46 protein-coding genes and 1 pseudogene (2 of these 47 running past the window's edge) are annotated in these 57,671 nt (G+C 71.2%); 17 read left to right on the top strand and 30 right to left on the bottom strand.

Annotated features, from left to right (window positions below; genetic code table 11):
• The 3 genes from ACZ43N_RS04225 to ACZ43N_RS04235 all read right to left on the bottom strand — a co-directional run.
• On the bottom strand, window positions 1-435 hold the 5' end (the start) of the coding sequence (locus tag ACZ43N_RS04225; protein WP_468094820.1) for a membrane-associated oxidoreductase. The gene continues 1,029 nt to the left of window position 1, outside the view; the window shows 435 of its 1,464 coding nt (coding positions 1-435); it begins with the start codon at window positions 433-435; the stop codon falls past the left edge of the window.
• A 55-nt stretch (window positions 436-490) separates the two neighbouring features.
• Window positions 491-1,972 carry a hypothetical protein gene (locus ACZ43N_RS04230; RefSeq protein WP_468094821.1) on the bottom strand — a complete coding sequence of 494 codons (1,482 nt, stop codon included), beginning with the start codon at window positions 1,970-1,972 and terminating at the stop codon, window positions 491-493.
• Window positions 1,973-2,038: 66 nt separating this feature from the next.
• Window positions 2,039-4,927, bottom strand: coding sequence for a peroxidase family protein (locus ACZ43N_RS04235; RefSeq protein WP_468094823.1), 2,889 nt, complete (start codon window positions 4,925-4,927; stop codon window positions 2,039-2,041).
• Between the two features lie 256 nt (window positions 4,928-5,183).
• Between ACZ43N_RS04235 and ACZ43N_RS04240 the strand changes: the two genes are divergently transcribed.
• On the top strand, window positions 5,184-6,236 hold the full coding sequence (locus ACZ43N_RS04240) for a HEAT repeat domain-containing protein (RefSeq protein ID WP_468094825.1): 1,053 nt from the start codon (window positions 5,184-5,186) through the stop codon (window positions 6,234-6,236).
• A 154-nt stretch (window positions 6,237-6,390) separates the two neighbouring features.
• On the opposite strand, the gene gnd is transcribed toward ACZ43N_RS04240, so the two are convergent.
• The 6 genes and pseudogenes from gnd to tkt all read right to left on the bottom strand — a co-directional run bounded on the left by gnd (window position 6,391) and on the right by tkt (window position 14,717).
• Window positions 6,391-7,272 carry a phosphogluconate dehydrogenase (NAD(+)-dependent, decarboxylating) gene (gnd, locus tag ACZ43N_RS04245; protein ID WP_468094827.1) on the bottom strand — a complete coding sequence of 294 codons (882 nt, stop codon included), beginning with the start codon at window positions 7,270-7,272 and terminating at the stop codon, window positions 6,391-6,393.
• A 1-nt stretch (window position 7,273) separates the two neighbouring features.
• A complete protein-coding gene (pgi, locus tag ACZ43N_RS04250; RefSeq protein ID WP_468094829.1) occupies window positions 7,274-9,013 on the bottom strand; it encodes a glucose-6-phosphate isomerase in 1,740 nt (579 codons plus the stop codon).
• Window positions 9,006-9,944, bottom strand: a complete 939-nt coding sequence (gene opcA / locus ACZ43N_RS04255) for a glucose-6-phosphate dehydrogenase assembly protein OpcA (RefSeq protein WP_468094830.1) — start codon at window positions 9,942-9,944, stop codon at window positions 9,006-9,008. The genes pgi and opcA overlap by 8 nt, the downstream gene beginning before the upstream one ends.
• Window positions 9,941-11,494 carry a glucose-6-phosphate dehydrogenase gene (zwf, locus tag ACZ43N_RS04260; protein WP_468094831.1) on the bottom strand — a complete coding sequence of 518 codons (1,554 nt, stop codon included), beginning with the start codon at window positions 11,492-11,494 and terminating at the stop codon, window positions 9,941-9,943. Before zwf ends, opcA begins: the two co-directional genes overlap by 4 nt.
• On the bottom strand, window positions 11,491-12,645 hold the full coding sequence (gene tal, locus ACZ43N_RS04265; RefSeq protein WP_468094832.1) for a transaldolase: 1,155 nt from the start codon (window positions 12,643-12,645) through the stop codon (window positions 11,491-11,493). The genes zwf and tal overlap by 4 nt, the downstream gene beginning before the upstream one ends.
• A gap of 19 nt (window positions 12,646-12,664) precedes the next feature.
• Window positions 12,665-14,717 (bottom strand): annotated as a pseudogene (gene tkt / locus ACZ43N_RS04270) (transketolase).
• A gap of 138 nt (window positions 14,718-14,855) precedes the next feature.
• Between tkt and ACZ43N_RS04275 the strand changes: the two are divergent.
• Window positions 14,856-15,761, top strand: coding sequence for a helix-turn-helix domain-containing protein (locus tag ACZ43N_RS04275; RefSeq protein ID WP_468095496.1), 906 nt, complete (start codon window positions 14,856-14,858; stop codon window positions 15,759-15,761).
• A 79-nt stretch (window positions 15,762-15,840) separates the two neighbouring features.
• Here ACZ43N_RS04275 and ACZ43N_RS04280 read toward each other — a convergent pair whose 3' ends face one another.
• Window positions 15,841-17,232: a glycoside hydrolase family 16 protein gene (locus ACZ43N_RS04280; RefSeq protein WP_468094834.1), complete on the bottom strand. Its 1,392-nt coding sequence runs from the start codon at window positions 17,230-17,232 to the stop codon at window positions 15,841-15,843.
• A 255-nt stretch (window positions 17,233-17,487) separates the two neighbouring features.
• On the opposite strand from ACZ43N_RS04280, the gene ACZ43N_RS04285 reads away from it, so the two are divergent.
• From ACZ43N_RS04285 to ACZ43N_RS04295, 3 genes are all read left to right on the top strand, one after another.
• Entirely contained in the window at window positions 17,488-18,276 is a 789-nt protein-coding gene (locus ACZ43N_RS04285) for an ArsR/SmtB family transcription factor (RefSeq protein WP_468094836.1), read from the top strand.
• A gap of 66 nt (window positions 18,277-18,342) precedes the next feature.
• Window positions 18,343-18,840, top strand: a complete 498-nt coding sequence (locus ACZ43N_RS04290; RefSeq protein WP_468094838.1) for a hypothetical protein — start codon at window positions 18,343-18,345, stop codon at window positions 18,838-18,840.
• 42 nt (window positions 18,841-18,882) lie between these two features.
• Window positions 18,883-19,983 (top strand): serine hydrolase domain-containing protein, encoded by a 1,101-nt coding sequence (locus ACZ43N_RS04295; protein WP_468094840.1) that lies wholly within the window; start codon window positions 18,883-18,885, stop codon window positions 19,981-19,983.
• 192 nt (window positions 19,984-20,175) lie between these two features.
• Here the strand turns inward: ACZ43N_RS04295 and ACZ43N_RS04300 are convergent, their stop codons facing one another.
• Both ACZ43N_RS04300 and ACZ43N_RS04305 read right to left on the bottom strand, forming a co-directional pair.
• Entirely contained in the window at window positions 20,176-21,039 is an 864-nt protein-coding gene (locus ACZ43N_RS04300; protein WP_468094842.1) for an IclR family transcriptional regulator, read from the bottom strand.
• A gap of 4 nt (window positions 21,040-21,043) precedes the next feature.
• Window positions 21,044-21,469: a MarR family winged helix-turn-helix transcriptional regulator gene (locus ACZ43N_RS04305; protein WP_468095498.1), complete on the bottom strand. Its 426-nt coding sequence runs from the start codon at window positions 21,467-21,469 to the stop codon at window positions 21,044-21,046.
• 222 nt (window positions 21,470-21,691) lie between these two features.
• On the opposite strand from ACZ43N_RS04305, the gene ACZ43N_RS04310 reads away from it, so the two are divergent.
• The 5 genes from ACZ43N_RS04310 (at window position 21,692) to ACZ43N_RS04330 (ending at window position 27,267) form a co-directional block, all read left to right on the top strand.
• Window positions 21,692-22,609 (top strand): SDR family NAD(P)-dependent oxidoreductase, encoded by a 918-nt coding sequence (locus tag ACZ43N_RS04310; protein WP_468094843.1) that lies wholly within the window; start codon window positions 21,692-21,694, stop codon window positions 22,607-22,609.
• Between the two features lie 20 nt (window positions 22,610-22,629).
• Window positions 22,630-23,508: an amidohydrolase family protein gene (locus ACZ43N_RS04315; RefSeq protein ID WP_468095499.1), complete on the top strand. Its 879-nt coding sequence runs from the start codon at window positions 22,630-22,632 to the stop codon at window positions 23,506-23,508.
• 50 nt (window positions 23,509-23,558) lie between these two features.
• On the top strand, window positions 23,559-25,061 hold the full coding sequence (gene menE, locus ACZ43N_RS04320) for an o-succinylbenzoate--CoA ligase (protein ID WP_468094844.1): 1,503 nt from the start codon (window positions 23,559-23,561) through the stop codon (window positions 25,059-25,061).
• A gap of 32 nt (window positions 25,062-25,093) precedes the next feature.
• Window positions 25,094-25,549, top strand: coding sequence for a MaoC family dehydratase (locus tag ACZ43N_RS04325; protein WP_468094845.1), 456 nt, complete (start codon window positions 25,094-25,096; stop codon window positions 25,547-25,549).
• Window positions 25,550-26,004: 455 nt separating this feature from the next.
• The gene (locus tag ACZ43N_RS04330) at window positions 26,005-27,267 is read left to right on the top strand and encodes a helix-turn-helix domain-containing protein (protein WP_468094846.1); all 1,263 of its coding nucleotides are present in this window, start codon (window positions 26,005-26,007) and stop codon (window positions 27,265-27,267) included.
• Window positions 27,268-27,351: 84 nt separating this feature from the next.
• Here ACZ43N_RS04330 and ACZ43N_RS04335 read toward each other — a convergent pair whose 3' ends face one another.
• From ACZ43N_RS04335 to ACZ43N_RS04370, 8 genes are all read right to left on the bottom strand, one after another.
• Window positions 27,352-29,013, bottom strand: a complete 1,662-nt coding sequence (locus ACZ43N_RS04335; protein ID WP_468094848.1) for a PHP domain-containing protein — start codon at window positions 29,011-29,013, stop codon at window positions 27,352-27,354.
• 26 nt (window positions 29,014-29,039) lie between these two features.
• Window positions 29,040-30,896, bottom strand: a complete 1,857-nt coding sequence (locus ACZ43N_RS04340) for a LamG-like jellyroll fold domain-containing protein (RefSeq protein ID WP_468094849.1) — start codon at window positions 30,894-30,896, stop codon at window positions 29,040-29,042.
• Between the two features lie 77 nt (window positions 30,897-30,973).
• Window positions 30,974-33,955 (bottom strand): glycoside hydrolase family 2 TIM barrel-domain containing protein, encoded by a 2,982-nt coding sequence (locus ACZ43N_RS04345; protein WP_468094850.1) that lies wholly within the window; start codon window positions 33,953-33,955, stop codon window positions 30,974-30,976.
• Between the two features lie 76 nt (window positions 33,956-34,031).
• Window positions 34,032-34,985 (bottom strand): alkaline phosphatase family protein, encoded by a 954-nt coding sequence (locus tag ACZ43N_RS04350; RefSeq protein ID WP_468094851.1) that lies wholly within the window; start codon window positions 34,983-34,985, stop codon window positions 34,032-34,034.
• Window positions 34,986-35,013: 28 nt separating this feature from the next.
• Entirely contained in the window at window positions 35,014-35,883 is an 870-nt protein-coding gene (locus tag ACZ43N_RS04355) for a carbohydrate ABC transporter permease (protein ID WP_468094852.1), read from the bottom strand.
• The gene (locus ACZ43N_RS04360; RefSeq protein WP_468095501.1) at window positions 35,880-36,764 is read right to left on the bottom strand and encodes a carbohydrate ABC transporter permease; all 885 of its coding nucleotides are present in this window, start codon (window positions 36,762-36,764) and stop codon (window positions 35,880-35,882) included. Before ACZ43N_RS04360 ends, ACZ43N_RS04355 begins: the two co-directional genes overlap by 4 nt.
• Window positions 36,765-36,888: 124 nt before the next feature.
• Window positions 36,889-38,169, bottom strand: a complete 1,281-nt coding sequence (locus ACZ43N_RS04365) for an ABC transporter substrate-binding protein (protein ID WP_468094853.1) — start codon at window positions 38,167-38,169, stop codon at window positions 36,889-36,891.
• Window positions 38,170-38,225: 56 nt separating this feature from the next.
• Entirely contained in the window at window positions 38,226-39,245 is a 1,020-nt protein-coding gene (locus ACZ43N_RS04370; RefSeq protein ID WP_468094855.1) for a carbohydrate kinase family protein, read from the bottom strand.
• 127 nt (window positions 39,246-39,372) lie between these two features.
• Between ACZ43N_RS04370 and ACZ43N_RS04375 the strand changes: the two genes are divergently transcribed.
• The 3 genes from ACZ43N_RS04375 (at window position 39,373) to ACZ43N_RS04385 (ending at window position 44,915) form a co-directional block, all read left to right on the top strand.
• Complete coding sequence (locus ACZ43N_RS04375; protein WP_468095503.1) at window positions 39,373-40,122, top strand: DeoR/GlpR family DNA-binding transcription regulator; 750 nt, start codon at window positions 39,373-39,375, stop codon at window positions 40,120-40,122.
• 283 nt (window positions 40,123-40,405) lie between these two features.
• On the top strand, window positions 40,406-41,743 hold the full coding sequence (locus tag ACZ43N_RS04380; RefSeq protein ID WP_468094856.1) for a 6-phospho-beta-glucosidase: 1,338 nt from the start codon (window positions 40,406-40,408) through the stop codon (window positions 41,741-41,743).
• A gap of 124 nt (window positions 41,744-41,867) precedes the next feature.
• A complete protein-coding gene (locus tag ACZ43N_RS04385; protein ID WP_468094857.1) occupies window positions 41,868-44,915 on the top strand; it encodes an alpha-mannosidase in 3,048 nt (1,015 codons plus the stop codon).
• Between the two features lie 269 nt (window positions 44,916-45,184).
• Here the strand turns inward: ACZ43N_RS04385 and ACZ43N_RS04390 are convergent, their stop codons facing one another.
• Window positions 45,185-46,507, bottom strand: a complete 1,323-nt coding sequence (locus ACZ43N_RS04390; protein WP_468094859.1) for an ATP-grasp domain-containing protein — start codon at window positions 46,505-46,507, stop codon at window positions 45,185-45,187.
• A gap of 276 nt (window positions 46,508-46,783) precedes the next feature.
• On the opposite strand from ACZ43N_RS04390, the gene ACZ43N_RS04395 reads away from it, so the two are divergent.
• Genes ACZ43N_RS04395 through ACZ43N_RS04405 form a run of 3 tightly spaced genes read left to right on the top strand, consistent with a single transcriptional unit; the run spans window position 46,784 to window position 49,315 of the window.
• On the top strand, window positions 46,784-47,695 hold the full coding sequence (locus tag ACZ43N_RS04395) for a metallophosphoesterase family protein (RefSeq protein ID WP_468094861.1): 912 nt from the start codon (window positions 46,784-46,786) through the stop codon (window positions 47,693-47,695).
• Entirely contained in the window at window positions 47,640-48,347 is a 708-nt protein-coding gene (locus tag ACZ43N_RS04400) for a 4'-phosphopantetheinyl transferase family protein (protein ID WP_468094862.1), read from the top strand. The genes ACZ43N_RS04395 and ACZ43N_RS04400 overlap by 56 nt, the downstream gene beginning before the upstream one ends.
• Window positions 48,344-49,315, top strand: coding sequence for a polyprenyl synthetase family protein (locus tag ACZ43N_RS04405; RefSeq protein WP_468094863.1), 972 nt, complete (start codon window positions 48,344-48,346; stop codon window positions 49,313-49,315). The genes ACZ43N_RS04400 and ACZ43N_RS04405 overlap by 4 nt, the downstream gene beginning before the upstream one ends.
• 392 nt (window positions 49,316-49,707) lie before the next feature.
• On the opposite strand, the gene ACZ43N_RS04410 is transcribed toward ACZ43N_RS04405, so the two are convergent.
• From ACZ43N_RS04410 to ACZ43N_RS04430, 5 genes are all read right to left on the bottom strand, one after another.
• A complete protein-coding gene (locus ACZ43N_RS04410) occupies window positions 49,708-49,935 on the bottom strand; it encodes a hypothetical protein (protein ID WP_468094865.1) in 228 nt (75 codons plus the stop codon).
• A gap of 113 nt (window positions 49,936-50,048) precedes the next feature.
• On the bottom strand, window positions 50,049-51,473 hold the full coding sequence (locus ACZ43N_RS04415) for an FAD-dependent monooxygenase (protein WP_468094867.1): 1,425 nt from the start codon (window positions 51,471-51,473) through the stop codon (window positions 50,049-50,051).
• Window positions 51,457-52,665 (bottom strand): MAB_1171c family putative transporter, encoded by a 1,209-nt coding sequence (locus ACZ43N_RS04420; protein ID WP_468094869.1) that lies wholly within the window; start codon window positions 52,663-52,665, stop codon window positions 51,457-51,459. The genes ACZ43N_RS04415 and ACZ43N_RS04420 overlap by 17 nt, the downstream gene beginning before the upstream one ends.
• 16 nt (window positions 52,666-52,681) lie before the next feature.
• Window positions 52,682-53,221 (bottom strand): toxin-antitoxin system, toxin component, encoded by a 540-nt coding sequence (locus ACZ43N_RS04425; RefSeq protein ID WP_468094870.1) that lies wholly within the window; start codon window positions 53,219-53,221, stop codon window positions 52,682-52,684.
• A gap of 32 nt (window positions 53,222-53,253) precedes the next feature.
• Window positions 53,254-53,910, bottom strand: a complete 657-nt coding sequence (locus ACZ43N_RS04430; RefSeq protein WP_468094871.1) for a helix-turn-helix domain-containing protein — start codon at window positions 53,908-53,910, stop codon at window positions 53,254-53,256.
• Between the two features lie 274 nt (window positions 53,911-54,184).
• Between ACZ43N_RS04430 and ACZ43N_RS04435 the strand changes: the two genes are divergently transcribed.
• A complete protein-coding gene (locus ACZ43N_RS04435; protein ID WP_468094873.1) occupies window positions 54,185-54,868 on the top strand; it encodes an MmyB family transcriptional regulator in 684 nt (227 codons plus the stop codon).
• A 52-nt stretch (window positions 54,869-54,920) separates the two neighbouring features.
• Here the strand turns inward: ACZ43N_RS04435 and ACZ43N_RS04440 are convergent, their stop codons facing one another.
• The 4 genes in view from ACZ43N_RS04440 to ACZ43N_RS04455 are tightly spaced (at most 50 nt apart) and all read right to left on the bottom strand, a layout consistent with a single transcriptional unit that may run on beyond the window.
• A complete protein-coding gene (locus ACZ43N_RS04440) occupies window positions 54,921-55,742 on the bottom strand; it encodes an ABC transporter ATP-binding protein (protein ID WP_468094874.1) in 822 nt (273 codons plus the stop codon).
• 20 nt (window positions 55,743-55,762) lie between these two features.
• Window positions 55,763-56,542: an ABC transporter permease gene (locus ACZ43N_RS04445; RefSeq protein ID WP_468095505.1), complete on the bottom strand. Its 780-nt coding sequence runs from the start codon at window positions 56,540-56,542 to the stop codon at window positions 55,763-55,765.
• Between the two features lie 50 nt (window positions 56,543-56,592).
• On the bottom strand, window positions 56,593-57,366 hold the full coding sequence (locus tag ACZ43N_RS04450) for an ABC transporter permease (RefSeq protein WP_468094875.1): 774 nt from the start codon (window positions 57,364-57,366) through the stop codon (window positions 56,593-56,595).
• Window positions 57,363-57,671, bottom strand: partial view of an ABC transporter substrate-binding protein gene (locus ACZ43N_RS04455; protein WP_468094877.1) — the 3' end only. Its footprint extends 657 nt past the window's final position; 309 of the gene's 966 nt are visible here — the last part of the coding sequence; the start codon falls outside the window, past its right edge; it ends in the stop codon at window positions 57,363-57,365. The genes ACZ43N_RS04450 and ACZ43N_RS04455 overlap by 4 nt, the downstream gene beginning before the upstream one ends.

Genomic DNA, 57,671 nt, shown 5'->3' on the forward strand with positions numbered 1-57,671 from the left:
CGTGAGCTTGACCGGCCCCCCGAACCGGCAGTTCGTCAGCCGCAGCCCCCCGTCGATCCGGACCCGTGCCGACCGCAGGCCCGGCAGGACGGAGCCGGTGAGGTTGAGATAGACGAGCTGCGCACCGGAGAAGTCCGGGGCCTCCTCGAAGTGGCAGTCGCTGAGCCGTACGACGCTCTCGAGCGTCGCGTACTTCAGGTCCAGGGTGCCGGTGATCCGAGCCCCCGCGACCTTGAGCGCGGCGACCTCGCCCTCCTCCCGGGGCGTCGTGAGGAGCAACGTCCGCAGGACCGCCGCCCGCACGGTCCGCTCGTGACCCCCGTCGGCTCCGTCCTCGGCACCTCTGTCCTCGTCTGCGCCGAAGTCCACCGAGGCACCCCGGGGAAAGGCCTCCCACACGCGCCGCTCGGCCTGGGTGAGCTCGTCGATCATCATCAACGCGACTCTCACCCGACACACGTGTACGTGTCAACTACCCCTTGCCGGCCGCTCAGTGGCCCCAGGCCCGGTCATGGGCGCGGTGCGCGTCCGTGAGGCCGTTCACGAAGAAACGGTCGTAGTACTCGTTCTCCACGTGATGGACCTGGAGCCACACCCCCGGCACATGGATGGCGTCCGTGTGCGCCGGGAAGCGGCCGTGGGTGCGCAGGACGTACTCGCAGACGTCACGGGCGCACTCCACCACCCGGTCGTCGTACTCACTGGCCTCGGTGAGATACCGCTCCCCGTAGTCGTCCCGGTAGATACGGGCGAAGACGTCCCGGTCGGTGTAGACACCGTCCTTGCCGAACTTCGCGTCGATGATCGTCCGTACCGCCTCGGCCATGGACGGGAACGCGGGCGGGCAGGCCGCCGCGATCAACTGCTCGCCGTCGGGGGAGCGCAGCCCCACCGGATGCGAGCGCACCGTCGCGTACTTCGGCAGGGGGATGTGCCAGCGCCAGATGTCGGCGGGGCGCCAGCGGGGGGTGACGAAGTCGAATCCGAGCATCCTGCCGTACGCCCGCGAGAACTTGGGGTCGCCGAGGGCGATCTGCGGGTTGACGGACGCGTGGATCCAGGCGCCCAGGCCCATCGCCTCGGCGGTGAGCATCAGGTTCTGGAGCAGCAGGTCGGCCTCGATCTGGGTGCGCATGGGGCCGAGGGCGCCGAGCGGCAGCTTCAGATCGCCGTTCAGGAAACCGTTCCTGACCCACTTCCGCACTCCGGCGGGGCGGTAGAGGTTGCGGTCGTCGACGAAGGTGGGGCGGGCCCCGTCCGGCTGCGTCAGCAGGTACATCAGGGCGTTGACGTACTGGTGGGAGAGGTCCACCACCGGGAACAGCAGGGCCGTGCCCGGCAGGTTGGACAGGAAGCGGTTGGAGTCGAGGTACGCGGGGAAGTCCCGCTTGCCCGGCGCGACGTCGAGCCGGTGGTCCAGGACCTCGACCTTCGCCTGGCGCGCCCGCGCCACCAGGGTCTCGGCGTCGAACGGCTCGTCGGGCGCGGGCGGCAGCCTGCGCAGGAAGTAGGTTCCCGTGTCGTTGACCAGGAAGAAGTGGGTGCCCTGGGCGTTGTCCGGGCTCCCCGCGGTGCGGCCCGTCATCGTCAGATTGGGCTTGGACATGATGGGCGTGCCGTTGTCCGGGTCCTCGAAGGGCCGGTCGGGCATGGTGAGCCCGGTGGTGCCGGTGATCGCGATCAGCACCGCCTCCTCCAGCTCCGTCAGCGGGCGCACGGCGTGGGAGGAGGTGTAGGTCATGGTCCCGGCGGACACCTTGGCGCCCCGGCTCACCCGGTGCGTACGGCGTCGCCACACGGTGTTCAGCAGCGGGCGCCGGAAGAGGTCGGCGAGTCCGGGGTGGGTGGAGCCGGACATGGCGGTGCTGGACATGGCGGTGCCGGACGTGGCGGTGCCGGATGTGGGGATGCCGGGCGCGCCGAAGGGGTCGCCGGATCCGGGCACCCCGGAAGGGTTGTCGGTGAAGGTCATGCTGTTCCCCCGTTGTGTGGTTCAGGGCCCGGGGCCGTGCCGCAGCCCGGGCCGTGTGTCACGGCGTCATGGTGAACCGCCGTCGCTCGTGGTGCCGTTGTCCGTCGGCCGCACCGTCCGCCACGGCGCGAACGCGCTCGCCCCACGCGGGAGCAGCGGCGCCAGCTCCGGGCAGTGGCGCAGGACGACGGAGTTCATACCGCCCTTCTCGACCCAGTCGATGCCGAGCGGGGTGTAGACCTCCGGCCGGTAGTCGACCGTCAGGAAGCGGTCGCTCTGGAGCCGCCGGCTGGCCATCAGGATGAAGATCCGGAACGCGGTGTCGCTGAACCCGAAGCCCCTGGGAGGGTTCTCCGCGAACAGCCCCACCACCGTGTCGATCTCGTCGACGTCGCGGTACACGTCCTTCAGCCGGGCCAGGGTCTCCGCGTTCTCCGTCAGCTCCTCGAACGAACGGATCCGCGGCTTGTGCAGTCCGGCCCGGAAGTCGTTGTAGCGCGGCACCCCGCGCCGCCGGGTGCGGACGAGGTCGACCACCGACAGGTCGATGATCTCCCCGTCGCGTTCGAACCGCTGGAGCGAGCGCGGGAAGTTGTGCAGGGTGATCGCTCCGGGGTGGGCGATACCGAACGAGTACAGGGAGTTCGCGAGACCCGTCTTGCGGATCCGCGTCTCGGCGGCGCCGCCCTGGATGTCGAGGAAACCCACCGTCTCCAGCCGCCGCCCGAACTGGTGCTCACGCAGCTCGTAGTCGTCCGGGATCAGCGGATGCATGCGGTAGACGGTGACGAAGTCCTCCGTCAGCGAGTACGGCGCCGCATGGTGGTCCGGCAGCGTCTGCGGGATACCGGTCAGCGAGTGCGCCTCGAACAGCCACAGCCCCAGCTGGTTGAGCCAGTTCCTCGGCGGGCCCGACCAGTTGGTGTGCAGGGCGATGTCGATCGCCTCGGTGGCGAGGATCGCCGGGGTCCACTCCACCGTGTGGATCTTCGCGATCAGCGCGGAGACCACCAGCCGTGCCGTGTGGTAGATCCGCTCCTCGCTCATCGCCGGGTACTCGGCGCGCAGCGCCGCGCAGACCGCGTTGTGCTCGCGGGCGAACAGCGTGTGCATCGCGCTGAGGCCCATCCACCAGCTCTCGTTGAACCCGGTGAGCGGGATGCCGTTGCCGTTCATCGGCACATGGCCTTCCTCCAGACGCAGTTCGGCGCGCCCGTCGGCCTCGCGCAGGAAACGCGCGCTCCGCTCGTCCGCCCCGTACACCTCGGAACCGTCCCACCAGTGGGAGGCGCTGTTGGCGAACAGGATCGGCGGCTGCCCCGGCCGCTCGACGCCCTCGTTCTCCGCGAACCGCATCATGTCCTCGACCGGCCCGTTCGGGGTGTTCCGCCATCCGTCGTGTCCGGGCGGCAGCGGCACCTCCACGCTGCGGTCGCCGGGCTTGTGGCGGCGGTGGTTGACCCAGTCGTGCACCTGGAACTGGATCCACGCCGCCGCCAGCACATTGAGCGTGGTCGCGGGCACGAAGCTCTCGCGGTGCAGCAGCTGCCTGCTGACCGTGACCGGGTTCGGGACGTCGAAGAGGTCCGGCCGGTGGTCCGGTGCCAGGTTACGGCCGAAGGCGGCGCCGACCGCGCCCATCCTCGGCTCCGACAGATCGTTGTACGTCCCGTCGTACGACCGCTCCGTGCGCAGCCGCTCCGGGACCGGCTCCGGGACGGGCTGGGCCCGGGGCGGCGCCTCGCCCGGCTCCGTGTCGATCAGGTTCAGCCGGCGCAGCACCTTCCGCAGGAAGACCAGGTTCAGCAGGCTCAGCGACACCGGCAGCCGATGCCACGGGACGTACCGGTTCAGCATCCCGATCGCGGCGCCCACGGGGCCGCCGAGCAGCCGGTTGCGCAAGGGTTCCGCAGTGACGAAGCGCTGCCCGAGGCGGTGCCCGCCGCTCGCCCGGTACGCGGCCTTCCGCGCCCGGTTGATATTCCCCAGTGGCCGGAATGCATCGGTCGTGTACCAGGGGTTGAAGGTCAGGTCCTCGACGCGCCGTGCCGCGGCCCGTGCCTCGGCGCCGTCCAGCTCCTGGCTCGGAACGGTGAGCCGCGCGATGGGCACCGCCGGCGCCACCGCGTCCTTCCACTCCACCGACGCGTCCTCGACCGGCGTCCGCCGCTCGTCCACGTACCGCTGAACGCACAGATCGAACGCCACATCGGCCTGCCCGAGGCGCCGCGCGAACTCGCGGTGCAGGAAGTCGGGGTCCCGCCGGTCGGGCGCGGGCGCCACCGGCGTACCGGGAGCGGGCCGCAGCAGATACCGCACGGGCCCTGCCTCGCCCCACATCATCGCACCGCGGCTCCAATAGGTCTCGCTCGCGAAGGAGTTCACCGACCGCCGGGTGGCCTCCCGCACATTCCGCCGCATCCGCCCGGCCGTCCTGAACCCCACCGCCAGCGGCAGCTTCACCAACAGTCCGAACGCCTTCCGCAGCGGACTCCGTGCCCCCGCCATCGCCTTGGCGAACGCCACGAACTCCCGCGCGTTCGCCGCGTGCGACACCGGGAAGCTGGTGGCCAGCAGATCATGGCTCTCGTCCTCCGACACCCGCACCCGCACCGCCACCCCCCGCAGGTCGGGGGAGCCGTCGCCCTGCCGGATGCCGCTCGCGTTGGACAACCGGACCACCGCCGGATAGTCGGCGCCGGGCTGCGCGAACCCGACCCGCAGGGCCGCAGGGAGGTCGTCGTGGAAGCGCAGCCGGGCGTTCTCCACGGCCACCGGGGCCTTCGCGTGGAACGCCCGCGCGATCCCGCCACCTCCGGCCCGCCGGTTCCTGACCTGGACCTCCATCAGCTCGCGGGCCAGCCGCTCGAACACGAGCCGCTCGGCCTCCGGGCTGCCGCCTTCGTACCGCTCGTATCGCTCGTACCGCTGTTCGTGCTGCCCGGTCTCGGCCATCGGTCGCTTCCTTCGTGCGGACGCGTACACATGCGTACGGGATGCATACGGGACAGGGGCCGCACGCTACCGGCGGCGCCCGGTGGCCACAGCGACAGTTCACGCCATGTGCGCATCTAAGAACAATATGGAGGACAGTCGCATTTGGCATGTCATGGCGGTATTCGAACGTGCGTCCGGCGAATGGGTGGTTGGTGGCCGGAGGCGGGCGGAAACCCCGTCGCCGCGCGTCCGGCCCGGCGGTAGCGTCGCGCGCATGTCGGAGGGGCTGGAGTCGATCGACCGGGCGGAACCGGACGCGGTCGACTGGACGGGGCTGGAGCACAACTACGGCTCCGCCGAGGACGTACCGGATCTGCTGCGCCGTTGCGCGGGGTCCGACGCGGCGGACGCGGAGGACGCCGCGTTCGACCTGCTGAACCACCTCTACCACCAGGGCGGTTGGGTCTGCCCGGCCGCGACGGCCGCGCTCCCCTTCGTGCTCCGGCCGGCGGCCGACCCTCAGGTGACGCCCCGTCGCACGCTGCTGGAACTGGTGGGGCGTGTGGCCGCCGAGGCCGGAAGGGTCGAGGCGCGGTTCCTGGACCCCCGCTGGGCCGCGACCTGGGAACGGCACCTGCCGGACGTGCTCGCCCTGCTGGCCGATCCCGAGCCGGAGATCCGGCGGGCCGCCGCCGATGTCATCGGCGCGTGCGCCGACCCCGGCGAGGACGCCCTACCCGCGCTCCTGAGCCGCTGGCACGCCGAGACCGACCCGGTGACCCGGCTCGACCTGGTCCTCGCGCTCGGCAACGCGGTCCGCCGAGGGCCGACCGGCGCCCCGTCCGACGAGGCCGCCGCCCTCCTGGACTCGCTGCTCGCCGCTCCGGAGCCCCAACTGCGCCTGGCGGCGCTGCACGCGCTCGGCGACGGCCCCCGGTCCTCCGCGGCTGCTTCGGCGGAGGGGCGGCTGGAGATCGCGCTGGGCGCGTTGCGTGATCCGAGTGTGGAGCTGTGGCAGCGCACCAGTGCCGCGGAGTGCGGCGTGCGGGGCATGCACCAGTGGACGGCGTCCCTGTTCGACGGCGCGTCCCCCGCCTTCGCCCTCGGCCTGATGGCCGATCACCCCGACGAGGAACAGCGGGTCGGCGGTCTCGAACAGGCGGCCGGGGTGCTGTCGCGGTGGCGGTCACCGGTCGACGCGCTGCTGCCGGGCGTCGTGGCACGGCTGGACGACCCTGTGCTCGGGCGCCTAGTAGCCCGGGGGCCACTGCTTGTCGGGCGGGTGCGGGTGTTGTGTGGTTTCTCGCGCAGTTCCCCGCGCCCCTGAAGGCATGGGCCTGCGGCCCGGCCTTCAGATGAAAAGCCTGGGGGCGCAGCCCCCGGCTTTTCAGGGGCGCGGGGAACTGCGCGACCAGCCCCCACGCACCCGCACCACTCAGGCACCCCAAGGACCCCCCACCCCCCGGCTCACCCCCGGAGGGCTACCCCTTCGTGGACTCCACCGCATGCCCCCCGAACTGGTTCCGCAGCGCCGCCACCATCTTCATCTGCGGGGAGTCGTCCTGGCGGGACGCGAAGCGGGCGAACAGGGACGCGGTGATCGCCGGCAGCGGGACCGCGTTGTCGATGGCCGCCTCGACCGTCCACCGGCCCTCCCCGGAGTCGGCGGCGTAGCCGCGCAGCTTCTCCAGGTGCTCGTCGGCGTCCAGCGCGTTGACCGCGAGGTCCAGCAGCCAGGAACGGATCACCGTCCCCTCCTGCCAGGACCGGAACACCTCACGGACGTCGGTCACCGAGTCCACGGCCTCCAGCAGTTCCCAGCCCTCGGCGTACGCCTGCATCATGGCGTACTCGATGCCGTTGTGAACCATCTTGGAGAAGTGTCCGGCGCCGACCTTCCCGGCGTGGACGTACCCGTACGGCCCCTCGGGCTTGAGCGCGTCGAAGATCGGCTGGAGCCGGTCCACATGCTCCTTGTCGCCGCCGACCATCAGCGCGTAGCCGTTCTCCAGGCCCCACACGCCGCCCGAGACGCCCGCGTCGACGAAGCCGATGCCCTTGGCGCCCAGCTCCTCGGCGTGCTTCTCGTCGTCGGTCCAGCGGGAGTTGCCGCCGTCGACGACGGTGTCCCCGGCCGACAGCAGGTCCGCCAGCTCGTCCACGACGGACTGGGTGGCGCCGCCGGCGGGGACCATCACCCAGACCGTGCGCGGCGCGTCGAGCCGCTCGACGAGTTCGGTCAGGCTGCCCACGTCGGAGACTTCGGGGTTGCGGTCGTAGCCGATGACGGTGTGGCCCGCGCGGCGGATCCGCTCGCGCATGTTGCCGCCCATCTTGCCGAGACCGATGAGACCGAGCTGCATGTCAGTTCACTTCTTCCTGAGCGTCACGGATGTCATGGGTTTCGCGGGAGCCGACGGCGTCGCGTCGCAGGGCGCGGTAGGCGGCCACCAGGGCCGCCGTGGAGGGGTCGAGCCCGGGCACGTCGACGCCGTCCGTCAGCGCGGGTTCCACCCGCTTGGCCAGGACCTTGCCCAGCTCGACGCCCCACTGGTCGAAGGAGTCGATGTTCCAGATCGCGCCCTGGACGAACACCTTGTGCTCGTAGAGGGCGATGAGCTGGCCGAGGACGGCCGGGGTCAGCTCCGGGGCGAGCACGGTCGTCGTCGGTCGGTTGCCGCGGAACGTGCGGTGCGGGACCTGTTCCTCGGACACCCCCTCCGCCCGCACCTCCTCCGCGGTCTTTCCGAAGGCCAGCGCCTGGCCCTGCGCGAAGAGGTTGGCCATCAGCAGGTCGTGCTGCGCGGCCAGTTCGGGTGCCATGCCGGCGACCGGGCGGGCGAAACCGATCAGGTCGGCCGGGATCAGCTTGGTGCCCTGGTGGAGCAACTGGTAGTAGGCGTGCTGCCCGTTGGTGCCGGGCGTGCCCCACACCACCGGACCGGTCTGCCACTCGACGGGCACCCCGTCGCGGCCCACGTGCTTGCCGTTGGACTCCATGTCCAGCTGTTGCAGATACGTGGTGAACTTGGACAGGTAGTGCGAGTAGGGCAGCACCGCGTGCGACTGGGCGTCGAAGAAGTCGCCGTACCAGACGCCCAACAGGCCCATCAGCAATGGGGCGTTGGACTCCGGCGGCGCCGTCCTGAAGTGGTCGTCGATCGTGCGGAAGCCGTCGAGGAGCTCCCGGAAGCGGTCCGGGCCGATGGCGATCATCAGCGAGAGACCGATCGCCGAGTCGAAGGAGTAGCGGCCCCCGACCCAGTCCCAGAACTCGAACATGTTGTCCGGGTCGATCCCGAACTCGGTGACCTTCCCCGCGTTCGTCGACAGCGCCACGAAGTGCCGGGCCACCGCCTTCTCCGCGCCGCTCCCGGCATCGCCGAAACGGGGGGTGCCCCCGTCGCCGAGCCCGCTCAGCAGCCAGGACCGCGCCGACGTCGCGTTGGTGATCGTCTCGATCGTCGTGAACGTCTTGGAGGCGACGACGAACAGCGTCTCGGCCGGGTCGAGGTCGCGCACCGCCTCGTGCAGGTCTGCGCCGTCGACGTTCGACACGAACCGCACGGTCAGCGACCGGTCGGTGTACGCCCGCAGCGCCTCGTACGCCATCGCGGGACCGAGGTCGGAGCCTCCGATGCCGATGTTGACGACATTGCGGATACGGCGGCCGGTGTGGCCGGTCCAGTCGCCGGAGCGGACGCGGTCGGCGAAGGCGGCCATCCGGTCGAGGACCGCGTGCACGCCGGGGACGACGTTCTCGCCGTCCACCTCGACCACGGCGTCACGCGGGGCGCGCAGCGCGGTGTGCAGGACCGCCCGGTCCTCGGTGGTGTTGATGCGCTCGCCGCGGAACATGGCGTCCCGCTGCCCGAACACATCCGTCGCGGCGGCGAGTTCGAGGAGCAGGGCGAGTGTCTCGTCGTTGATCGGATGCTTGGAGTAGTCGATGCGCAGATCGCCTGCCTGGACGACGTACCGCTCGGCACGCCCGGGGTCGGCGGCGAACAGTTCGCGCAGGGAGGGGTGGAGCATCGGGCCCGCGCGGTGGTCCTCCAACGCGACCCACTCGGGGCGCCGGTTGAGGCGGGGGGTGTCACTCATGGCTAGCGCCCTCCCCGGTGTGCTCGCCGCCGCGCAGAGCGATGGCGTACATCTCGTCCGCGTCGAGGCGGCGCAGCTCCTCGGCGATCAGCTCGGAGGTGGGGCGCACCTTCAGGGCGAGGGTGCGGGAGGGCTGGTCCGGCAGGGTGAGCGTGGCGAGCGGGCCCTCGGGGCGGTCGATGACGATCTCCCCGTTCTCGGTGCCGAGCCGCACGCCCGTCACAACCGGTCCGGCGGTGGTGACGCGCTCGACGGTGACGCCGAGGCGGGCCTCCAGCCAGCGGGCCAGCAACTCGGCGCTCGGGTTGTCGGCCTCGCTGTCGACGGCCGCCGAGATGATCTTAGTGCGGGCCTGGTCCAGGGCGGCGGCGAGCATGGAACGCCATGGCGTCAGCCGGGTCCAGGCCAGGTCGGTGTCGCCGGGGGTGTAGGAGGCCACCCGCTGCTCCAGCGCGGCGAGCGGGGACTCGACGGCGTACATGTCGGTGATCCGGCGCTGCGCCAGCGCCCCCAGCGGGTCCTTCGCCGGGTTCTCCGGCGCGTCCACCGGCCACCACACCACGACCGGAGCGTCCGGCAGCAGCAGCGGCAGGACGACGGAGTCGGCGTGGTCGGACACCTCGCCGTACGTCCGCAGTACGACCGTCTCGCCGGTGCCCGCGTCGGCGCCCACACGCACCTCGGCGTCCAGGTGCGACCGGGTGCGGTCACGGGGGGTGCGGGCATGGCGCTTGATGACGACCAGGGTGCGCGAGGGGTGCTCGTGCGAGGCTTCCTCGGCCGCCTTGATCGAGTCGTACGCGTTCTCCTCGTCCGTCACGATCACCATCGTGAGGACCATGCCCACGGCGGGCGTGCCGATGGCCCTGCGCCCCTGCACCAGGGCCTTGTTGATCTTGCTTGCCGTGGTGTCCGTCAGGTCGAATTTCATGGCCTGCGCCAGCTCCGTCCGTCTCGTGCGAGCATCTCGTCGGCTTCCTCGGGTCCCCAACTGCCCGAGGGGTACTGCGCGGGCCTGCCGTGCTTGGCCCAGTACTCCTCGATCGGGTCGAGGATCTTCCAGGACTCCTCCACCTCCTGGTGGCGGGGGAAGAGGTTGGCGTCGCCGAGCAGCACGTCCAGGATCAGCCGTTCGTACGCCTCCGGGCTGGACTCCGTGAACGACTCGCCGTACGCGAAGTCCATGGTGACGTCCCGGATCTCCATCGAGGTACCCGGCACCTTCGAACCGAAGCGCACGGTCATTCCCTCGTCCGGCTGCACCCGGATGACGATCGCGTTCTTCCCCAGTTCCTCGGTGGCCGTGGAGTCGAACGGGGAGTGCGGTGCGCTCTGGAAGACGACCGCGATCTCGGTGACCCGGCGGCCGAGCCGCTTGCCGGTGCGCAAGTAGAACGGGACACCGGCCCAACGGCGGTTGTCGACCTCCAGCTTGATGGCCGCGTAGGTGTCGGTCCTGGAGTTGGCGTCGATGCCGTCCTCCTGGAGGTAGCCGACCACCTTCTCGCCTCCCTGCCAGGCCTCCGTGTACTGGCCGCGGACGGTGTGGGCGCCCAGATCGGCGGGGAGCCGCACCGACTTGAGGACCTTCAGCTTCTCCGTGAGCAGCGCCTCGGCGTCGAAGGCGATCGGCTCCTCCATCGCGGTGAGCGCCATCAGCTGGAGGAGGTGGTTCTGGATGACGTCGCGAGCGGCGCCGATGCCGTCGTAGTAGCCCGCCCGGCCGCCGATGCCGATGTCCTCGGCCATGGTGATCTGGACGTGGTCGACATACGACCGGTTCCAGATGGGTTCGTACATCTGGTTGGCGAAGCGCAGTGCCAGGAGGTTCTGGACGGTCTCCTTGCCGAGGTAGTGGTCGATGCGGAAGACCTGTTCCGGGTCGAACACCTCGTGCACGATCTCGTTCAGGTCGATGGCGCTGGCCAGGTTGTGGCCGAACGGCTTCTCGATGACCGCGCGCCGCCAGGAGCCCTCGGGTGCGTCGGCCAGCCCGTGCTTCTTGAGTTGCTGGACGACCTTCGGGAAGAACCTCGGCGGTACGGAGAGGTAGAAGGCGAAGTTGCCGCTGGTGCCCCGTGAGGAGTTCAACTCCTCCACTGCTGAACGTAGTTGCTTGAACGCCTCGTCGTCGTCGAAGTCGCCCGGGACGAAGCGCATGCCCTCGGCGAGCTGCTGCCAGACCTCCTCACGGAACTCGGTGCGTGCGTGCTCGCGCACCGCGTCGTGCACCACCTGAGCGAAGTCCTGGTCCTCCCAGTCCCGGCGGGCGAAGCCCACCAGGGAGAAGCCCGGCGGGAGCAGTCCGCGGTTGGCCAGGTCGTACACGGCCGGCATCAGCTTCTTGCGGGACAGGTCCCCCGTCACCCCGAAGATGACGAGTCCGGACGGTCCCGCGATCCGGGGCAGCCGGCGATCGCGCGCGTCGCGCAGCGGATTGGCCCAGTCGGCTGCCGCGAGAGCGGTCGTCTCGGAGGTCATTCCCCATCAACTCCCTTGCTGGTCAAGGACTTCGACACCGTGTCCAACAGGTCCTGCCACGCCGCAGCGAACTTGGCGACGCCTTCCTCCTCCAACTGCCGCACGACCTCGTCGTACGAGATGCCGAGCGCCTCGACGGCCCCCAGATCGGCGCGGGCCTGTGCGTAGCCGCCGGTGACCGTGTCGCCGCGCACCACTGCGTGCGCGGCGGTGGCGCGCAGGGTCGCCTCCGGCATCGTGTTGACCGTGCCCGGCGCCACCAGCTCGTCGACGTACAGGGTCGGCCTGTACGACGGGTCCTTCACCCCGGTCGACGCCCACAGCGGGCGCTGCTTGTTGGCGTGGGCCCCGGCCAGCGCGGTCCAGCGGTCGCCGTCGAAGGCCCTTTCGTAGGCCTCGTAGGCGAGCCGCGCGTTGGCGAGCGCGGCGCGGCCCCTGAGCGCGAGCGCCGCGTCGGTGCCCAGCAGCGTCAGCCGCTTGTCGATCTCGGTGTCGACACGGGAGACGAAGAAGGAGGCGACGGAGTGGACGGCCGCCAGGTCGAGGCCCTTGAGCTTGGCCTTCTCCAGTCCCGCCAGATAGGCCTGCATGACCTCGCCGTAGCGCTCCAGCGAGAAGATCAGCGTGACGTTGACGCTGATGCCGAGGCCGACGACCTCGGTGATCGCCGGAAGACCCGCCCTGGTCGCCGGAATCTTGATCATGACGTTGGGGCGGTCGACCAGCCAGGCGAGCTGCCTGGCCTCGGCGACCGTCGCCCGGGTGTCGTGGGCCAGCCTGGGGTCGACCTCGATGGAGACCCGGCCGTCCCGCCCCGCGGTCGCCTCGTACACCGGGCGCAGGACGTCGGCGGCGGCGCGGACGTCGGCGGTGGTCATCATCCGTACGGCCTCGTCGACCGTCACCCCGCGCACGGCCAGGTCGGCGAGCTGCTCCTCGTAGCCCTTCCCGGAGCCGATCGCGGCCTGGAAGATGGACGGGTTGGTGGTCACGCCGACGACGTTCCCGGACGTGACGAGCCGGGCGAGGTCGCCGGAGGCGATGCGTTCGCGGGAGAGGTCGTCGAGCCAGACGGAGACGCCCTCCTCGAAGAGGCGTCGCAGGGGGTCCGCGGCGGTCGCCGCGGTCGTATCGGTGGTCACAGTGATCATCTTCCTTCAGGCGCTCGCGTCAACCGCGAACGGCGGCCAGGGATTCCCTCGCGGCGGTGACGACGTTCTCGGGGGTGAAGCCGTACTCGGCGAACAGGGTCTCGGCGTCGGCGGAGGCACCGAAGTGCTCCAGGGAGACGAGGCGACCCCCGTCACCGACGTACCGGTACCAGGTGAGACCGATCCCGGCCTCGACCGCCACGCGGGCCTTCACGGACGGCGGCAGTACGCTCTCGCGGTAGGCGCGCGGCTGCTCCTCGAACCACTCCACCGACGGCATCGACACCACCCGGGTCCCGACCCCCTCGGCCTCCAGCCGCTCCCACGCGGCGACGGCGAGCCTCACCTCGGAGCCGGTGGCGAGGAGGATCACGTCCGGCGTCGGGGTGGAGGACTCCCGGAGCACATAGCCGCCCTTCGCGGCGCCGGGGTTCGGCGCGTACGTGGGGACGCCCTGGCGGGTGAGCGCCAGTCCGTGCGGTGCGGGGTGAGTGGCGTGTCGCCGCAGGATCTCCGCCCAGGCGATCGCCGTCTCGTTGGCGTCGGCCGGGCGGACGATGTTCAGGCCGGGAATGGCGCGCAGCGAGGCCAACTGCTCGACCGGCTGATGGGTGGGGCCGTCCTCGCCGAGCCCGATGGAGTCGTGCGTCCACACGTATGTCACCGGGAGCTGCATCAGCGCGGAGAGCCGGACGGCGTTGCGCATGTAGTCGGAGAACACCAGGAAGGTGCCGCCGTGGACACGGGTGTTGCCGTGCAGCGCGATGCCGTTCATCTCGGCGGCCATCGAGTGCTCGCGGATGCCGAAGTGGATGGTGCGGCCGTACGGGTTCGCCTCGGGCAGCGGGTTGTCCGCCGGGAGGAACGAGCTGGTCTTGTCGATCGTGGTGTTGTTCGAGCCGGCGAGGTCGGCCGAGCCGCCCCACAGTTCGGGGATGACCGCGCCGAGCGCCTGGAGGACCTTGCCGGACGCGGCACGGGTCGCGACGGAGGTGCCCTCCTCGAACACCGGCAGGTGCGACTCCCAGCCCTCGGGCAGCCGGCCGGCCACCACCCGGTCGAACAGCTGGGCCCGCTCCGGCTGGGCGGCGCGCCACTCGGCGATCCGCTTGTCCCAGGCGGCGTGCTCCTCGGCGCCCCGGTCGAGGGCCTTCCGGGTGTGGGCGAGGACGTCGTCGGCGACCTGGAAGGTCTTGTTCGCGTCGAAGCCGAGGACCCGCTTGGTGGCCGCGATTTCCTCCTCGCCGAGCGCGGATCCGTGGGCGGCCTCGGTGTTCTGCGCGTTCGGCGCGGGCCAGGCGATGATGGTGCGCATCGCGATGAAGGAGGGGCACGAGGTCTCCTCCTGCGCGGCCCTCAGCGCGTCGTACAGGGCGTGCACGTCGATGTTCCCGTTGAACGCCGGCTCGATCCGCTGGACGTGCCAGCCGTACGCCTCGTACCGCTTCAGCACGTCCTCGGAGAACGCGGTGGCGGTGTCGCCCTCGATCGAGATGTGGTTGTCGTCGTAGAGGAACACGAGGTTGCCGAGCCGCTGATGGCCTGCGAGGGAGGAGGGCCTCGGCGGAGATGCCCTCCTCCAGATCGCCGTCGGAGACGATCGCCCAGACGGTGTGGTCGAACGGGGACGCGCCCTCGGGCGTGTCCGGGTCGAACAGCCCGCGCTCGTAGCGAGCGGCCATCGCCATGCCGACCGCGTTGGCGACACCCTGCCCCAGCGGACCGGTGGTGGTCTCGACCCCGGCGGTGTGCCCGTACTCGGGGTGACCCGGCGTCTTCGAACCGTGCGTCCGGAACGCCTTCAGGTCGTCCAGCTCCAGCTCGTACCCGGCGAGGAAGAGCTGGGTGTACAGGGTCAGCGAGGTGTGGCCGGGGGAGAGGACGAAGCGGTCGCGGCCGGTCCACTCGGGATCGGCGGGGTCATGTCGCATCACCTTCTGAAAGAGCGTGTACGCGGCGGGCGCCAGGCTCATCGCGGTTCCGGGGTGCCCGTTGCCGACCTTCTGGACGGCGTCGGCGGCCAGCAGGCGCGCGGTGTCGACGGCACGTCGGTCGAGTTCTGTCCAGTTCATCTTCAAGGAGTCCTCGATAGGTGCGGCGGAATGGCCTTGGCGCCTTCAAAACTAAAAGTCTGACTTTTGAGAAGGAAGGTTGCCGTGTGCCACCCTTCGGTGAAACTGGGACACCGGCGGACGGGGGCGGGCGAGCGCATGAAGGACACGGACACCGGGGGCGACGGTGACTCCAGGGGGAGCGGCCGCATCAGAACCCTCCCGTTCCCGGCGGACCTCAGCCTCTTCGGTGTCGGTATGCAGGTCGGCCCGATGGACGACCGTCGCACCTGGCCCGCGGACGTCCCCCTGGAACGGGTGCACCGCATCGACTTCCATGTGGTGATGCTGTTCGACCACGGCCCCGTCACCCACATGGTCGACTTCACCGAGTACGAGGCGAACACGGGCGATCTGCTGTGGATCCGCCCCGGACAGGTGCATCGCTTCTCACGCACCACCGGGTACCGCGGGACCGTCCTCACCATGCAACCGGGCTTCCTGCCCCGGGCCACGGTCGAGGCGACCGGCCTCTACCGTTACGACCTGCCCCCGCTGCTCCGGCCCGACGAGGCCCGACTCGCGGGCCTACGAGCCTCCTTGGCGCACCTGGAGCGCGAGTACGTCGACACCGCCACCCTGCCGCTCAGCCTGCACACCGCCGTGCTGCGGCATTCCCTGACGGCCTTTCTGCTGCGCCTGGCCCATCTCGCGGCCGGCTCGGCCGAGGCGGCCCTCCGGCACCACGACACGACGTTCACCCGCTTCCGGGACGCCGTGGAGCGGGACTTCACCACCAACCACAGCGTGAGCGCGTACGCCGACGCCCTGGGCTACTCGCGCCGCACCCTCGTCCGGGCGGTCCGTGCCGCCACCGGTGAGACCCCCAAGGGCTTCATCGACAAGCGGGTGGTCCTGGAGGCGAAACGCCTGCTGGCCCACACCGACCTGCCGATCGGCCGTGTCGGTGTGGCGGTCGGCTTCCCCGACCCGGCGAACTTCTCCAAGTTCTTCCAACTGCACACGGGGACGACGCCGGTGGCGTTCCGGGCGGAGATGCGCTGACAACTCCGGGCGGCCGTCCGTACGTCGGAAGGGGCCTCGCCCGCGGGCGAAGCCCCTCCTCATGTGCCCGGCCCCCGTCTCAGCGGCCGAAGTTGAACCAGTTCACGTTGACGAAGTCCTGTGCCTGACCGCTGGTGAAGGTCAGATACACGTCGTGCGTCCCGGTGACGCCGCTGATGTTCGCCGGAACCGTCCGCCAGGACTGCCAGCCCCCGGTGTTGGCGATGGCGAAGCTGCCGATGGGAGCGCTCGAGCGGCTGTCGAGGCGGACCTCGACCAGTCCGCTCACGCCGGAGTTCGCCCCGCTGGCCACCCGGGCCAGGAACTGGGTGGCAGCCGTCGTGCCGAAGTCGACGTGTCGGAACAGCGCCCAGTCGCCGCCCGCGAGGGAGCCGATGTTCTGGCCGCCGCCGGTGTCGGACGTGGTCTCGGTGCTGACCCCGCTCTGGCTGTTGAAGGACTCGGCCTGGATGACGCTGTACGCGTCACGGGTGCCCGACGGCGGGGGAGTGGTGGTGTCCCCGGCGGCCGACAGCACCTGAACGTAGTCCACGACCATGGGCACGCCGGAGCGGGTGTCGCCGTCCAGCCCGCCGCCGAACGCGTCGGGGAAGGCGCCGCCCATGGCCACGTTCAGGATGATGAAGAAGCCGTGGTTGGTCGCGTTGTTCCAGGTCGTGGCGTCCACCTGGCTGGCGTTGACCGAGTGGAACCGTGTGCCGTCGACAAAGAACCGGATCGTCTCCGGGGTCACCGAGCGGTCCCACTCCATGGTGTAGGTGTGGAAGCCGGACTGGCAGGTGGTGCCGGGGCAGGCGGCGGAGTTGCCGATGCCGGTCGTCTCGTTGCACGGGCCACCGGGGTTGGTGCCGCAGTGCATGGTGGCCCACACCTGATTGCGGCCCTGGACGTTCTCCATGATGTCCAGCTCGCCGACGCTCGGCCAGTTCTGGTAGTTGCCCCGGTAGGGCGCGCCCAGCATCCAGAACGCGGGCCAGTAGCCCTCGGCGGCCGTGCCGGTCACGTTCGGCATCTGGAGCCGGGACTCGACCCTCAACTTGCCTCCGGCCGGGGGCTGGAAGTCGGTGCGATTGGTCTCGATGCGGCCCGAGGTCCATCTGCCCGCCGAGTCGCGCAGCGGGGTGATGCGCAGATTGCCGTTGCCGTCGAGCGAGACGTTGGAGGTGCTGTTGGTCATCGTCTCGACCTCGCCGGTGCCCCAGTTGGCGGGCCCGCCGGGGTACGAGGTCCCGGTCGCGTACTGCCAGTTGGAGGTGTTCACACCGGTGCCGGCCGAGCCGTTGAAGTCGTCGAGGAAGACCTGGGTCCAGCCAGCGGGCGGGGTGGGGGCGGCCCCCTGCGCGGCGGTCGCCCCCGCCGTGGCCAGCGCCACCGCGCTGACGACGGCGAGGAGTACGCGCCGGAGCGGGCGGCGACGACGCCCGACGGGTGTGCCGGAGGGTTCACTCATGGCGGCCTCTTTGGGGTGGGGAGTACGGAGTGAGGTGCGGGCGGAGAACGCTCTGCTCGGTCCCGTTCTTTGAGAGCGCTCTCAGAAGAGGAGCGTGCGGCCAATGTGCGCTCCCCCGCCGCGGTCGTCAAGAGTTAAAGCGGAGAAAGTGCTTGAGGGGAGGGCGAGTTCACCCTGTGAAGGCACGAGGTCGTCGCTTGACAATAGGCAGGCAAACACCTGCATAATCGAGGTGTGAGCCTAGAAGCGACAGCGATGGACTCGGTTTTCAAGGCGCTGGCCGATCCCACGCGACGACTCCTGCTCGACCGTCTGCGCGAGCAGAACGGCCAGACGCTGCGCGAGCTGTGCGAGCACCTCGACATGGCGCGCCAGTCGGCCACGCAGCACCTCGACGTCCTGGTCCGCGCCGGCCTCGTGACCGTCGTACGACGCGGACGGGAACGCCTGCACTACCTCAACCCGGTGCCCATCCACGAGATCGAGGAGCGCTGGATCTCAGGGTTCGACAGACCCCGCCTGCGGGCGATCAGCGCCATCAGGAACCAGGCAGAGGAGTACGCCATGACCGGTGCACCCGCACCCGTACCGACCTACGTCTACGTCACCTACATCCGCGCGAGCGCCGAGCAGGTCTGGCAGGCCCTCACGGACGCGGACCTCACCGCCCGCTACTGGGGGCACGCCAACATCTCCGACTGGCGGCCGGGCTCCGCCTGGGAACACCGGCGCGTCGACGGATCGGACGCCGTCGACGTCGTCGGGAAGGTGATCGCGGCCGAGCCCCCGACCAGGCTGGTCATCACCTTCGAGGACACCCCCGGCCCCGAGTCGCCCCGGGAGCCGTCGGTCGTGACCTTCCTCGTCGAACCGCACCACGACATCGTCCGTCTCACCGTCACCCACGAGAAGCTCCCGAACGTCGAGATGCTCGGCGGGATCTCGCGCGGCTGGCCGGCCGTGCTGGCCAACCTCAAGTCGCTGCTGGAGACCGGTGACGTCCTTCCGCAGGCGCCCTGGGAGATGTCCCCGGCGCACACCTGACCCGACGGCGGCCGCCCCCGCCCCTCCGCCCCCTCACCGCACGCCGCAGGAAAGCAGAGGCCCACCATGGACACCAACCCGCTGCGGAACGCCTCCCGCGCGCTCCTGGATGCCGCCGCCACGGTGGCCGACGCCGGCGTCCCGGTGCCCGACCCGCCCGCCGGAGAGTGGAACGCCGACCGGATCCTGGCCCACGTCACGCTGGTCAACTCCGCGACCCTCGCCGCCGTCTCCGCGGTCGCCGCGGGCACGCACACGACGTTCGACAACCGTGTGGCGCTCGACACCTGGACCATCGACCGCGCCATCGGGCTCGCCGGCGGCAACGCCGGACTCCGCGAACGCGTCCGGCTCCAGGCGGACGCCCTGTGCACGCTCGCCGGACCGATGCTCAGCGAGGCCGAACTCGACACCCCGGTGCCCGCCCGGCTGCTGTCCCACGACACACTCCTGCTCGACGGGACCGTGCCGCTGCGGGATCTGATCACGGGCCTCGCGGAGGTCGAGCTGCCCGGCCACACCCAGCAGCTCCTGGCCCTGCTGCCGCAGGGCGCCGCCGCGTAATTCGCTGGCTCCTAGGGAGCGCCGCCCGCTAGCTTCCCGTCCATGGTGGACACTCACGGCACGTGTACGGATCGATTCACGCCGGTGCGCGAGGCGCTGGCCGCCTCACTGGCCGACAAGGACGTCGGAGCGTCGGTGGCGGTGTTCGTGGACGGTGAGCCGGAGGTCGACCTGTGGGGCGGCCACCTCGACCCGGACCGCACGATTCCCTGGCAACGGGACACCCTCACCAACGTCTGGTCCAGCACCAAGACGATGACCGCGCTGTGCGCCCTGATCCTCGCCGACCGCGGCGAGCTGGACCTGGACGCGCCGGTGGCCGTGTACTGGCCCGAGTTCGCCGCGGCGGGCAAGGAGGGCATACGGGTGAGCCATCTGCTCTCCCACACGGCCGGGCTGCCCGTCTTCGACGCGCCGACCACGCTGGAGGACCTCTACGACTGGCCCACGGTCACCGCCCGGCTCGCCGCGCAGACGCCCGCCTGGGAGCCCGGCACCGACGCCGGGTACCACGCGGTCACCCAGGGGTATCTCGTCGGGGAGGTCGTACGCCGGGTCACCGGCCGCAGCCTGGGCACCTTCTTCGCCGAGGAGGTCGCCGGGCCGCTGGGCGCCGACTTCCACATCGGCCTCGGCCCCGAGCACGACCACCGTGTCGCGCCGATCCTCCCGCCGCCCTCCTCCCCGCCCCGCGGGGACAGCAGGCCCAACCCGGACATCCCGCCGGCCGCCGCCAACACCCTCGCCTGGCGGCGCGCCGAGATCCCGGCGGCGGGCGGGCACGGCAACGCCCGCTCGATCGCCGCGGTCCAGTCGCTGCTGGCCTGCGGCGGCGCGGCCCGGGGTGTGCGACTGCTCTCGGAGAAGGGGTGTGAGCGGGCCCTGGAGGAACAGTTCCACGGCACCGACCGGATCCTCGGCGTACCGATGCGCTGGGGCATGGGCTACGGCCTGAACGGCGGTCAGCTGCCCAACCCCCGCACCTGCTTCTGGGGCGGCTGGGGCGGCTCCGTCGTCCTCGTGGACTTCGACGCCCGGATGTCCGTCGCGTACACGATGAACCAGATGATCGACAACGGTGGCCTCGGCGACGACCGGGCGTTCCTGCTCCTCGCGGCCGTCTACGAGGGGCTCACCGCCTGAGACTCCGTCAGGCTCCGGGTGTCCGGTCCGGTGTCCGGGTACCTGCCCCGGACCGGGGCAGGCACCCGGCCCGGGGTGCCGCGACCCACGCCGGCCCGCCGTCGGCGTACGGGGCGGGGGCGCCGGGCGGGAAGGCGAGAGGGGCGCGGGCGACGGCGCCGGCGGGCAGGCGGGACGGGACGCGGGCGCCGGTCAGGACGGCGGGGCTGATGCAGACGCCGGTCGGGGAGACGGCGCGGCGGATCGGCCCGGTATCAGGGACCCCCGGCCCCGCGGCTCGTCCGGCTGCCAGCCCAGCGCTCGTGAGATGCCCCGTGCCGCGACCCGCACCGCGGGGGCCAGTACCGGCACCTGGGCGCCGGCCTGGGGCACGACCACCGACACGGCGGCGACCACCGCCCCACCCGGCCCGCGTACCGGGGCCGCCACCGACAGCGCGTCCTCGGTGACCTGACGGCTGCTCACCGCGACGCCGGCACGCCGGACTTCGGCCAGCACCCGCCGCAACCGGGCGCCGTCGCTGATGGTGTACGGCGTGAAGGAGGCCAACTCCCCGTCGCAGTAGGTCTCCTGGGACGCATGGTCGCCGTGCGCCAGCAGTGCCAGCCCCACGCCCGTCGCGTGCAGCGGCCAGCGGCCGCCGACCCGGATGTGGACGCCGACGGCCGAGCGGCCGGAGAGCCACTCGATGTAGACGACCTCGTCGCCGTCGCGCACCGCCAGTTGCACGTTCTCGTGCGTCGCCTCGTACAGGTCCTCCAGGTACGGCAGGGCGATCTGGCGCAGGGCGAGTCCACGCGGGGCGAGGGTCGCGATCTCCCACAGCCGGAGCCCCACGTGGTACATCCCGTCCGGGTCACGTTCCAGGGCGCCCCACTCGGTGAGCGCGCCCACCAGCCGGTGCGCCGTGGTGAGCGTGAGCCCGGCCCGGCGGCTGATGTCGGTCAGCGTCAGAGCCGGATGGTCGTGGTCGAAGGCGGCCAGCACGGAGAGCAGCCGGTCGGGGGCGGAGCGCGCGGCCCCCGGCTCCGGCAGCGCGCCGGCGGTCATCGGCATCGCGTCACCCCAGCCCCGCCTCGGCGACCTTCTGGAGCAGGACGTGGAGCGCGTCCCGCTCGGCGGCGTCCAGCGGCTTCAGCAGCTCGTCGGTGACGCGCCGGCCGGCCTCGTCGGTGTCCCGGAGGAAGGAACGGCCGTCCTCGGTCAGCACGACGATCCGGCTGCGGCGGTCGTCGGGGGAGGGGCGCCGCTCCGCGAAGCCCAGCTTCTCCAGGTCGTCCACCAGACCGACGATCGCGCTCGGGTCGTACCCGAGGGTGGCGCTCAGCTCCCGCTGGAGCGCGCCCGGCGTGGTGGTCAGGAAACGCAGCAGCGCGTAGTGGCGCAGCCGGAGCCCCGACTCCTGCAGAGACGCGTTGAACAGCTGCCCCGAACGCAGCCCCAGGCGGTACAGCAGATACCCCGTGTCCGCGTGCAGCCCGCGCATCCACGGCTCGCGCGCGTCGATCGGGGCGGAGTTCTGAGTCTGCTGGCCGGCGATGGCGGGCTCCCTGGTCGAGGCCCCCTGCGGGGCGGCGCTTGTGTGCTGCTCCACAGGATGCCCCAAAGACCTCGGCTCAACAACTATTGACGTCAACAACTATTGCTCTTAACTTCGATTTCGAAGCCGCGCAGTCATCCGCGCTGTCATTCCGAAGGGACCCCACTCGTGCCCAGCATCGATCTCACCGGCAAGGTCGCCGTCGTCACCGGCAGCGGCCGTGGCCTCGGACTGGCCTACGCCCAGGCTCTCGCCGCCGCCGGCGCTTCCGTGGTCGTCAACGACATTGACGAGGCCGTGGCCGAAGCGGCCGTGAAGTCCATCACCGAGGCGGGCGGCACGGCCGTGGCCGAGGTCGTCCCCGTCGGCACCAGCGAGGCCGCCGACCGGCTGGTGGGCCGCGCCGTGGAGGAGTTCGGGCGGCTCGACATCCTCGTCACCAACGCGGGCATCCTCCGCGACAAGGTGCTGTGGAAGATGTCCGACGACGACTTCGACGCGGTGATCACCACCCATCTCAAGGGCACCTTCACCTGCGCTCGCGCCGCCGCGATCCGCATGCGCGAGCAGGGCGAGGGCGGCTCCCTGATCCTCGTCGGGTCCCCGGCCGGCCAGCGCGGCAACTTCGGCCAGACGAACTACGCCGCGGCCAAGGCCGGCATCGCCGCCTTCGCCCGCACCTGGGCGATGGAGCTGGGCCGCGCGAACATCACCGTCAACGCGATCATCCCGGTCGCCGCCACCGCGATGACCGAGACCATCCCGGTCTTCGCCCCGTACGTCGAGGCCCTGCGCGAGGGCAAGCCGTTCCCGGACTTCCTGCGCAAGGGCGAGGGCTTCGGCACCCCCGAGGACTGCGCCGCCCTGATCCCGTTCCTCGCCTCGGAGGCCGCCCGCGGTGTCACCGGCCAGGCCATCGGCATCGGCGGTGACAAGGTGGCACTCTGGTCGCATCCGCAGGAGATCAAGACGGCGTACGCGAACGGCGGCTGGACCCCCGAGGCGCTCGCCGACGTCTGGCCGACCTCGCTGGGCGCCGAACCCCAGACCGTGGGCATCCCGGCCCCGAAGATCCCGGAGGCGTGATGAGCACCGCAGGTCCCGTCATGAACGTGGACGAGCTGGTCGCGATCGACGTCCACACCCACGCCGAGGTGTCGTCGAAGAAGGGCACGTCGTCGCTGGACGACGACCTCCACGACGCCTCCTCCGCCTACTTCAAGGTCGAGGGCAAGCGCAAGCCGACCCTGGAGGAGACAGCCGCCTACTACCGCGAGCGGAAGATGGCCGCCGTGATCTTCACGGTGGACGCCGAGTCCGCGACCGGCACCGAGCCCGTCCCCAACGAGGAGGTCGCCGAGGCGGCAGCCGCCAACGCGGACGTGCTGATCCCCTTCGCCTCCATCGACCCCTTCCGAGGCAGGGCCGGAGTGAAGCAGGCGCGCCGGCTGGTCGAGGAGTACGGGATCAAGGGCTTCAAGTTCCACCCCAGCATCCAGGGCTTCTTCCCCAACGACCGCTCGGTGGCGTACGACCTGTACGAGGTCATCGAGGAGACCGGCACCATCGCCCTCTTCCACACCGGGCAGACGGGCATCGGCGCGGGCGTACCCGGCGGTGGCGGCATCCGGCTGAAGTACTCCAACCCGCTGCACGTGGACGACGTCGCCGCCGACTTCCCCCATCTGAAGATCATCCTGGCCCATCCGTCCTTCCCCTGGCAGGACGAGGCGCTGGCGGTGGCCACGCACAAGCCGGGCGTGCACATCGACCTGTCCGGGTGGTCCCCGAAGTACTTCCCGCCGCAGCTGGTGCAGTACGCGAACACCCTGCTCAAGGACAAGGTCCTCTTCGGCTCCGACTACCCCGTCCTCACCCCCGACCGCTGGCTCGCCGACTTCGAGAAGCTGACGATCAAGGACGAGGTCAAGCCGAAGATCCTCAAGGAGAACGCCGCCCGGCTGCTCGGACTGACGAAGCCATGACCACACCGTGAGGGACACCCCCATGTGCAACGACGGACAGGGGCACAGACATGCGCAATGAGGGACTGGGATCGTGGCCCGCCCGGCGGGCCCGCAAGACCCCGCAGCGCACGGCGCTGATCCACGGCGACACCAGCATCACCTACGCGGAGCTGCACGAGCGCACCACGCGCCTCGCCCACGCCCTGCGCGCCTCCGGCATCCGCCGCGGCGACCGCGTCGCCTACCTGGGGCCCAACCACCCCTCGTACCTGGAGACGCTGTTCGCCGCCGGCACCCTCGGCGCGGTGTTCGTCCCGCTCAACACCCGCCTCGCCGGGCCCGAGATCGCCTACCAGCTCTCGGACTCCGGCGCCAAGGCCCTCGTGTACGCGCCCGGGTTCACCGGGATCGTCGCGGGACTGCCGGGCGGCACCGACGTCCGTACGTACGTCGAGACCGGCGCCGAGTACGAGGCGCTGCTGGCCGGGGCGGAGGCCGAGCCGATCGACCAGCCGGTCTTCGCCGACGACACCTGCATCATCATGTACACCTCGGGGACGACCGGCCGCCCCAAGGGTGCGATGCTCACGCACGGCAACATCATCTGGAACGCCGTCAACGTCCTGGTCGACCAGGACGTCATCACCGACGAACGCGCTCTGGTCTCCGCCCCGCTGTTCCACACCGCCGGGCTGAACATGCTCACCCTGCCCGTGCTGCTCAAGGGCGGCGCGTGCGTGCTGGTCGAGTCGTTCGTGCCGGACGCCACCTTCGACCTGATCGAACGGCACCGGATCACGTTCATGTTCGGCGTGCCCACCATGTTCGACCAGATTGCCCGGCACCCGCGCTGGGCCGACGCCGACCTGTCGTCGCTCAGGATGCTGTCCTGCGGCGGCTCCCCGGTGCCGACCCCGCTCATCGCGAAGTTCCAGGAGCGGGGGCTCACCTTCCTCCAGGGCTACGGCATGACGGAGGCCGCCCCCGGCACCCTCTTCCTCGACGCGGAGCACGCCGTGAGCAAGGCCGGTTCCGCGGGCGTCCCGCACTTCTTCAGCGATGTGCGGGTGGTACGGCCGGACATGACACCGGTCGACGTGGACGAGCCCGGCGAGGTCGTCGTCCGGGGCCCGCACGTCATGCCCGGGTACTGGGGCCTGCCGGAGGAGACGGCCGCGGTGTTCGCCGACGGCTGGTTCCGCAGCGGGGACGCCGCGCGCGTCGACGAGGACGGGTACGTCTTCATCGTCGACCGCATCAAGGACATGATCATCTCCGGGGGCGAGAACATCTACCCCGCCGAGATCGAGGACCAACTCCTCGCCCACCCCGACATCGTGGAGTGCGCGGTCATCGGCGTACCCGACGACAAGTGGGGCGAGGTGCCGCGCGCGGTGGTCGTCCCGCGGGAGGGCTCCGCCCTGGACCCCGACGAGGTGCTGGCCTCGCTGGCCGGGCGGCTCGCCAAGTACAAGATCCCCAAGTCGGTCGTGATCGCCGACGAGTTGCCCCGCACGGCCTCCGGCAAGTTGCTGAAGGCCCGGGTGCGCAAGCGCTACGGCAACAGCTGACTCCCCATCACATCGTTTGGAAAGCAGGGAACATGAGCATCACCGTGAACGGCATCGACGAGCTGAAGAAGCTCGCAGGCAGCGACCTCGGCGCCAGTGAGTGGATCGAGGTCACCCAGGAGCGCATCAACACCTTCGCCGACGCGACCGGGGACCACCAGTGGATCCACGTCGACCCGGAGAAGGCGGCCGAGGGTCCCTTCGGCGCCCCGATCGCCCATGGCTACCTGACCCTGTCGCTGTTCATCCCGCTGTTCACCGAGCTGCTGGATGTCCAGGGAGTGACGACGAAGGTCAACTACGGCCTCAACAAGGTGCGTTTCCCCTCCCCGGTGAAGGTCGGCTCCAAGATCCGCCTGGTCGGCACGCTGAGCTCGGTGGAGGACGTCCCGGGAGGCGTGCAGATCACCGTCGACGGCACGATCGAGATCGAGGGCGCCCCCAAGCCGGCGGCCGTGCTGCAGAGCCTGTCCCGGTTCTACGCCTGAGGGCGCCCCGGTCCGGGGCGCCCTCCGAACGCCGCAGGGCGGAGCACTCCCCCATGGGTGCTCCGCCCTACGGTGTGAATTCAGCCACTGACATCTCCTTGCGGCGGAGGGTGGTTCGTTCCTCGACGACCCGAGCCTGGCAATCGCCGACGCGGCTGGACAAGGGTTTCCGCGCAGATGGGACCCTGGGACGGCCGTCCCGCGATCGGCCTGCGGTGTTCTCCGGCCGCTGGGACGGCGGTGGGACGGGAACGGAAACGGATGCCGGTCGTCCGCCCGGAAGTGGCTGGAGTTTGCTGGGTTCCGGCGGCCTGTTTCTGGCACAGTGTGCTCGGGCGCGGGGATCGGGGGATCCAGGGGGGCGCCTCTCATCCATGAACACATCGCGCCGCCGTCCGACCCACGAGCGGCGCCGCCGTCACGCGCGGCAGCAAGGGGAAAAAGGGGGGACGCCCGTGTCCGAGTGCACGGAGTCCGAGCGGTTCGCCGCCTGTCTGCGCTCGCTCAAGGAGCGCTCGGGACTCAGCTACGCGGCCCTCGCCGCGAAGGCCGGAACCAGCGGGTCCAGCGTGCACCGCTACTGCCTGGGCGGTTCGGTACCGCAGGACTACGGCACCGTTCACCGCCTGGCCGTGGCCTCGGGGGCCACTCCGGAGGAACTGCGGACACTGCACCGCCTGTGGGCCCTGGCGGACGCCGCCCGGGAACCGGAGCCCACGGCACCGGCGGAACCGGCCCCCGCTCCCGCCCGGCCGGAGGCCGCCCAGCCGGAACCGGGGACCGCCGGGCCGGCCCCGAAGGCCGCCGGGTCCGAACCGCTCGCCCCCCGGCCGGAACCGAAGGCCGCGCGTCCGGCCTCGCGAGCCGCCCAGCCGGCCTCTGAGGCCTCCCGGCCGGAGCCCGAGCGGGAGCCCGAGACCGGCCGGCCGGGGACCGGCACCGGGATGTCCGAGGCGCCGCACGGGACGGTGGACGCATCCGGGGCCGGGACCGGGGCCGTGCAGTCCGGTCGGCGGCGCAGACGCCTCGCCATGGCCGTCGGCTTGGTGGTGCTGTTCCTCGGCGGGATGGCCTGGACCCTGCCCTCGCTGGGCTCGGCCGGGGACGGCGACGGTGGCCCGGACAAGGGCGCCGCCGCACCGGGCAAGAAGGACAGCCGCACCCTCTTCACCCCGGCCTGCCGGGAAGTAGTGGCCATGGGTCAGCACGACACCTGCGTCCGCGAGGTGCAGCGCCTCCTCGAAGACAAGGGCGCGGTCATCGGGGTGGACGGCGACTTCGGCCCGCAGACCCTGCGCCGTGTGACCGCCTTCCAGGTGATCGCCGGGATCGAACCACCCAACGGCGTGGTCGGCGACACCACCAAGCGGGCGCTGTACACGTCCGAGGCACGCATGGACACCTGGACGCCGGAGAAGGTGCGCAAGCGCATCCGCGAGGTGTTCACCGAGGCACCGGACCGCGCGGTCGCCATCGCCGACTGCCAGTCGTTCCTCGACCCGCTGCACATCCTCCCGAACACCAACGGCACCCGGAACTGGGGCCTGTTCCAGATCTCCGACGCCCGGCTGAGGGATCTGAAGGGCACCCCGCGCCAGGCACTCGACCCGGAGTGGAACATCCGCGCGGCCAAGCGGCTGTGGAGCGAGGACCGGGACTTCCACGACTGGCCCCACTGCGACCGGGCGTTCAGCCCGAGTCCGTCCCCCTCCCGGTAGGGGCTGACGCAGCGAGGGGCGCGGGGGACCGCCGGACCGCCGCCGGTCGTACGGCCTTCCGCGCCCTCAAGCGGACCTGACGGGTCACCGCACGTCCACGAACACCGGGTTCGTGTAGAACCACGTGTCCTGCCACGGGTCGCCGTCTCCCGGCGTGTGCGGGATCGGGCCGTGGGGGTCGACGGAGGCCCCCAGGTAACCCGTGCCGTTGCGGTTGCCGTCACTGCCCCGCAGGCGCAGGTAGAACGGCTCGTCGCCGACCGTGATCGGCACACGCAGGGTGTACGTCCCCTTGCGGCCGCTGACATCCTCGGTGTGCGCGACCCTCGTGTCCGGCGCCCGCCAGGAGTCCCGGTCGGTCACCGGGCCCCGGACCGTGCCCCGGATGACGTCGACGTGGGCCAACTCCGGCAGGATCCCCTGCGAGTTGGGGCGCGAGGCCGTCGTCACGGTCACCGCCAGGGTGAGCTTCTCGCCCCTGCGGGCGTGGAGCCGGCCACCGAGTGTGATGCCCCGGCCGGGGGCGCGGTCCCGGTGCACGCGGACCTCGAGACCGTCCAGCAGATGGCCGTGGTCGAGCCAGACGCGGCCCGCCCGCAGGCCTGCCATCACGGCACGGTAGCCGTAGCGGGTGACGCCGACGTGGGTGCGGCTGAACTGGCCGGGCCAGAAGTCGCTGCCGGGCTGCGGGGTGTCGGTGTTCACCGGGTCGGGCAGCTTGCCGGTGGTGTCGAAGTTCTGCCCGGCGGGCCAGTCGCCGTTCTTCCAGGTGTCGAACACGATCCGGTGGGCGTCCGAGTTGGTGGTGATCGAGAACAGCCGGCCCTCCGCCAGCAGGGAGTCCCAGAGGCCGCCGACGGTCGCGGTCGACCAGTCGAAGCCGCCGTACGTGAGGTACGCCTCCGCCGGGTAGCCGGGCCAGGACTGGGCGGACGGCTTGTTCTCGTACTCGCCCCGGATGGAGTTCGCGCCCCGCCGGCCGGGGATGGCGGCGCCCTGGGCGCCGGGCGCGCCCTCCATGCCGATCATGATCTCCGGGGCCGCGTCCCGCCAGGCGCGCAGTTCGTGCGGGGAGTCGATGCCGAGCCGCAGCGGGTGGTTGGCGAGGACCAGGACGTCGTCGACGTGCCCCGAACGCCGCTGTTCCGCGAGCCACTTGACGGCCTTGACGGCGTGCGCCTCGTTGCGGGCGGTGTCGGTGCCGCCCACGGAACCGTCGGTGTAGCCGAGCAGCTTGCCGTCGTAGGCCCTCTCGAAGCGGGTGAGGAGGTCGACCTCGTTCGGGCCGGGCGTCGTGAAGACCGTGCAGTGCTCGGCGGCCGGGATGTACCACTCCAGGCCCTGGAAGATCAGCTGGCGGGGGTTCTCCGCGCGAGCCCGGAGGATCTCCCGGTGCTCCAGCGCGGCCCCGAAGTCGGCGTGCCCGAAGTTGGAGTGCTCCGTGAACACCATCCAGTCGAGGCCGTACCTCGCCCCCGCCGCGGCCAGCTGGGAGAACGTGTACTTCGCGTCATGGCTGTACACGGAGTGGACGTGGTGGTCGCCGACGAGATAGGCGAGGCGGGGGTCGTCGCACCCGTGGCGCCCGGAGTCGGCCGCCGCAGGCGTGGCCAGGGAGCTCAGGGCGAAGGCCGCTCCGAAGAGGCCCGAAGTGCGCAGGAGGCCACGGCGCGACAGACCCTGAGCGTCGAGATCGGCTGGGGAGACGGACGGATCGGCCCAGACGGGCAGTTGCTGCTCGGACATGGTCGTGCGAACCCTTCCGGGGGTGGTCAGTGGTTCATGAACGAGGTGACGGGCAGCGCCCGTCCGACGACGCGGACGTCACCGAGGCGTCCGTACAGGATCTGGTCGATCTTCCCCGCGTACTCGTAGCCGCCGAGGAGCCAGGGCAGCCCGACGGAGGTGAGGCCGACGGCCGCGGCCCCGGGGTTCCGGACGACCGGGCACCCCTGCACATACAGCGTGGTGTGCCGGCCGTCGTTGACGACCGCGAGGTGCCACCACGTCTCCAGCGGGGTCTCCTGGCCCCAGTTGGTCGCGATGCCCTGCTGGTTGAGCGGGCGCACCGCCCACTGCGGTTCGCGGTCGTTGGACAGCGACAGCGTGGCGAGCGGCTCGTCCGGGTCGTCCTGGGTCTTGCCCGCGGCGCCGCCCGTGCCGGTCCGGCCGAGGATGCCGGCCCACGCGTGGTGCGCCGGGTCCCAGTCGGCGGGCAGCCGGTAGAACGCCTCGATGGTGTACCCGTCCTCGAACGTGGCCGAGTTGAGGGGCGCCCCGTCGACCGTCCGCAGGTAGGCACCCTTCAGCGGCGGCTTCCCGCCGTGGAACTCCAGGCTGCCGTGGCCCGGCTGGTCCGGGTGGTGGTCGGCGGAGTAGGTGAGAGTGCCGCCGCCGACGGTGACCAGCGCGAGGTCGTTGCCGTGTCCGGAGCGGTCGCGCACGATTCCGTCGACCCTCGCCCCGTCCTCCTGGCCGTCGAACCGCCAGTAGGCGAGGGTGCCCCGCACCAGCATCCTCGACGCGGGCCGTGCGGGGCGCGCGGGCACCTGGGCGAAGCCCGCGAACCGCTTCTCGAAGTCGAGCTCGACGGTGAACCGGTCGGCGTCGCCGGAGAGTTCGCTCTCCTGCCGCTCCAGCTCGTTGAGGCCCTTCGCCGCCCGGCCGAGGATCCACGGGGAGACCGTCTCCACGTCGATGGTGTTCCGGTCGAGGTCGAAGCGGTAGAGGCGGATCATCGCGGCGCCGCCGAAGTACCGGTTCTGGTAGTTCGTGAGGTGCAGATGGACGTCGTTGCCCGCAGCGTTCTTCCGGACCGCGCGGGCGGCCGGCCAGTAGTGCCCGTTGAGGGTGAGGAAGATCTGGTCGTGGTCCGTGATCAGCCGGTCCCACAGCTGCTGCCCGTACGGGGAGAGGGAGTCGTCCTCGTCGACCAGCTCGTGCGTGGTGAGCACGACCGGTGTCCTCGGGTGCTTCGCCAGGACCTGCTCGGCCCACGCGTGGCCCTTCGCCGACAGCCGCCAGTCCAGGGCGAGCACCATCCACTGCCGGCCGCCGGCCTCGAAGAGGTGGAAGGAGTTGTAGCCGTCCGGGGAGGCGCCGCCGAACGTCCGCCGGCCCTTGAACCGGTCGGGGCCGAACACGTCCAGGTAGGGGGTGGGGCCCCGCTGGTCGTCGGTGGACGAGCGGACGTCGTGGTTGCCCGCGAGGACGCTGTAGCCGACGCCCTTCCGGTCGAGCAGCCGGAACGCCTCGCCGATCGCCGCGCACTCCTGCTTCGCGCCGTTCTGCGTGAGGTCGCCCAGATGGGAGAGGAAGACGATGTTCTCCTCCCGCCCGTGCTCCAGCAGATACCGCAGGGACGCCTCCACGGGCGCCTTGTCGATGCTCGGCCCGTCGAAGAGGTACTGGGTGTCCGGCATCACCGCCAGCGTGAACCGGCGGCTGTCGGGATCGGGCCGCCAACGCGCCGTCGACGCGGGCGACTCGGCGGCGGCCGACGCGGTCCCGGTCGCCGGGACGACCGCCGCCACCGCACCCATCAGCGCGGTCGTCCGCAGGAAGTTCCGTCTGCCGGCGCCGGCCTGCGGGGCCGCCTCGCCCTGGTCGTGCTCATGCGAAGTACACACCTGTGCTCCGTGGGAAGTCCGTGGAAGGTCCGAGAGAAAAGGGGGAGGGGGAAAGGGAGGGGTGTGGGGGGTGGGGTTCAGAGCGCGCGCAGCGTCCACGACCAGCGGTGGACACCCGGCGGGACGAGATACGAGGGGGAGGTGTCGGGCCCGCACGACGCCGTGCCGAGGCCCCGGTGCGCGGCGTCGATGTGCACCACACAGCCCGGCCGGGGCACCAGCTCGTCATGGTGCGCGACGGCCGCGAGATCCTCCGCGCGGTACCGGTTGACCGAGACCTGCCGGGGCCCGTCGAGCCGTACCGACAGCTCGTGCCCGGCCCCCGACAGCGTGAAGTGCCGTACGCCGTGCCGTCCTCCGCTCTCCTGCGGGCGCAGATACGGCGTGAACAGGTCGTCTACGGCGGCCGAGTGGTGCCCGACGGGAGCCCCGACCGCACGGTCCGGGTAGCTCTCCCAGGGGCCCTGCCCGTACCAGGCGAGGCGGTCGAACCCTTCGGTGGTCTCGAACACCGTGCCGACGCGGGCGACGTCCGTCAGCTCCTCGGGCAGCACGGCGATCTCCTCGACCAGGATCCGGCCGTCGACCAGCGCCGTGAACGTCTGCTCGTGCTCGACGGCCCCGGCACCCGTCAGCAGGCGCGACCGCACCCGCACCACGGGGCCCTCGCGCTCCACGGACACCGTCTCGCGCGCCGGGCTGTCGAGGCCCCAGGCCCGCCAGCGCTCGGCCATGCCGCCGAGGACGTCGTTGTCGGTGGGAGCCCGCCACAGGCTCAGCACCGGCGGGGCGGCGAGCAGCGGATGCAGCAGCAACCCCTCGTCGTCCGTCCGCGGCGGGGGCACATGGCCCTGGGTGTCGTCGGCGCCGACCACCGGCTCGCCCTCGTCCGCCTCGTACCACCGCACCTGCGGGAAGCACACCTCCGTGCCGCGCGGCGCCCACGGCTCGTCGGCGGCCGTCGTCACCCGCAGCGTCAGCCAGATCTCACCGGCCCCGTGCCGCACTTCGGGCCGGTCGATGACGGCGCAGCCGCCGGGCGGCACATCGGGCAGCCGGGCCGGGACCGTCCAGGTGCCGCCGTCGGCCGCGGCGAACTCCCACTCGGCCGCGAGCCACGAAAGGTCCCGGAAGTGCTGCGTGTTGTGGACCCGCAACACCCGCCAGGCGCCCTCGCCCTCGACGGACAGCCGTACCGGGGCGGCGATCTCGCGGTGCTCGTACATCACGGGCTTGGGCGTGCGGTCGGGGAAGACCACCCCGTCGGCGATGAACGCGCCGTCGTGGATCGTCTCGCCGAAGTCACCGCCGTACGCCCAGCGCAGTCCGGGGGCGGCGACACCGTTGTCATACAGCCCGGCGCCCCCACGCCCGGCCGGTCTTCCGTCGTTCACACGCTGGAGGATGCCGTGGTCCCAGAACTCCCAGATGAACCCGCCCTGAAGACCCGGGGTCGCCTCGATGGCCGCCCACGTGTCGGCGAGCGTGCCGTTGCTGTTGCCCATGGCGTGCGAGTACTCGCACTGGATCAGCGGCCGAGTCTGCTCGCCGGAGAGGGCGTGCGCCACACAGTCCTCGATCGGTGCGTACATCGGACAGGCGATGTCGGATGCGTCGTCCGTGGCCCCCCAGTCCAGCTTCGCGGCGCCCTCGTACTGCACCGGCCGCGTCGGATCGTGCCGCCGCAGCCAGCCCGCCGCGGCGTCGTGGTTCGCGCCGTAGTCGGACTCGTTGCCCAGCGACCAGATGATCACCGAGGGGTGATTCTTGTCCCGCAGGACCATCCGGGAGACCCGGTCCACGAACGCGTTCAGATAGCGCGGGTCGTCGGCGATCTCGTGGGCGTGGTCGTGCGACTCGATGTCCGCCTCGTCCACCACGTAGAAGCCGAGCTCGTCGGCGAGGTCGTACAGCGCCGGGTCGCTCGGATAGTGGGAGGTGCGGATCGCGTTGAAACCGAAGCGCTTCAGCGTGACCAGGTCGGCGCGCAGGTCGTCGTACGACACCGTCCGGCCCGTCAGCGGATGGAAGTCGTGGCGGTTCACGCCCCGGATGTAGACGCGCTCCCCGTTGACCAGCAGGTCCCGGCCGCGCACCTCGACGTCGCGGAAGCCGATCCGGTGGTGCGAGGTGTCCGCCACCGTGCCGTCGGCCCGGTGCAGGCGGACGGTCAGGTCGTACAGCTCGGGCGTCTCGGCGCTCCAGGGCCGTACCTCGGGGACGATCGTCTCCATCCGGGTCTCGCCGAGGAAGTCGGAGACCCGCTCGTCCTCGGCGTTGGCCCGGTCGAACCCGGTGTCCTGGGCGAGCGGCACACCCTCCAGCTCGCCGCTGACGTACCACCCGGCGGGCAGCGCGCCCGTGCCCTCGGTGGTCCGCACCCGGCAGTCCACCCGTAGCGCGCCGTCGCGCCGGGCCCGCACGGTCACGTCCGCGAGATGCAGCGGGTCGGTGGCGTACAGCAGCACCGAGCGGGTGACGCCGCCGAGCCACCACTGGTCCTGGTCCTCGATGTGCGAGGCGTCGGACCACTTCACGACCGTGAGCCGTACCGTCGACGGGGCTCCGGGGCGCACGAGGTCCGTCACGTCGAACTCGGCCGCCAGATGGGAGTCCTTGGACATGCCGACGGGCCGCCCGTCCACATGAACGAGCAGCACGCTCTCCGCCGCGCCGACCTGGAGGACGATCCGGCGGCCGGCCCAGTCGGCGGGTGGCTCGACCTGCCGTTCGTACACGCCCGTCGGGTTGGCGTCGGGGGAGTGCGGCGGGAACTCCGGCCACGGCATACGGACGTTGGTGTACCGCGGAGGGTCCTCGGCGGCGTGCAGCGCCCACGAACCCGGAAGTTCGGCCCAGGACCAGACGGGGCCGGGCTCGTCGCCGGGCGACGGCAGAAGCTGGAACCGCCAGCGGCCGTCGAGCGACCGGGCCCGGGAGCGCCGGTCGACGGCGGACATGGGCAGCCGCCCCCAGGAGGTCACCTCGGGGGCGGCCCAGGGGCGCAGGGCGATCAGGGGGTCGGTGGCGTGCTGCCCGGCGGTCGACGGGTCGTTCATCGGCGGGCGGCCTCCGTACCGAGGCCGCCGGCGGCGGGGCCGGCCGGCGGGCGGGCGGGGGCGAGGAGTGCGTCGGTCATGACCGTTCCGGGTTCGGGGGCGATATGGGGTCCGGGGCCGGCCGGGGCAGGACGCGGCCCGCGAGGTTCCACTCCGGGTCAACGGGGATGCCGAGCCGGTCCAGGGCGGTGGGGGCGATGTCGACGAGCCGGGGTTCGTCGAGACGGGTGCCGCCGGGCATTCCGGGCTCGGCGAGGACGACGAACACCTCGCGCTCGGCGTGGCTGTTGCCGCCGTGGCCGCCGCCGTCACGGTGCCCGTGGTCCGTGGTGACCAGCACCGTCCACCGCTCGTCCGCGCGGGCGGGGTCCGAGCGCCGGGCCTCGAGGGCGTCCAGCAGCCGCCCGAGGTGGGCGTCCTGGTCGAGGAGGGCCTGGTCGTAGGCGGGGGAAAGGGGGCCGGTGTCGTGGCCTGCCTCGTCGGTGGCGCCCAGATACACGAACAGGGCGTCGGGGTCCCTCTTGGTGAGCCAGCGCAGGGCGGTGCGGGCGACGAGGCGGTCCGCGGTCCCGTAGCCGCGGCGCTCGCCGTTGAAGCGCACCCGCCGGCCTATGCCGCGGCCGAGGGTGCCGCGGCGGATCAAGGTCGGCCAGGACACCACGGCCGCCGTGCGCAGCCCCGGCCGCACGGAGGCGGCGCGGGTGAGGAAGTCGGGGTAGCGGGCGTAGTCGGCGCCGACGAAGTCGTTGCCGGTCACCCCGTGCCGGTCGGGCCACACCCCGGTCATGATGCTCGACCAGCCCGGCCCCGAGTCCGTGTAGGCCATGTTCGTGGTGGGCCCGCGCCCGGCCTCGCCGTCCGCCTCGCCGTAGGGCAGCAGACTGCTGCCGTAGGCGCCGGCGGCCATCAGGCCGTGCAGTACGGGAGCCGTGGACGGCGACCGCATCAGCCGGTCGAAGCGCAGTCCGTCCATGCCCACCACGAGCACCTTGCCCCGCTCCGGTCGTCCCGCTCCGACGACATCCACCACGGTGCACCTCTCTCTCGACAGGGGTGTGTCAGGTGCCTTGTACCGCACCTTCGGTGGCTCCCGCGATGAATCCGCGGGCGAAGACGGAGAACACGATCACCAGCGGGAGGGACGCCATGAGCACACCGGCCATGACCATGCTGTAGTCGGTGTTGTGGCCGACGTTGAGCTGGGCCAGCTCCACCTGGAGCGTGACGTGGTCCGGGTTGGTGAGCACGATCAGCGGCCACACGTAGTCGTTCCAGGCGCCGACGAAGGCGTAGATGGCGAGGAACGACATCGCGGGCTTGATCATCGGCAGTGCGACGTTCCAGTACTGGCGGAGGAACCCGGCGCCGTCGATGCGCGCAGCGTCGAGCAGTTCGTCGGGCACGCCGTTCTCGATGTACTGGCGCAGCCAGAAGATGCCGAAGGCGTTGGACAGGGCGGGCCACACCAGCGCCTTGAGCATGCCGACCCAGCCGACCTCGGACATCAGGATGAACTGCGGCAGGACGGCCAGCTGGAGCGGCAGCATCATGAACACCAGCAGCGTACCGAAGAGGATCCTGCGCCCGGGGAAGTCGAACTTGGCGAAGGCGAAGGCCGCCAGGGAGTCGACGAACAGCACCAGGACGGTGGTGACACAGGCGACGAGGACCGTGTTGAGCATCGACCCGAAGAAGTCGACCGTGTCGAGCACACCTCTGATGTTCTCCAGCAGGTGGGAGCCGAAGGTCAGCTTCGGGGGGCTCTGGTAGATGTCGCGGGTGGTGTTGGTCGCCATCACGATCGTCCACAGGAACGGGAAGACCGAGATCACGACGGCCAGGATCAGGAAGAGGTGGGCGGACAGGCCCTTGGGGCGACGTGGCCGCCTTGCGCCCGTGGCCGGCCGTGGCGTGACGGCTGTCGTCATGGCTTCCTCCCTCGTTGCACGATGCGCCAGTTGACGGCGACGAGCACGATGATCAGTACGAAGAAGGCCCACACGATGGCCGCGCCGTAGCCGTAGTCGTTGTCGAGGAAGGCCGACTGGTAGAAGTACAGCAGTGTGGTCAGGCCGGCCTGGCCCGGACCGCCGAGGTTCTGGTTGGCGGCGTTGCTGGCGAAGAGCACCTGGGGTTCGCTGAAGCTCTGCAGACCGTTGATGGTCGAGATGACGACGGTGAACAGGATGATCGGCCGCATGATCGGAATGGTGATCCGGAAGAACGTGCGGACGGGCCCGGCGCCGTCCATCCTGGCCGCCTCGTAGACCGACTGCGGGATGGCCTGGAGGCCGGCCAGGTAGATGATCATGTTGTAGCCGGTCCACATCCAGGTCATCAGCAGCCCGATGACCACCTTGATCAGCCACGGATCGCTCAGCCACGGCACGGGATCGATGCCGACCATGCCGAGGATCGCGTTGACCAGACCGAAGTCATTGCTGAACACCGCACCGAAGAAGATCGCCACAGCGACGATCGACGTGACGTTCGGTACGTACAGGGCGATGCGGTAGAAGCCCTTGAAGCGCCGCACCGAGTGCAGCAGCGTCGCCAGCACCAGGGCACCGAAGAGCGTGGGGACGGTCGACAGGACCCAGATGATCAACGTGTTGCGGATCGACAGCCAGAAGACGGGGTCGCTCCACAGGAACTCGAACTGCTGGAGCCCCACGAACTGCTTGGTGCCCAGGCCGTCGTAGCGCTGGAACGCCAGAAACAGCGAGTAGAAGACCGGACCGAAGGAGAAGACGGTGAAGATCAGATAGAAGGGCGAGATCGCCAGGTACTGCCGCCAGAACGACAGCACCCCGCGGCGTGCGGGCCGCGCGACGCCCGCGGGCGGGGTGCGCCGCGGGCGGAAGCGGGCCGGACCCGGCCCGCCGCGGTGCTCGCGCACCGCGGCCGGGCCGGTGACCGGAGGTGACGACACCTCAGTTCACCCCCTGTCGCCGGGCGATCTGCTTGGCCTGGGAGACCGCGTCCTTCCAGGCGTCGTCGGGCTTCTTGCCCTTGGCCTCGATGCTGGTCAGCTCGGCCATGAAGGGGGCCATGACCGCCGAGTCGGCGGGCGCCTCGTAGCTGACCGGGATGGCCTCGGCGGCCGGCCCGAAGACCTCGATGATCTTCTGGCCGCCGAAGAAGGCGTCGGGGCCCGTCATGGCCTCCATCTCGTACGTGGCCGGCGAGGCGGGGAAGATGGTGGCGTCGGCGAAGCTCTTGGCGTTGTTCTCCGGGCTGAGGATCCAGCTGATGATCTTGAAGGCCTCTTCCGGGTTCCGGCACTGCTTGGGCAGGGTCAGATAGGAGCCGCCCTGATTGGCCGGTCCGCCCGGCGTCGCGCAGACCCGCCACTTGCCCTTGGTGGCCGGCGCCGCCGACTCGATGTCCAGTGCGTGCCAGGCGGCGCCCACTTCGGTGGTCAGCGTCTTGCCGACGGCGGAGTTCCAGCTCTGGTCGTTGATCTTTGCGTCGAGGCCGAGCCGGTAGGCGCGGATCGCCGTGTCCCACGCGGCGCGGATGTGGTCCTGGTCGCCGATGAAGTGGTTGTCCCTGTCGATGAACCGCTCGGTGCCCTGGCCGACCGCGATGCTGAACACCGATCCCATGTTGTTGACGAGGAAGGTGCCGGGCAGCGCCTTCTTCAGCTCGGTGCCGAGCGCGAAGTAGTCCTCCCAGGTCTTGGCCTCGGCCGCGACCTTCGCCGGGTCGCTGGGCAGCCCCGCCTTGTCGAACTGGTCCGCGCGGTAGAACAGCGCGGTGGGGCCTATGTCGATGGGGAAGCCGATCTGCTTGCCGTCCTCGGTCTGGGCGAGCTTGGTCTTCCACTCCAGGTACTGCGACGAGAGCTTCTTGAAGCCCAGGTCGTTCAGGTCGAGGAAGCGGTCGGCGTTGGGCAGGAACGAGGCGATGTCCTCGCCCTTGATGCCGGTGATGTCCGGCACGGAGGAGCCGCCCGCCGCGAGGGTGGTGGTGAGCTTCTGCTTGAAGTCCCCGCCGATGGAGGCGCTGGTCAGCTTGACCTGGCCCTTGAAGTGCGTCTTGGCCTCGGCGACCACCTTGTCGCTGAGGGCGCCGCCCCAGTACCACATGGTCAGGTTCTTGCCGTTCTTGGTACCGCCGGACTCCGAGCCGCCGCCACAGGCGACGGTCAGTCCGGAGGCTGCCGCGGTGAAGACGGCGGCCTGGAGGAAGCCTCTACGAGAAAGGTCCACGGGACACTCCTGTTTTGTTCCTGTTCGTGGTACTGAGGGGCAGTTCTTCTGAGGGCTCAGGGCAGCCGTGCGGGTGGGGTGACCGGGGCGTGGTGCACCGGCGGGCCGGTGTCCGTCGGGATGCGGTCCGCGAGGAAGCCGTAGGCCTTCTTCAGCTCGGGGTCGGTCAGTGAGCGCCACCAGCGGTCGACGCCGTACCAGCCGGGGGCGGCGAGCGCCCCGCCGTGGTGCCGTACCGACAGGCCCGCGGCGAGGACGGCGAACCGGAGCCGTTCCTCCAGCGGCCAGCCGCCGAGGGAGGCGGCGACGAAGCTCGCGCCGAACACGTCCCCGGCGCCGGTCGTGTCGAGGACGTCGACGTCGAGGGCGGGGGCCTCGGCGTACTCGCCGGTTGCCTGGTCGACGCCGACGGCGCCGGCCCCGCCTCGGGTGACGACCGCGACCGGCACCAGTTCGGAGAGCGTGCCGAGCGCGGCCACCGCGCTGTCGGTACGGGTGTAGGCCATCGCCTCGGTCTCGTTGGGGAGGAAGGCGTGGCACAGGGTGAGTTGGTCGAGCAGTGCGCGGGACCACCGCTGGGTCGGGTCCCAGCCGACGTCCGCATAGATGTGCGTGCCGTTCGCGGCCGCCTTGGCGAGCCACTCGCGCGGCTCGGCCTCGATGTGCACGAGCGCGGTACGCGACTCGGGCGGGTCGCCCATCAGCGCGTCCTGCGAGTACGGCGGCTCCTGGCCGTGGGTGACGAGGGCCCGGTCGTGGCCCTGGGCCAGGGAGACGGTGACGGGAGTGTGCCAGCCGTCCGCGGTGCGCGAGAGGGAGAGGTCCACGCGTTCCTGTCCGGCGAGGACCTCACGGCAGTACGCGCCGTAGTAGTCGTCGCCGAAGACCGTGGCCAGGGAGGTCCGCAGACCGAAACGGGCGGCGGCCACTGCCAGGTTGGCGATACCGCCGGGACCGCAGCCCATGCCGCCGGTCCAGATCTCCTCGCCGGGAGCCGGCGGCCTTCCCAGCCCCGTGAGCACGAGGTCGTAGAAGAGCAGCCCGGTCAGCAGCACATCGGGCCGGTCGTCGTCCACGCGTGCACCTCTCGTCAGAACTCTTCAAATTCGATGCCGGGAATCGTGCGCCGATCCGAGAGATTGGTCAATACCCGAGCAGAAGTGAGCATGGAAATGATTGGAGATGACGAGTACTGTTCAGCACGTGCTGGCAGAGAGACGACACCAACTCATCCTGCGGGCCCTGCGAGCAGGCGGCCCCGCGGCGGTGACCGACCTGTCCGAACAGCTCGGTGTGAGCCCGGCCACCATCCGGCGAGACCTCGTCAGGCTGGAGGAGGAAGGGCTGCTCACCAGGGTGCACGGCGGGGCGGTCGTGGAGGAGGGCGACCAGCCCTTCGCCGAGGTCGCCGAAGTCCGGGTGGCCGAGAAGGACGCGATAGCGGCGCAGGCCGCCGCCATGGTCCGCGACGGCCAGTCCGTCCTGCTCGACATCGGGACCACCGCCTACCGCCTGGCCCGGCAGCTGCACGGCCGCAGGCTCACCGTGATCACCAGCAACCTGGTGGTCTACGAGGAACTCGCGGACGACGAGGGCATCGAACTGGTGCTGCTCGGTGGCATGGTCCGCCGTGAGTACCGCTCCCTCGTGGGCTTCCTCACCGAGGACAACCTCCGTCAGCTGCACGCGGACTGGCTGTTCCTCGGCACCAGCGGGGTGCGGCCCGGCGGCCAGGTGATGGACACCACCGTCGTCGAGGTCCCCGTCAAACGCGCCATGATCAAGGCGAGCGACAAGGTGGTGCTGCTCGCCGACTCCGCGAAGTTCCCCGGCACGGGGATGGCTCGGGTCTGCGGCCCCCGGGAACTCGACGTGGTGGTCACCAACGCGCCCGTGGACCAGACGACCCGCTCCGCCCTGGAGGAGGCCGGGGTCGAGGTCGTGACGACATGAACCGCGCACCGGGCACGAATCGGGCCGCCGCAGGCATGACCCGCCGTTTCGGCGGCATGCTCCCCCGGGGCGGCGGTGTGGTCCACGACGACGGCCCGGCCCGCGTCCGCCACCGCGGTCGCGTCCACGGCGGCGGACGGAGCCGGCTGACTGACACGTGTCGGGGCGACCGGCACCCCCTGCGCGCCACGGCGCGGGTCCTCTTCGCCGGCCGGCCCCGGTGCCGCACGGCGGGCCCCGCGCCTGCCCGCACACATGCACGATCGGCAAAGGTGGTAGTTGCGTGAAGCTGACGATTCTGGGCGGCGGAGGATTCCGGGTGCCCCTCGTGTACGGGGCTCTCCTCGGTGACCGCGCCGAGGGCCGGGTGACCCGTGTCGTCCTCCACGACCTGGACGCCGAGCGGCTCTCCGCCGTCACGCGCGTCCTCGCCGAGCAGGCCGCCGACATCGCCGACGCCCCCGAGGTGACCGCCACCACCGACCTCGACGAGGCCCTCACCGGCGCCGACTTCGTCTTCTCCGCGATCCGCGTCGGCGGCCTGGAGGGCCGGGCCCACGACGAACAGGTGGCCCTCGCCGAAGGCGTCCTCGGCCAGGAGACCGTCGGTGCCGGCGGCATCGCCTACGGGCTGCGCACGGTCCCCGTCGCCGTCGACATCGCCCGGCGCGTCGCCCGGCTCGCCCCCGACGCCTGGGTCATCAACTTCACCAACCCGGCCGGCCTGGTCACCGAGGCCATGTCCCGCCACCTCGGCGACCGGGTCATCGGCATCTGCGACTCACCCGTCGGCCTCGGCCGCCGCATCGCCCGGGTCCTCGGAGCCGACCCCCGCGAGGCCTGGATCGACTACGTCGGCCTCAACCACCTCGGCTGGGTCCGCGGTCTGCGGGTCGCCGGCCGCGACGAACTCCCGCGCCTCCTCGCCGACCGCGATCTGCTCGGCTCCTTCGAGGAGGGCAAGCTCTTCGGTGTCGACTGGCTCCAGTCGCTGGGCGCCGTCCCCAACGAGTACCTGCACTACTACTACTTCAACCGTGAGGCCGTACGCGCCTACCAGGACGCCGAGAAGACTCGCGGAGCCTTCCTCAAGGAGCAGCAGGCCCACTTCTACGAGGAGATGCGCCGCCCCGACGCCCACGCCCTCAAGACCTGGGACCGCACCCGCGCCGAGCGCGAGGCCACCTACATGGCGGAGAACCGCGAGACGGCCGGTGCCGGGGAACGCGACGCCGACGACCTCTCCGGCGGCTACGAGAAGGTCGCCCTGGCCCTGATGCGGGCCATCGCCCGCGACGAGCGCACCACTCTCATCCTCAACGTCCGCAACCGGGCCACCCTCTCCGTCCTCGACACCGAGGCCGTCATCGAGGTGCCCTGCCTGGTCGACGCCAACGGCGCCCACCCGGTCGCCGTCGACCCGCTGCCCGGCCACGCCACCGGCCTGGTCTGCGCGGTCAAGGCCGTCGAACGCGAAGTCCTCGCCGCCGCCGAGTCGGGCTCCCGCTCGACCGCGGTGAAGGCGTTCGCCCTGCATCCGCTGGTCGACTCGGTCAACGTCGCACGACGCCTGGTGGAGGGTTACACGGCGGTGCACCCTGGCCTGGACTACCTGAAGTAGGCTCCCTCGGGAAAGCGCTTTCCTCCCGTCCTGGCTCCCCGTCCTGGCTCCCCGTCCTCGACTCCTCGACCGCTCCTCCCTCTCCCCTGCTCCCGCTGCTCGGCCCTCTTCCTGGAGACCTCTCATGCATGACGAACGCCGCCGGATCGAGGAACGCGTAGAGCGCGTCCACACCCAGCGCATCAAGCCCGCGATCTACGCGGCCTCCGTTCCCTTCGCGGTCGAGGCCTGGCAGGCGCCGGGGGAGCCCGTCCCCTTCGAGGAGGCCGCCGCCGCCTCGTACAGCCCCTTCGCGATGGACACCCCCTGGGGCCCGCCGTGGGGCACGACCTGGTTCCGGATGCACGGCCGGGTACCCGCCGAGTGGGCCGGCCGCCGCGTCGAGGCCGTCATCGACCTGGGCTTCGTCGGCGACTGGCCCGGCAACCAGGCCGAGGCCCTCGTCCACCTCACCGACGGCACCCCGCTGAAGGCGGTCAACCCGCTCAACCAGTACGTCCCGGTCGGCAACCCGGTCCGCGGCGGCGAGGTGATCGACTACCTCGTCGAGGCGGCCTCCAACCCCGACATCCTCGCCGACAACTTCTCCAAGGTCACCCCGCTCGGTGACGTCCTCACCGCCGGCGACAAGCCGCTCTACACCTTCCGGCGCGCCGACCTCGCCATCCTCGACGAAGAGGTCTGGCACCTCGACCTGGACCTCCAGGTGCTGCGCGGACTCATGGTCCACCTCGGCGAGCACGAGCCCCGCCGCCACGAGATCCTGCACGCCCTGGACCGGGCCATGGACGCCGTCGACCTGGACGACGTCTCCGCCAGCGCCACGGCGGTCCGCGAGATCCTCGCCCCCGTCCTCGCCAAGCCCGCCCACGCCAGCGCCCACACCATCTCCGGCGTCGGCCACGCCCACATCGACTCGGCCTGGCTGTGGCCCATCCGTGAGACCAAGCGCAAGACGTCCCGCACCTTCTCCAACGTGACCTCGCTGGCCGACGAGTACGAGGACTTCATCTTCGCCTGCTCCCAGGCCCAGCAGTACGAGTGGGTGCGCGACAACTACCCGCAGGTGTGGGAGCGCATCAAGAAGGCCGTCGAGAAGGGCCAGTGGGCGCCCGTCGGCGGCATGTGGGTCGAGGCCGACGGCAACCTGCCGGGCGGCGAGGCCGTCGCCCGCCAGTTCGTCCACGGCAAGCGGTTCTTCATCGAGAACTTCGGCATCGAGACCAAGGGCGTCTGGCTGCCGGACTCCTTCGGCTACAACGCCGCCTACCCGCAGCTCGCCAAGCTGGCCGGCAACGAGTGGTTCCTCACCCAGAAGATCTCCTGGAACCAGACCAACAGGTTCCCCCACCACACCTTCTGGTGGGAGGGCATCGACGGCACCCGCATCTTCACCCACTTCCCGCCCATCGACACCTACAACGCCCGCTTCAGCGGCGAGGAGATGGACCGCGCCGTCCGCAACTACCAGGAGAAGGGCGCCGGCACCCGCTCCCTCGCCCCCTTCGGCTGGGGCGACGGCGGTGGCGGCCCCACCCGCGAGATCATGGAGCGCGCCCGGCGCCTCGCCGACCTCGAAGGCTCCCCCAAGGTCGTCGTCGAACACCCCGACGAGTTCTTCGCCAAGGCCCGCGCCGAGTACGAGGACGCCCCCGTCTGGAACGGCGAGCTGTACCTGGAGCTCCACCGGGCGACGTACACCTCCCAGGCCCGCACCAAGCAGGGCAACCGCCGCAGCGAGCACAAGCTCCGCGAGGCCGAACTGTGGGCCACGACGGCCGCGCTCCACGCGCCCGGCTACGCCTACCCGTACGAGAAGCTCGACCGCCTCTGGAAGACGGTCCTCCTCCACCAGTTCCACGACATCCTGCCGGGCTCCTCGATCGCCTGGGTGCACCGCGAGGCGGAGGCAGAGTACGCACGGGTCGCCAAGGAGCTGGAGGAGCTGACGGCGGAGGCGATCACGGCGCTCGGCGGCGGGACCGCCCGCGTGTTCAACACCAGCCCCCGGGACCGTGCCGAGGTCATCCGCACCTCCGCGGGCGCACCCGTGTACGTGACGGTCCCCGCGAACGGCAGCGCGCCCCTCGCCCCCGCCGAGCCCCCGCACCCCGTCACCGTCGACGGCCTCACCCTCGACAACGGGCTGGTCCGGGTGGAGATCGCCGAGGACGGCACCCTGGCCTCCGTGCGCGACCTGGTCGCCGACCGCGAGGTCCTCGGGGAGAAGGGCAACCTCCTCCGCCTGCACACCGACCTCCCCAACTACTGGGACGCCTGGGACGTCGACAAGCACTACAGGAACCGCTACACCGACCTGCTGGACGCCGACTCCGTCACCGTCGACGAGGCCGACCCCCTCATCGGCGCCATCCGCGTCGAGCGGTCGTTCGGCAAGGGCTCCCGCGTCACCCAGACGATCACCGTCCGGGCCGGCAGCCCCCGTATCGACTTCGAGACGGACATCGACTGGCACGAGGCCGAGAAGTTCCTGAAGGCCGGGTTCCCGATCGACATCCGGGCACCGCACTCCTCCGCCGAGATCCAGTTCGGCCACATCCAGCGCCCCACCCACACCAACACCAGCTGGGAAGCGGCCCGCTTCGAGGTCTCCGGCCACCGCTGGGTGCACGTGGCCGAGCCCGGCTACGGCGTCGCGGTGATCAACGACTCCACGTACGGCCACGACGTCTCCCGCACGGTCCGCGAGGACGGGGGTACGACCACCACGGTCCGCCTCAGCCTGGTCCGCGCCCCCCGTATCCCGGACCCCGAGGCCGACCAGGGCAAGCACCGCCTCACCTACGCGCTCCTGCCCGGCGCGACCATCGAGGACGCGGTCGCCGAGGGCTACGCCCTCAACCTGCCGCTGCGCGTCGCCGACGCGGCGGGCGCACCCGAGCCGGTCGTCTCCGTGGACGGCGCGGGCGTGACGATCGAGGCGGTCAAGCTCGCCGACGACGCGTCGGGCGACGTGGTGGTCAGGCTCTACGAGTGCGGCGGCGGCCGCGCCCGGGGCGTCCTGCGCGCCGGCTTCCCGCTCGCCGGGGCCCACATCACCGACCTGCTGGAGCGCCCCCTGTCCGAAGCGGCCACGGACGGCGACGGCGTCCCCGTGACACTGCGCCCGTTCGAGGTGAAGACCCTGCGCCTCGCGGTGGGGGAGCGCTGACGGCACGCCGGAGCCCGACGAGGACTCCGAGGACCGGGTCGAGGCCGAGCGGAGGAACGGCCGGAGCGCGGCCCGGCCGGTACTTCGGCACCGCTTGGCGCGACCCCGGCACCCGGATCGCCTCCTGCCCCGGACGCGCCGCGCGTCCGGGGCGGTGCCGGGAACGGGCAGGCACGGAGGCCGCGCCGCGTGTCGCCGGACCACCGGACCGAAGGGCGGCTGTCGGCCGGACAGCCGCTCTCCCCGGTCGTGCTTGCCCGGGGCGGGACTCAGACCGCCAGGGGCCGGTCGGCTGCCGAGGTGCAGGCGGTCGGCGACGGGGCGCACGTGGGAGCGTCCGGGGGCGCCACGGCGAGCGACCGGGCCTCCACCGGCTCCATCGCGCCCACGGGTACCTCGACGACCATCGGCGGACCCACGGCTCCCGGCACCTCGACGGCCCTGGGAACGCCCGTGACGGCCGGCGCGTCCGCCGGTACCGGCACATGAGAACCCGCGACCTGGCCCACAGCCGCAGCCGAGCCGGCCGCGTTCGCTGTCACCATGTCGTCGGCCTGCTGGGGCAGTGTCACCGGACGCACCGGCCGCGGCCCCGACACCACGGTGTAGTCCTGGCCCATCCGGGTCGGCAGCACGTCACCGGTCTCCTCGCCGAGCGCCAGCCGCACCGCCGCCCAGGGCGCGTTGATCCCGCACAGCGCCAGCTGGTGCAGCCCGCCGGCGGGACGTGTGTTCACATCCATCAGCACCGGCTGGTCGCCGTACATCCGGAACTGGACGTTGGTCAGATAGTGGAGTTCGAACGACTCGACGAGCCTCCTGGCGGGCTCGATCCAGGCGGGGTTCAGGGAGAAGCCCCGCCGCCGCCCGTTCTTCGTGCGGCCCACCGCCATCCGTACCCGGCCGTCGGTCCCGGTGAGGCAGTCGACGGACACCTCGGGCTGTTCGAGACGCGGCATCACCAGCCAGTCGACGGCCTCCCCGGCCTCACGCACGGCGGCGACCACCATGTCGAGCGGCACGTACGGGCCGGGGAATCCGCTGAGGTGATCGAGCGAGAAGGGGGCGCGGGTCACCACGCGGAAGCCCACCCCGCCCGCCCCGGCCGCCGGCTTGAAGCACGCCCTGTGCCCCTGGTCCTCCAACTCCTCGACAGCCGCGATGAGTTCATCGGCGTTCGTCACCCGGAACCACGGCGGCACCGGCACCCCGTACGCCTGCACCGCCTCATACGCGGTCACCTTGTCCTCGAAGACCTCGATCGCCTCGGCGGGCGGCGCCAGCAGCGCCGTACCGACGGCGGTGAACTCCTCGCGGTGCGCGGCGATGGCCGCCTGGTGCAGCCGCGGCACGAACACGTCGATACCGCGCTTGGCGCACTGGTCGAGCGCGTACTCGACGTACGCGGCGGGGGAGAGGCCCTCGGGCTCCAGATCGGCGGTGTCGGCGGCGGCCAGTACGGGGGAGTCGGCGTCACCGTGTGTGGCATGGATGTCCACCGGACGAGCGTGCGGATTATTCCGCAGCTGATCCATGAAGAAGACGTTCTCCGCGTACGTGCGGTTGAGCCAGACGCGTACGCGAGAGACCATGCAGGCCGCCTTTCTACGGTTCGCGGGCACGGCGGAGCAGGCCGTGCCCGGCCAGGGGGGATGGAGGTACGCCGAACCGCCGACGCGAACGACGGGCGTGACGGTGGTGTTGGGGCAGATCATAAGGCCACCGGGACCCATGTTTCTGTCACGCGCGTGTTAATCCTTGTGGGGTGGGCGTGCCGCAGCGCGTGAAGGCGTTCAGCCAGTCGCTCTTGTCCCTCGGCGCGCACATGTGTTCTCGTGTTGCTCATCGGTGTCGCGGAGGGAGTGAGGGTGGAGTCGACGGTGGTCCGGCCCGGGAACCTGCTGGCCATCAGCGATCTGCACATCGGCTATCCCGAAAATCGCGCACTGGTCGAACGGATGCGCCCCGAGACGGACGACGACTGGCTCCTCGTGGCCGGGGACGTCTCCGAGACGGTGGCCGACATCCGCTGGGCCCTTCAGACCCTCGCCGGACGCTTCGCCAAGGTGGTGTGGGCGCCGGGCAACCACGAACTGTGGACCCACCCCAGCGAGACCGTCCCCTACCGCGGCGTCGAGCGGTACGAGCATCTCGTCGCGCTCTGCCGGGAGTTGGGCGTCGTCACACCCGAGGACCCGTACCCCGTGTGGGAGGGCCCGGACGGCCCCGTCGTCGTCGCGCCGCTCTTCCTGCTGTACGACTACTCGTTCCTGCCCCAGGGCTGCACGACGAAGGCCGAGGGCCTGGAGTACGCGCACGGCACCGGCGTGGTCTGCACCGACGAGCACGTCCTGCACCCCGACCCGTATCCGAGCCGCGACGCCTGGTGCCGCGCCCGCGTCGCCGAGACCGAGCGCCGGCTCGCCGAGATCCCCGCCGACCTGCCCACGGTGCTGGTCAACCACTACCCCCTCGACCGGCACCCGACGAACGTCCTGCGCTACCCCGAGTTCGCCATGTGGTGCGGCACCGACCTGACGGCCGACTGGCACCGGCGCTTCCGCGTCGAGGTCATGGTCTACGGCCATCTGCACATCCCGCGGACCACGTGGCTGGACGGGGTCCGCTTCGAAGAGGTGTCCGTGGGATATCCCCGCGAGTGGCGTCCGCGCCCGGAACCCCCGGGAAGGCTGCGCCGGATTCTGCCGATGGAGGTCGGAGCCGTTGATCGAGGAGCTGCTCCCGGAGTCGGTCGTGGCCGTGGAGGCGTACGACGATGACACGACCGGGGGAGCCGACGGGATCGAGCTGTACCCGGAGGAGGAGGCGATCGTGGCCCGCGCGGTGCCGAAGCGGCGCCGTGAGTTCGCCGTCGTACGGGCCTGCGCCCGGCGGGCCATGGACAAGCTCGGCGTCCCGCCGCGGCCGATCCTGCCCGGTGAGCGCGGCGCCCCCGGCTGGCCGGAGGGCCTGACCGGCAGCATGACCCACTGCGACGGATACGCCGCCGCCGCACTGGTCCGCGCCACCGACCTCGCCTCCCTCGGCATCGACGCCGAACCCCACAGCGGCCTGCCCGAGGGCGTCCTGGAGGCCATCGCGCTTCCCCCGGAAGAAGCCCGACTGCGCCGACTGACCGCCGACCACCCCTCGGTCCACTGGGACCGGCTGCTGTTCAGCGCCAAGGAGTCCGTCTACAAGGCGTGGTTCCCGCTCACCGGCCGTTGGCTGGACTTCTCCGAGGCCGACATCGAGGTGTCCGTCGACCCCGGCGGCCACTCGGGCGGTCTGCGCGCCGAACTCCTCGTTCCCGGACCGGTGGTGGACGGCCGGCGCCTGACAGCCTTCGACGGGCGCTGGAGCGTCCGGCGGGGGCTGGTGGTGACGTCCGTGTCGGTTCCCTTCGTCCTGGAGATCGAGGCCCGCCGTTGACTTCCCTTGCGTACGCAGACCTGCACAGACAGCTCTCCGCGGAGATAGACGCGGAGATAGAGCACGCCCTGGAGGAGCTCGGCCCGGCCTCCTCGGCGGTACGAAGAGCGATATCCGGGCTGCTGTGCCACCAGCGGATGAAGTACCCCCTGTCGGTGCTCCCGCTGCTGGTGCACGGGGCCGAGATGGGCGCCCCCGAACCGGCCGTCCCCCTGTCGGCCGTACACGTGCTGTGGTGGACCTCCGCGTGCTATCTCGACGACCTGGCCGACGGACACGGCGCGAACCCCCCACGCGGACTCGGCGCCGACGAGGCGCTGCTGGCCGCCGTCCTCAGCGGCCAGGCCCTCCCCATCCGGGTCGTCCAGGCGCAGCCCGTCTCGGACGCCCTGCGCAACGCCCTCACCTGCGAGATCGTCAACTGCTGGATCGGCGCGGTGGAAGGGCAGTTGCGCGACCTCCGCGGTGACCTCACGGCAGCCTCCCCGGACGCCGTCGTCGAGGCGTACCGGGGGAAGTCCGGTGCACCCTTCGGAATGATCACGGCGATGGCCGCGATCCTCGCGGGCGCCGGCCACGACCGCACCGAACTGTGGCGCGAGTTCGGCGACGTCTTCGGCGTTCTCTGGCAGCTCTTCAACGACCAGGAGGACATCCTCTCCGGCCGCGACGAGGACCTGCGCAACGGCACCGTCACCTATCTGCTCGCCTGCGCCCTGGACGAGGCGTCCTCCGGCACACGCGACCGGCTCGTCGAACTGAGCTCCGCCGCACGGGAATCCGAGTCGGCGAGGCGGGACCTGCGGGCGCGTCTGCTCGCCCCAGCCGTCCTCCACCGCTACCGGAAGGACCTCGGCACCCACCGCGACGAGGCACACCGCGTCCTCGACCGACTCGGCGGGCACGAACGCCATGTCCCGGCCCTGCGGCAGCTGGTGGACCAGTCCGCCGGGATGTATCTGACCTAGGGGTTTTCGTTTGGATCAGTGGGCGGACCACAGGAAGATGCCGGCGATGTGGAGTCGGGCCAGGCAGATGGTCGCGGCCACTGTGTTCCCGTCCGGAACTTGAAGGCGATCGCATCGATCACCTCACGATGATCCCGTCAGCGGCCACCCCGCTTCGAACGTCCGGCCCGGGAGCAACGGCTCGATCCGCGCCCATTGTGCATCTGTTGGCGGCACACCCGGACCAACGACCAACTGATCGGCCTTGCAGCCGCACGCACCACGCCCCGCTCACCGGCAGCCATCAGGGTGCCGTCACCCGAAGCCGGCGTGATCCAAACGACAGACCCTGGCCCCGGCACACGAGGACGGTCCGCCGGGCGAACCCGGCGGACCGTCGTGCGAGGCAGCGGTCAGAGCTTCGGGCACCAGCTTCGCAGCAGCCGGAAGAACTCCTCCTCGTTGCCCGCCAGACCCGCCTGCGCCAGTGCCTGCTCCGCCTCGGCGAGCGCGGCGGTCGGCACCACGGATGGTCGTCGGCCCTCCGGCGGCCCGTCGAACGCGGCTCGTACGGTCCCCAGCAGCCGCAGATAGGCCTGGACGGCGGTCCGCTCGCGGTCGGTCAGTACGGCGGTCGGCATCGGACGGCTCTCCCCTCGTTGGATGAGTGACACGCCCCCAGCTTGCCGCCCGGCACTGACAATCCCGTTCTCCCGCACGCCGGTTCGCTCGGGCAGCGGACGGCAGAACCGCCCTACCGCCCCGCCCCCAGCACCGTCTCCCGTTCACGGTCCGTCAGCGGCGGCCCCGTCAGCGGGTCCCTGACCGGGCCGCGCAGCACCGCCAGGACGACCTCCGGCCTGATCAGGGCGGCGGCCGGCGCGGAGAGGGTGATCACACCGAGGAAGGCCCGGAAGACCAGGGGCCGCCCCACCGCCGTACGCATCAGCCGCTGCACATACAGCCCGAAGACCTTCTGCGCGGCGTTCGGCTGCTTGCCGATGGCCTCCGGGTAGCGGATGTCCGTGCCCGTGGCCAGCTCCCAGGCGAGCGCCACCGGGACGGCGACGGCCCGCTGGATCCGGCGCGCCAGCCCCGGCGCGGTGATCCCGTGCTCGGCGACCTTCTCGCGCAACCCGAGGGCGCTCTGCGCGGCGACCGACATCCCGTGCCCGTAGATCGGGTTGTACGTCGCCACCGCGTCGCCGATCGCCACGAAACCGTCCGGCCAGCGGGACACCTTCTCGAAGTAGCGCCGCCTGTTGATCGTGCTGCGGGTGACCACCACATCGGTCAGCGGCTCGGCGCGGGATATCAGCTCGCCCACGACGGGGTGCCGGACGTTGCGCGCGAACGCCTCGAACTCCTCCGCCTTCGCCGTCGGTTGACCCCCGCGGGTACCCGACAGGGTCACCAGCCAGCGTCCTCCCTCGATGGGCACCAGCGTCGCGCTCTGCGCCGGCACGGGATCCTCCGCGTTCGGCTGGACGTTCACCACCGGGTACTCCTCGGTGGCCTCGGGCGCCCGGAAGATCCGGCTGGCGTACACCAGCCCGGAGTCGACCTCCTCCATCGGCGCGGGCGGCACCCCCATCGCGTCGAGCCAGGCGGTGCCCCGCGACCCCCGCCCGGCGGCGTCCACCACCAGGTCGGCGGGCAGCGTCCGCTCCTCGCCGTCGCCCATCCGCACCCGCACGCCGGTCACCCGGGACGCGTCGCCCGACAGCCCAAGGATCTCGGTGCGTTCCAGGACGGTGACCCGGGGGCCGGCCAGCAGTCGCGCACGGACCACCGACTCCAGCAGATCCCGGCTGCACGCGATCATGAACTCCATCTCGGGCCAGCGCCGGACCCAGCCCTGCGCCGACAGCGAAACCAGCCCCGTCGGCAGCGGGATGCGCCGCGCCCCGGCGGCCAGCCACGCCTGCGTCACCCCGGGCAACAACTCCTCCATCGCACGGGCCCCGCCGGACCACAGCAGATGGGCGTGACGAGCCTGCGGAACACCCTTGCGGGCCTCGGGCCCCTCGGGCAGCGTGTCACGCTCGACTACGGTGACCTCGGCATGGTCGCGCAGCGCGGCGGCGGCCAGCAGGCCGGCCAGGCCCGCGCCGACGACTACGGCACGCCGCCCGGCGGTGACCGCGGTGTCGTGTGGACCGCTAACGGGTTCTCTCATGGAAGTCGCTCTCTGACCTGCTCGCGGCGGCCCAGGCGCGGGCGGCCGCTACGACGGGGGACTGACGCAGGGCGATGGACATCCGCACCAGGTCACGGGGATTCTCGGCGAGGAGCGTCGGCGTGGCGGCGACCGCCGAGCTGATCACCCGGCCCTCCGGGTCGTCCTGCCGGGCCCGCACCGCCGCCGTCAGCATCGCCGCGTCGGCCTCGGCCCGCGCCTGCACGGGCTCCGAGCCCGCCGCGACGGCCGCCTCGTAGGCCCTCACTCGCACCCCGGAGTCGAAGTACGGGTACAGGCTGAGCATGCCGTCGTGGATGTCGGACTCCCGCTGCGTCATCTGCAGTTGTGCGGGCGCCCACCAGGAGATTCGCACCTCGTGGCCGGCCTGGGCCCACACCGGCCGCAGTTCCCGCCACAGCGGGCCGAGCCTGCGGTACGTGGACCAGGTGGTCCAGGAGTCGCCGATGCGCTGTCCCGCGAGCGGCAGACAGAAGCCGACCGCGCTGACCTGCGCGCCGATCGACGCCAGCACGGGGGCGAGATACGTGCTCAGGCCGTCCAGGTCGCCGCCCTGCCAGCGGGCCGCGACGGCGACCAGCTTGACCGCCGCGAAGGGCACGTTGACGAGGTAGCCGAACGCGATGACCAGCAGCCCGGCGCGCAGCCAGCCGCCCACCCGGAGCGCCCAGCGCCAGCACATGACGTGCATGGCGAGGCCCGCGACAGTGAAGCCGATGAGATACAGCACGATCATCTCGCGCAGGAACGCCGTGTTCGCGTAGTACGTGTCGAAGTCCCGCACCCGCTCCACCGGCGCGTCCCCGAGCACGAACAGCACCACGATCGCCGCGCACACCCCGGCGTACCCGGCGATCCAGCGGCGCGAGAGCCTGCGGGTGACCTCGGGTGGACCACCGCGCCAGTTGGTGATCAGCACCAGACAGGAGCCGCTGAACGCGCTCAGCAGGACGTACACCAGGGCCGCCGACATGTTGGTGACGCCGGTGAGGCGGTTGACTTCGGTGATCGTCGGGGGCGCGGCGAAGAAGAACACCAGGGACGCCAGTGTCATCAGGGCGCACACGGACCTGATCAGTGGATCGCCCCAGTCCCGCAGCAGCGCGGGCATCTTCAGGGCGAGGGCCACCGCCATCGCGGCGGCCGGTATGTAGTAGCTGTGCCCGTCCATGGTGTCGGCGGCTGCCTCAGCCCTGCGGGCCGCGGTAGCCCAGCGAGGCCCCGATCCGGCCGGCCAGGTGATCACGCCGTACGGGCCCGCGCAGCGCGGAACCGGCCAGCCATGTACGGCACTTGCTGGCCAGCAGCAGCCCGAAGCTCTCGGCGTCCTGCTCGTCGGCCAGGTCGAAACGGGTCCGCGCGGCCACCTTCAGGACCGTCGCCTGGAGATCGGCGTCCTCGTTCAATAAGCGCGCGGCGACCGCGGCGCCCTCCACGCCCTGCACATGGTGGCCGCAGTGCCCCGCCTGCATGTGCCACAGCTCATGGCCGAGGATCACCAACTGGTGGTCGGGGGCGGTGCGTTCCTCGATGACGACGAGGTCCTGCTCGGCCATGTCCAGCCACAGGCCACTGGCCGTACCGGGCGGGAAGGCGGCCGTACGGTAGTGGACGGGGCGTCCGCGGCGTCTGCTCATGGCGTCGCACAGGGCGCTGTAGAGGTCGGCGGGGTCCGCCGGCGCCGGGAGCGTCAGCTCACCGACCAACTCGCCGCACAGACGGCGCATTTCCTTTCCGATGCCCACAGATCTTCCCCCGGTCAGGACTCGGGCCGCTTGACGCTCTCCAGCAGCATGTCCAGCCACTCCGCCACCTTGTCGCGGTGCTGGTCGGTGGGCAGCTGGGCCGCCCGCCAGGCGATGGAGCGCACGCCGTGGTTCTGCAGCAGCCGCTGCAGGGGATCGTCGGCGGCCTCGGCCGCCGCGCGCTCACGGTCGGCGAGCTGCTGGAGGAGCTCCTGCTCCGTGCGCATCAGGGCGCTCGCCAGCGCCTCGGGGTCCTCGGCGGTGAGAAAACCGGCGTGGACCCTGAAGAAGCGCTGGATGGCGTCGCAGTGTTCCATCGTGGGCCGCCGGTCACCGTTGATCAGGGCACCGGCCTGCTGGCGCGACATGCCCGCGCCGTCGGCGATCTCCTGCTGGGTGTACTTGCGGCCGTTGGGCTTGAGCCGGGTGCGTCGCAGCAGGTCCAGGCGCTGGAGAAAACGGGCCTGAATGTCCGGCTCCCCGGCACGCTGCCCGCTCAGCAGGGCCTTCACCACCGCCTCGGGGACACCGGACGCGACCGAGAGCCGACGTGTGTCGAAGACCTCCGGGTGCGCCACGCCCAGCTTGTCCGCCAACGCGGTGACACGGGCCACGACGGCCGGCAGCAGAACCGTCGCCGCGGCGTCCGGAACCTCGAAGCCATCCGTCACCGACAGATCTCCTACGTCTCTCTCAGGCCAATTTCGCGGTACTGCGGAATCCGTGGATCCAAGCCTGGCGCGAGACCCTGGTCCCGGCAAGTACACCGTGAACTGCGGGGAGACTAGCCGCTTCGTCGAACTCACATCCAGGTCTCGCCACAACTGTGGCGAGATTCAGCCGTCAACCGCCGTGGAATGCCACGATAGTTGACACGCCTCCGCCGGGGGCAGGAGGATCAAGGCGCCGCGTGAAGGCCGCATAGGCAAGAGGGGTGACCTCCCGATGGCATATCAGGCAGGAGGGCAGCGGTCGGTACCGCGGCCCGTCCCCGACAGTCTCGAAGCCCAGGAAGCGCAGGCCTATCTGCTGGACTACGCCGCGCTGCTGGAGTCCGTCACCTTCCCGTCCGTCGTCCTCGACCACGGCTGGGACGTCGTCCTCACCAACTCCGCGTTCCGGAAGCTCTTCAGCGGCGTGGGACCGCACCCGACGGCCATGCCCGGGGACAACTTCCTGCGCTTCGTGCTCTTCCACCCCGATGCGGCCACGGTCCTCGGCGAGCACGAGTCCAGCTGGTGCCTGCCGATGCTCGCCCACTTCGCCACCGCCGTGGAGCGGCACGCCCAGGACCGCGGACTGCAGTCCATTCGCCGCGACATCGCCCAGGACCCCATCATGGACGCCGCCTACCGCCACGGCCTGCCGCACTGGCTGCGCACGGTCGGCCCCGGCGCCGCCCGGCACGACGGCGCCGTCCGCCCGCTCGTCCACCCCGACCCCCGCTGGGGCGCCACCGACTGCCGGATCGTCGACGAGACCCCCGCCACCCTCCGCGACCTGGGCTACACCCGGATGACCCTCGTCCTGCGCGAGGCCGGCCGGCACTCCGAGTCCCCCCGCAGGCCCCGCCGCTCCCGGCGCGCCTCCGCCGGCCACCTCAGCGTGGTGCCCTCACCCGGGCGGTGAGCCGCACCCCCTCCGGTGCCGCCGGCGTTCAGGTCGCCGACGGCACCGGGGGTCAATCGTTCTCCAGAACGACGTCCCGCCGGGCCGCGTCCGGTGCGGCGCCCCGCTTCGCCGTCCGGATCTGCTCGTACACCAGCGTGCGCAGTTCGGCGAAGCGCTGGGTGGCGCGGGTGTGGAGCTGGTCGCGGTCGGCCGGCAGGTCGATCGGGATCTGCCGCTGGACGACGGTGGGGGAGGCGGACAGAACCAGGACCCGTTCGCCGAGGTAGACGGCCTCGTCGATGTCATGGGTGACGAACAGGATCGTGATGCCCCGCTCCCGCCACAGCCTCCGGACCAGGTCCTCCAGATCGGCCCGCGTCTGCGCGTCGACCGCCGCGAACGGCTCGTCCATGAGGAGGACGTCCGGCTCGTACGCGAGGGCGCGGGCGATGGCCACACGCTGTTGCATACCGCCGGACAGCTGCCAGGGGTACGCGCCCCACGCGTCGGCGAGACCGACGGCCGCGAGGGCGTCGTCGACCAGTTCCCGGCGCAGGGCCCTGCTCAGTTTCCGCTGTCTCAAGGGGAGTTCGACGTTCTCGCGGACCCGCATCCAGGGGAAGAGGCTGCGCCCGTACTCCTGGAAGACCACCGCCATGCCCCGCGGTGGGCCGCTCACCGGCCGCCCCTCCAGCAGCACCTCACCGGAGGTGGTGCCCAGCAACCCGGCCACGCACTTCAGCAGCGTGGTCTTGCCGCAGCCCGACGGCCCCACCAGACAGACCAGTTCACCCCGGTCGACGGTGAAGGTGAGGTCCCGCACCGCTTCCACGCGCCGCCCGGAACCCTCGTAGACCTTCCTGAGGCCCGACACCTCCAGCAGGGCCCCCACGCGCCGCTCCCCGCCGGCGTTCACGTCGACCGCCGGGCGGACGCCCGCAGACCGTGGTACCAGCCGAGGACCCGCCGCTCGACCAGCCGGAAGACGACGGACAGCAGGAACCCCAGCACACCGAGGACGAGGATGCCGGTCCACATGTCGGGGATCGCGAACCCCCGCTGGAACTGCACGATGGTGTAACCGAGACCGTTGCTGGCCGCGGTCATCTCACTGATGACCATCAGGATGATGCCGATCGACAGCGCCTGGCGCAGCCCCGCGAAGATCTGCGGGCTCGCCGAGGGAAGGACGACGGTCCGCAACCGGGCCGCGCCCGTGACACCGTACGACCGGGCCGTCTCGGCCAGCACCGGGTCCACCGCCCGCACCCCCTCGACCGTGTTGAGCAGGATCGGCCACACACAGCCGCCGGCGATGACCACGATCTTCATCGTGTCGCCGATGCCCGCGAACAGCATGATGACCGGCACGAGGACGGGCGGCGGCACCGCCCGCAGGAACTCCAGCACCGGCTCGCAGACCGCCCGCACCCACCGGTGGGAGCCGATGACCGTACCCAGCGCGATCCCGGCCACGGCCGCCGCGGCGTAACCGGCCGCCAGCCGCAGCAGACTCGGCAGGACGTCGTCGCGCAGCCGCTCCGGCGTCCACACGTCCGGGAAGGTGGTGAGGATCGTGCGCAGCGGCGGCCAGTACGGATCGACGCTGTCGTCCGACGAGAACCACCAGACGGCGACCAGGACGAGAGGCAGGGCGACGACGAACGCCGCCCGCAGCAGCACGGCCCTCACCCTGCCACCGCCCAGCCGGGCCCGCACGTCGGCACCAACTCGTACGGCGCTCACACCGCCACCTCCCCGCGCACCGACTGGTGCCAGGCCAGTGCCCGCCGTTCCACCGCTCGCGCGCCCATGTTGATCAGCAGCCCCAGCACCCCGGTGACCACCACCAGCGCGTACATCTCCGGCACCGCCTGCGACGTCTGGGCTACCGCGATGCGCTGCCCCAACCCCGGTGCCCCGATGACGAGTTCGGCGGTCACGGCCAGGATGAGGGCCACCGCGGCGGCCAGCCGGACACCCGTCATCACATACGGCAGCGCCGTGGGCCACAGCACGTGCCGCACCCGCGCCCAGGTGCCGAGGCCGTAGGAGCGGGCCGTCTCCTCCGCGACCGGGTCGACGTCCTGGACGCCGTACAGGGTCTGGATCAGGACCTGCCAGAAGGACGCGTAGACCACCAGGAGCAGCACCGACCGCAGTTCCGTGCCGTACAGCAGGACCGCCAGCGGGATCAGGGCGACCGACGGGATCGGGCGCAGGAACTCGATCGTCGAGGCCGTCGCCTCGCGCAGATGCGGCACCACGGCGATGACGACGCCCGCCAGGATGCCGGCGGTCACCGCTATCAGCAGGCCCACCGCCCAGCCGGTGAGCGTGTCGCCGAGCGCGGTCCAGAACGTGTGATCGGAGACCTCGGTGACCAGCGCGCCGGCGACCCGGCTGACCGGCGGGAAGTAGGCCTCCCCGACGATGCCGAGCCGTGGGACCGCCTCCCACAGGGCGAGGAATCCCGCGAACCCGGCCGTACCCAGGGCGGCGTCGGCACCTTTCACGGCAGCAGCTTGTCCAGGTCCGGGGACTTCTCGAACAGGCCGTCGCGCTGCCCCAGTTCGGCCAGCCGCTCGATGGAGGCGCGGTTCGGGTCGGCGGGCCAGCGGGGCAGGACGACCGTGCTCAGCAGACTGTCCGGGATCTTGGTGTACGTGGTGATGATCTCGCGGACCTCGTCCGGGTGCTCGTCGGCGTACGCGAGGGACTCGGCCGTCGCCTCCTGGAACTTCTTCACCACCTCGGGGTTCTTCCGGGCGTACTCCTGCGAGGTGAAGTACATGGCCACCGTCAGGTCCGGCGACACATC

This window comes from Streptomyces sp. NPDC030814 (assembly GCF_055572155.1).

Excerpts from the sequence above, each read along its gene's own strand:
- ACZ43N_RS04230 (WP_468094821.1), bottom strand. The coding sequence starts at position 1,972 with ATGACCTTCACCGACAACCCTTCCGGGGTGCCCGGATCCGGCGACCCC.
- ACZ43N_RS04235 (WP_468094823.1), bottom strand. The coding sequence starts at position 4,927 with ATGGCCGAGACCGGGCAGCACGAACAGCGGTACGAGCGATACGAGCGG.
- ACZ43N_RS04240 (WP_468094825.1), top strand. The coding sequence starts at position 5,184 with ATGTCGGAGGGGCTGGAGTCGATCGACCGGGCGGAACCGGACGCGGTC.
- gnd (WP_468094827.1), bottom strand. The coding sequence starts at position 7,272 with ATGCAGCTCGGTCTCATCGGTCTCGGCAAGATGGGCGGCAACATGCGC.
- pgi (WP_468094829.1), bottom strand. The coding sequence starts at position 9,013 with ATGAGTGACACCCCCCGCCTCAACCGGCGCCCCGAGTGGGTCGCGTTG.
- opcA (WP_468094830.1), bottom strand. The coding sequence starts at position 9,944 with ATGAAATTCGACCTGACGGACACCACGGCAAGCAAGATCAACAAGGCC.
- zwf (WP_468094831.1), bottom strand. The coding sequence starts at position 11,494 with ATGACCTCCGAGACGACCGCTCTCGCGGCAGCCGACTGGGCCAATCCG.
- tal (WP_468094832.1), bottom strand. The coding sequence starts at position 12,645 with ATGATCACTGTGACCACCGATACGACCGCGGCGACCGCCGCGGACCCC.
- ACZ43N_RS04275 (WP_468095496.1), top strand. The coding sequence starts at position 14,856 with ATGAAGGACACGGACACCGGGGGCGACGGTGACTCCAGGGGGAGCGGC.
- ACZ43N_RS04280 (WP_468094834.1), bottom strand. The coding sequence starts at position 17,232 with ATGAGTGAACCCTCCGGCACACCCGTCGGGCGTCGTCGCCGCCCGCTC.
- ACZ43N_RS04285 (WP_468094836.1), top strand. The coding sequence starts at position 17,488 with ATGGACTCGGTTTTCAAGGCGCTGGCCGATCCCACGCGACGACTCCTG.
- ACZ43N_RS04290 (WP_468094838.1), top strand. The coding sequence starts at position 18,343 with ATGGACACCAACCCGCTGCGGAACGCCTCCCGCGCGCTCCTGGATGCC.
- ACZ43N_RS04295 (WP_468094840.1), top strand. The coding sequence starts at position 18,883 with ATGGTGGACACTCACGGCACGTGTACGGATCGATTCACGCCGGTGCGC.
- ACZ43N_RS04300 (WP_468094842.1), bottom strand. The coding sequence starts at position 21,039 with ATGCCGATGACCGCCGGCGCGCTGCCGGAGCCGGGGGCCGCGCGCTCC.
- ACZ43N_RS04305 (WP_468095498.1), bottom strand. The coding sequence starts at position 21,469 with ATGCGCGGGCTGCACGCGGACACGGGGTATCTGCTGTACCGCCTGGGG.
- ACZ43N_RS04315 (WP_468095499.1), top strand. The coding sequence starts at position 22,630 with ATGAACGTGGACGAGCTGGTCGCGATCGACGTCCACACCCACGCCGAG.
- menE (WP_468094844.1), top strand. The coding sequence starts at position 23,559 with ATGCGCAATGAGGGACTGGGATCGTGGCCCGCCCGGCGGGCCCGCAAG.
- ACZ43N_RS04325 (WP_468094845.1), top strand. The coding sequence starts at position 25,094 with ATGAGCATCACCGTGAACGGCATCGACGAGCTGAAGAAGCTCGCAGGC.
- ACZ43N_RS04335 (WP_468094848.1), bottom strand. The coding sequence starts at position 29,013 with ATGTCCGAGCAGCAACTGCCCGTCTGGGCCGATCCGTCCGTCTCCCCA.
- ACZ43N_RS04345 (WP_468094850.1), bottom strand. The coding sequence starts at position 33,955 with ATGAACGACCCGTCGACCGCCGGGCAGCACGCCACCGACCCCCTGATC.
- ACZ43N_RS04355 (WP_468094852.1), bottom strand. The coding sequence starts at position 35,883 with ATGACGACAGCCGTCACGCCACGGCCGGCCACGGGCGCAAGGCGGCCA.
- ACZ43N_RS04385 (WP_468094857.1), top strand. The coding sequence starts at position 41,868 with ATGCATGACGAACGCCGCCGGATCGAGGAACGCGTAGAGCGCGTCCAC.
- ACZ43N_RS04390 (WP_468094859.1), bottom strand. The coding sequence starts at position 46,507 with ATGGTCTCTCGCGTACGCGTCTGGCTCAACCGCACGTACGCGGAGAAC.
- ACZ43N_RS04410 (WP_468094865.1), bottom strand. The coding sequence starts at position 49,935 with ATGCCGACCGCCGTACTGACCGACCGCGAGCGGACCGCCGTCCAGGCC.
- ACZ43N_RS04415 (WP_468094867.1), bottom strand. The coding sequence starts at position 51,473 with ATGAGAGAACCCGTTAGCGGTCCACACGACACCGCGGTCACCGCCGGG.
- ACZ43N_RS04420 (WP_468094869.1), bottom strand. The coding sequence starts at position 52,665 with ATGGACGGGCACAGCTACTACATACCGGCCGCCGCGATGGCGGTGGCC.
- ACZ43N_RS04425 (WP_468094870.1), bottom strand. The coding sequence starts at position 53,221 with ATGCGCCGTCTGTGCGGCGAGTTGGTCGGTGAGCTGACGCTCCCGGCG.
- ACZ43N_RS04435 (WP_468094873.1), top strand. The coding sequence starts at position 54,185 with ATGGCATATCAGGCAGGAGGGCAGCGGTCGGTACCGCGGCCCGTCCCC.